Annotated in this window: 40 protein-coding genes, 1 tRNA gene, 1 pseudogene and 1 riboswitch; of the genes and pseudogenes, 22 read left to right on the forward strand and 20 right to left on the reverse strand. The window is 42.1% G+C overall.

What is annotated here, in order from left to right; genetic code table 11:
- Window positions 1-713 precede the first annotated feature (713 nt).
- Both A3775_RS24140 and A3775_RS10635 read left to right on the forward strand, forming a co-directional pair.
- Window positions 714-902, forward strand: a complete 189-nt coding sequence (locus A3775_RS24140; RefSeq protein WP_156481597.1) for a hypothetical protein — start codon at window positions 714-716, stop codon at window positions 900-902.
- A 114-nt stretch (window positions 903-1016) separates the two neighbouring features.
- Window positions 1017-1340, forward strand: coding sequence for a hypothetical protein (locus tag A3775_RS10635; protein WP_066376057.1), 324 nt, complete (start codon window positions 1017-1019; stop codon window positions 1338-1340).
- Here A3775_RS10635 and A3775_RS10640 read toward each other — a convergent pair.
- A complete protein-coding gene (locus A3775_RS10640; RefSeq protein WP_066424896.1) occupies window positions 1327-1560 on the reverse strand; it encodes a hypothetical protein in 234 nt (77 codons plus the stop codon). The two genes, A3775_RS10635 and A3775_RS10640, sit on opposite strands and share 14 nt — an antisense overlap.
- 108 nt (window positions 1561-1668) lie before the next feature.
- Window positions 1669-3519: a S8 family peptidase gene (locus tag A3775_RS10645; protein ID WP_066376054.1), complete on the reverse strand. Its 1851-nt coding sequence runs from the start codon at window positions 3517-3519 to the stop codon at window positions 1669-1671.
- 125 nt (window positions 3520-3644) lie between these two features.
- On the opposite strand from A3775_RS10645, the gene A3775_RS10650 reads away from it, so the two are divergent.
- The 5 genes from A3775_RS10650 to A3775_RS10675 all read left to right on the forward strand — a co-directional run bounded on the left by A3775_RS10650 (window position 3645) and on the right by A3775_RS10675 (window position 8439).
- Window positions 3645-4079: a hypothetical protein gene (locus A3775_RS10650; protein WP_066376051.1), complete on the forward strand. Its 435-nt coding sequence runs from the start codon at window positions 3645-3647 to the stop codon at window positions 4077-4079.
- A 223-nt stretch (window positions 4080-4302) separates the two neighbouring features.
- On the forward strand, window positions 4303-5949 hold the full coding sequence (locus tag A3775_RS10655; RefSeq protein WP_066424898.1) for a hypothetical protein: 1647 nt from the start codon (window positions 4303-4305) through the stop codon (window positions 5947-5949).
- Between the two features lie 54 nt (window positions 5950-6003).
- Window positions 6004-6825 carry a bifunctional hydroxymethylpyrimidine kinase/phosphomethylpyrimidine kinase gene (gene thiD, locus A3775_RS10660; RefSeq protein WP_066424900.1) on the forward strand — a complete coding sequence of 274 codons (822 nt, stop codon included), beginning with the start codon at window positions 6004-6006 and terminating at the stop codon, window positions 6823-6825.
- Window positions 6826-7058: 233 nt separating this feature from the next.
- Window positions 7059-7667 carry a hypothetical protein gene (locus tag A3775_RS10665; protein ID WP_066376042.1) on the forward strand — a complete coding sequence of 203 codons (609 nt, stop codon included), beginning with the start codon at window positions 7059-7061 and terminating at the stop codon, window positions 7665-7667.
- Window positions 7668-8100: 433 nt separating this feature from the next.
- Window positions 8101-8439 (forward strand): P-II family nitrogen regulator, encoded by a 339-nt coding sequence (locus tag A3775_RS10675; protein ID WP_066376035.1) that lies wholly within the window; start codon window positions 8101-8103, stop codon window positions 8437-8439.
- A 146-nt stretch (window positions 8440-8585) separates the two neighbouring features.
- On the opposite strand, the gene rdgB is transcribed toward A3775_RS10675, so the two are convergent.
- From rdgB to A3775_RS10705, 5 genes are all read right to left on the reverse strand, one after another.
- A complete protein-coding gene (gene rdgB / locus A3775_RS10680) occupies window positions 8586-9170 on the reverse strand; it encodes an RdgB/HAM1 family non-canonical purine NTP pyrophosphatase (RefSeq protein WP_066376033.1) in 585 nt (194 codons plus the stop codon).
- A gap of 98 nt (window positions 9171-9268) precedes the next feature.
- The gene (locus tag A3775_RS10685; protein ID WP_066424901.1) at window positions 9269-10705 is read right to left on the reverse strand and encodes a phosphoglucomutase/phosphomannomutase family protein; all 1437 of its coding nucleotides are present in this window, start codon (window positions 10703-10705) and stop codon (window positions 9269-9271) included.
- A gap of 136 nt (window positions 10706-10841) precedes the next feature.
- On the reverse strand, window positions 10842-11339 hold the full coding sequence (locus tag A3775_RS10690) for a plasmid segregation centromere-binding protein ParR (protein WP_066376022.1): 498 nt from the start codon (window positions 11337-11339) through the stop codon (window positions 10842-10844).
- 5 nt (window positions 11340-11344) lie between these two features.
- Window positions 11345-12481, reverse strand: a complete 1137-nt coding sequence (locus tag A3775_RS10695; protein ID WP_066376019.1) for a ParM/StbA family protein — start codon at window positions 12479-12481, stop codon at window positions 11345-11347.
- Window positions 12482-13286: 805 nt separating this feature from the next.
- Window positions 13287-14369 (reverse strand): Gfo/Idh/MocA family protein, encoded by a 1083-nt coding sequence (locus A3775_RS10705; protein ID WP_066376018.1) that lies wholly within the window; start codon window positions 14367-14369, stop codon window positions 13287-13289.
- A 433-nt stretch (window positions 14370-14802) separates the two neighbouring features.
- Between A3775_RS10705 and A3775_RS25240 the strand changes: the two genes are divergently transcribed.
- Together A3775_RS25240 and queC are read left to right on the forward strand one after the other, a co-directional pair.
- The gene (locus tag A3775_RS25240) at window positions 14803-14931 is read left to right on the forward strand and encodes a hypothetical protein (protein ID WP_255363861.1); all 129 of its coding nucleotides are present in this window, start codon (window positions 14803-14805) and stop codon (window positions 14929-14931) included.
- Window positions 14928-15602: a 7-cyano-7-deazaguanine synthase QueC gene (gene queC / locus A3775_RS10710; RefSeq protein ID WP_066376017.1), complete on the forward strand. Its 675-nt coding sequence runs from the start codon at window positions 14928-14930 to the stop codon at window positions 15600-15602. Before A3775_RS25240 ends, queC begins: the two co-directional genes overlap by 4 nt.
- Before the next feature lie 80 nt (window positions 15603-15682).
- On the opposite strand, the gene A3775_RS10715 is transcribed toward queC, so the two are convergent.
- Both A3775_RS10715 and A3775_RS10720 read right to left on the reverse strand, forming a co-directional pair.
- Window positions 15683-17032 carry a hemolysin family protein gene (locus A3775_RS10715; protein WP_156481601.1) on the reverse strand — a complete coding sequence of 450 codons (1350 nt, stop codon included), beginning with the start codon at window positions 17030-17032 and terminating at the stop codon, window positions 15683-15685.
- Window positions 17033-17165: 133 nt separating this feature from the next.
- Window positions 17166-17867, reverse strand: a complete 702-nt coding sequence (locus tag A3775_RS10720) for a hypothetical protein (RefSeq protein ID WP_066376012.1) — start codon at window positions 17865-17867, stop codon at window positions 17166-17168.
- 203 nt (window positions 17868-18070) lie between these two features.
- On the opposite strand from A3775_RS10720, the gene A3775_RS10725 reads away from it, so the two are divergent.
- Window positions 18071-18143 (forward strand) — tRNA-Ile (locus A3775_RS10725).
- A 64-nt stretch (window positions 18144-18207) separates the two neighbouring features.
- Here A3775_RS10725 and A3775_RS10730 read toward each other — a convergent pair.
- Window positions 18208-18642, reverse strand: coding sequence for a hypothetical protein (locus tag A3775_RS10730; RefSeq protein ID WP_066376009.1), 435 nt, complete (start codon window positions 18640-18642; stop codon window positions 18208-18210).
- A 101-nt stretch (window positions 18643-18743) separates the two neighbouring features.
- Between A3775_RS10730 and pyrE the strand changes: the two genes are divergently transcribed.
- Both pyrE and A3775_RS10740 read left to right on the forward strand, forming a co-directional pair.
- Window positions 18744-19364, forward strand: coding sequence for an orotate phosphoribosyltransferase (pyrE, locus tag A3775_RS10735; protein WP_066376007.1), 621 nt, complete (start codon window positions 18744-18746; stop codon window positions 19362-19364).
- 230 nt (window positions 19365-19594) lie between these two features.
- Window positions 19595-19825, forward strand: a complete 231-nt coding sequence (locus A3775_RS10740) for a hypothetical protein (RefSeq protein ID WP_066424904.1) — start codon at window positions 19595-19597, stop codon at window positions 19823-19825.
- A 252-nt stretch (window positions 19826-20077) separates the two neighbouring features.
- Here the strand turns inward: A3775_RS10740 and A3775_RS10745 are convergent, their stop codons facing one another.
- Together A3775_RS10745 and thiC are read right to left on the reverse strand one after the other, a co-directional pair.
- Window positions 20078-21373 (reverse strand): FAD-dependent oxidoreductase, encoded by a 1296-nt coding sequence (locus A3775_RS10745; RefSeq protein WP_255363863.1) that lies wholly within the window; start codon window positions 21371-21373, stop codon window positions 20078-20080.
- Between the two features lie 291 nt (window positions 21374-21664).
- Window positions 21665-23038 (reverse strand): phosphomethylpyrimidine synthase, encoded by a 1374-nt coding sequence (gene thiC, locus A3775_RS10750; protein WP_066424908.1) that lies wholly within the window; start codon window positions 23036-23038, stop codon window positions 21665-21667.
- Window positions 23039-23045: 7 nt separating this feature from the next.
- Window positions 23046-23142: riboswitch (TPP riboswitch) on the reverse strand.
- 183 nt (window positions 23143-23325) lie between these two features.
- Here thiC and A3775_RS10755 point away from each other — a divergent pair.
- Window positions 23326-23958, forward strand: a complete 633-nt coding sequence (locus A3775_RS10755) for an rRNA large subunit pseudouridine synthase E (RefSeq protein ID WP_066424909.1) — start codon at window positions 23326-23328, stop codon at window positions 23956-23958.
- 39 nt (window positions 23959-23997) lie between these two features.
- Here A3775_RS10755 and A3775_RS10760 read toward each other — a convergent pair whose 3' ends face one another.
- Window positions 23998-24888, reverse strand: a complete 891-nt coding sequence (locus tag A3775_RS10760; protein ID WP_066381041.1) for an alpha/beta fold hydrolase — start codon at window positions 24886-24888, stop codon at window positions 23998-24000.
- 131 nt (window positions 24889-25019) lie between these two features.
- Between A3775_RS10760 and A3775_RS10765 the strand changes: the two genes are divergently transcribed.
- The 4 genes from A3775_RS10765 (at window position 25020) to A3775_RS10780 (ending at window position 28368) form a co-directional block, all read left to right on the forward strand.
- Window positions 25020-25715 (forward strand): hypothetical protein, encoded by a 696-nt coding sequence (locus A3775_RS10765; RefSeq protein WP_066424911.1) that lies wholly within the window; start codon window positions 25020-25022, stop codon window positions 25713-25715.
- Window positions 25716-25815: 100 nt separating this feature from the next.
- On the forward strand, window positions 25816-26127 hold the full coding sequence (locus tag A3775_RS10770; RefSeq protein WP_066381045.1) for a carbon dioxide-concentrating mechanism protein CcmK: 312 nt from the start codon (window positions 25816-25818) through the stop codon (window positions 26125-26127).
- A gap of 91 nt (window positions 26128-26218) precedes the next feature.
- Entirely contained in the window at window positions 26219-26569 is a 351-nt protein-coding gene (locus tag A3775_RS10775) for a carbon dioxide-concentrating mechanism protein CcmK (RefSeq protein WP_066381047.1), read from the forward strand.
- Between the two features lie 623 nt (window positions 26570-27192).
- Window positions 27193-28368: a HetZ-related protein 2 gene (locus tag A3775_RS10780; protein WP_066424913.1), complete on the forward strand. Its 1176-nt coding sequence runs from the start codon at window positions 27193-27195 to the stop codon at window positions 28366-28368.
- A gap of 201 nt (window positions 28369-28569) precedes the next feature.
- Here A3775_RS10780 and A3775_RS10785 read toward each other — a convergent pair whose 3' ends face one another.
- The gene (locus A3775_RS10785; protein WP_066424916.1) at window positions 28570-30768 is read right to left on the reverse strand and encodes a pentapeptide repeat-containing protein; all 2199 of its coding nucleotides are present in this window, start codon (window positions 30766-30768) and stop codon (window positions 28570-28572) included.
- 172 nt (window positions 30769-30940) lie between these two features.
- A complete protein-coding gene (locus A3775_RS10790; RefSeq protein WP_066381052.1) occupies window positions 30941-31264 on the reverse strand; it encodes a hypothetical protein in 324 nt (107 codons plus the stop codon).
- 508 nt (window positions 31265-31772) lie between these two features.
- Here A3775_RS10790 and A3775_RS10795 point away from each other — a divergent pair.
- Window positions 31773-32213, forward strand: a complete 441-nt coding sequence (locus A3775_RS10795) for a hypothetical protein (protein WP_066381054.1) — start codon at window positions 31773-31775, stop codon at window positions 32211-32213.
- A gap of 42 nt (window positions 32214-32255) precedes the next feature.
- Here the strand turns inward: A3775_RS10795 and A3775_RS10800 are convergent, their stop codons facing one another.
- Entirely contained in the window at window positions 32256-32708 is a 453-nt protein-coding gene (locus A3775_RS10800) for a hypothetical protein (protein WP_066381056.1), read from the reverse strand.
- 86 nt (window positions 32709-32794) lie between these two features.
- Window positions 32795-33277, reverse strand: a complete 483-nt coding sequence (locus A3775_RS10805; RefSeq protein WP_066381058.1) for an adenosine-specific kinase — start codon at window positions 33275-33277, stop codon at window positions 32795-32797.
- 126 nt (window positions 33278-33403) lie between these two features.
- Between A3775_RS10805 and A3775_RS25245 the strand changes: the two genes are divergently transcribed.
- Together A3775_RS25245 and A3775_RS10810 are read left to right on the forward strand one after the other, a co-directional pair.
- Entirely contained in the window at window positions 33404-33532 is a 129-nt protein-coding gene (locus A3775_RS25245) for a hypothetical protein (RefSeq protein WP_255363862.1), read from the forward strand.
- 128 nt (window positions 33533-33660) lie between these two features.
- Complete coding sequence (locus A3775_RS10810; protein ID WP_066381061.1) at window positions 33661-34740, forward strand: potassium channel family protein; 1080 nt, start codon at window positions 33661-33663, stop codon at window positions 34738-34740.
- A 42-nt stretch (window positions 34741-34782) separates the two neighbouring features.
- On the opposite strand, the gene pgmB is transcribed toward A3775_RS10810, so the two are convergent.
- Together pgmB and A3775_RS10820 are read right to left on the reverse strand one after the other, a co-directional pair.
- Complete coding sequence (gene pgmB / locus A3775_RS10815; RefSeq protein WP_066424918.1) at window positions 34783-37746, reverse strand: beta-phosphoglucomutase; 2964 nt, start codon at window positions 37744-37746, stop codon at window positions 34783-34785.
- A gap of 141 nt (window positions 37747-37887) precedes the next feature.
- On the reverse strand, window positions 37888-40302 hold the full coding sequence (locus tag A3775_RS10820; RefSeq protein WP_066424920.1) for a sucrose synthase: 2415 nt from the start codon (window positions 40300-40302) through the stop codon (window positions 37888-37890).
- Window positions 40303-41013: 711 nt separating this feature from the next.
- Here A3775_RS10820 and A3775_RS10825 point away from each other — a divergent pair.
- On the forward strand, window positions 41014-41313 hold the full coding sequence (locus A3775_RS10825) for a hypothetical protein (RefSeq protein ID WP_066381065.1): 300 nt from the start codon (window positions 41014-41016) through the stop codon (window positions 41311-41313).
- A gap of 133 nt (window positions 41314-41446) precedes the next feature.
- Window positions 41447-41818, forward strand: coding sequence for a HetP family heterocyst commitment protein (locus A3775_RS10830; protein ID WP_066381067.1), 372 nt, complete (start codon window positions 41447-41449; stop codon window positions 41816-41818).
- Between the two features lie 326 nt (window positions 41819-42144).
- Here the strand turns inward: A3775_RS10830 and A3775_RS24630 are convergent.
- A pseudogene (locus tag A3775_RS24630) lies at window positions 42145-42462 on the reverse strand (hypothetical protein); the annotation flags it as partial.

Genomic DNA, 42462 nt, shown 5'->3' on the forward strand with positions numbered 1-42462 from the left:
AATTGGTAGATGCACCCTGATAACTAACTCCCCTGGTTGGCTAACACCTGACTAGGGGCTTTTTTTGTAGTTGACAACCAGTAAGTCCAGATGGGATTTACTGATTGCCTCTAGAAACCACTGATTATTTTGATGAATGTACCCTAATCAATAACTCCCCGAACTGACTGCCACCGATTGGAGCTTTTTTTTTCGCAAGCAAAAAAGCAAATCCATTTGTGACAATTTTCTCCGGAACATACTGTTGAATTCTGGAATAGTGAATTGGTAGATGCACCCTGATAATTGCCTCCCCTAGTTGGCTGCCACCACTGGGGGTTTCTTTTGGAGATCAATTACAGAAAATCTTACCGTCAAAATTATCCGGGAGACTGTAATTTACCGTGGAACAATTAATTGGTCAATGCAGGTAAATGCAGGTAAATGCACCTTAATAACTAACTCCCCTGTTTCGTGAATATTCCCTGGAATCATCAGGGGTAAATCTTGAGTTTGTCTGCCCTGGTTCTTGGTAGTTGCTTAGGGCTACATTCTAGCTCAAGATTGGAGTTATATTCTAGCCCAGATGTTGTGTTGTTGGCCTGAATGTTATAGTCTCTTGACCATATTGGCGTGAGACTCCGCAATTATATCCTATTTTTGCACGTTTGCAGTGTAAATTTATCGCAAAGCTATTACTCATATAGAATTAAGTAATCAAGAGAAAGTTCCCTGTGAGTTTTGCTGATTACTTATTTGGCTGTGCGATCGCCTCACCATTGAGCAACAATGATGCGAGGAATGATTGGTTGCTCCGGGATATCCTGATTTCAGGCGATGGCTATATATTAGTTCAGCGATTATTGCGATTTTTGTACAGCAAGAGCATATTTGAGCCTTTATGTGTTAACCTTGATTTTTGAAAATTTTTAATTTTTATCGAGAATTTTTACTTTTATCCGAGGATTGATTAATACCCCCAGCCGAAAAGCTATGCTGAAGTATATCGGCAACCTCAAAAATATACATATAATTACATGAGTTTAGCTGTTATTAAATTTTCTTCCGAAGAATGCGGCATCTGTCACAAAATGTCTTTTTATGACCAAAAGGTGGCTGAGGAACTAGGTTTGCAATTTATTGACGTAAAAATGCAAGATACAGCGACCTACCGCAAGTATCGCAAGATACTGCTCACCCAGTATCCTGATAAATCAGAAATGGGATGGCCTACCTACATTATTTGTGAGTCTCCCGAAGGCGAATTTCAAATCATCGGCGAAGTCAAGGGAGGCCATCCCAAAGGGGAATTTAGAACTCGTTTACAGCAAGTTCTCGATTCCGCCGCTAGTCAGAATTAAGCAACTCAAATGATTGTACTTCTAGAACAGGGCCAATCATGGCAATAGTCATGATATCTTCGCGCACCTGTCCTGTAACTTGGGCTTGTTGTCCAGCTTTGAGCAGTTCTTTGTCTGCACCCTTGAGAATTTCATAGGTGACACCCTCATTGGTGACTAACGCCCATGCGCCCATACCAACTTGACGGCGTTCAATTGTACCTGTGATTGTGATGCTCATAAGAGTTAGGAAGTAGGGGGATGAGGGGGATGAGGGGGATGAGGGGGATGAGGAGAAAAATCCTGTGCATCGATTCCCAATGCCCAATGCCCCATGCCCCATTTCCCTTTAAGCTGTTTGTTCTTCGTCTTTCAATGCTAAACGAGCTAGTCCGTAACAGAGTAGGGCGTTGACTATGAGGAATATTCTGGCTAAGTTAACGTTACCAAAACCCCACACGGCTGGTTGTAAAACTGCGCTGACTGTTAAACAAGCGGCTACACCTAGGGTAGAACCAATAGCAAACCATTTCCAGTTGGGATGACCTAATAACAAGGCCATTAATACAATTGGAATTAATACACTGGCAAAGATGGGATTTAAGGCATCTGTACCTTGTAGGGTGTTGCCTAATTCGGGAATGGAACTACCTAAAACACGGAATGGCCACTGGGGTAGGTCAAATATATAGATGCCTTTGAGGAAGAATAACCCAGAACTACCAAAAATCAAGCCGCTAGATAACGACCAACTCCAAGTAAAGGGGAAGTAAACCCGCAAAAACCACGCTAGGATATAAGAACCAAGTACCATTAATACCTTTGGTAACAGTGCGACTGCACCGCCATCTATCCAAAAACCAGGGTTAAGATAGCCGTTATCCCGCAACCACCGGAAGAAATCTTGGAAACTGATTTGTCCCTCGGTGGCGAGTTTGATGGCTGCTTCGGCGTTGAGTTGTCCAGCACCGTAGTAGTTGAGTCCATCATCTTTAATGACTCTGGCTGACTGCTTGAGGACTTTTAAAATTTCGTCTGGTTCTGTGATGCCTGTAGTTTTGATTAAGGCTGCAACACCAGCAACGTGAGGTGCAGCCATGCTGGTTCCTTGGAGTCCGAGAAATACGTTTTGCCCTTCTTCGTTGATGGTTTCTTGTAGAATCGCACCGGCATCAGTGCCACCAGGGGCGGAAATATCAACGCCAGCACCAAAGTTAGAATAGGGGGCTTTTTCGCCATCAGGCCCAAAGGCGGAAACACCGATGACATGAGGATAACGGGCGGGATAGGCGGCAGAATTTTCGTTTTCGTTACCGGCTGCGGCGATGATAACTACACCTTTGTTGTGGGCGTAGTCAATGGCTTGTTTGAGTAGTTGACTTTCACCGCCACCCCCTAAACTCAGGTTAATGACATCTGCGCCTTTATCGGCGGCAAATTTAATTGCTTCGGCAATATCCGCTACAGTTCCGCCACCATAGGCACTCAAGACTTTTAGGGGCATAAGTTGGGCTTCGTAGGCAACTCCTGCTACACCATATTTATTATTGGTGGCTTGGGCGATAGTCCCGGCGACGTGAGTACCGTGTCCGTTGTCATCGCTGGCTTCTTCTTTGTCGTTGACGAAATCGTAACCTTTGACGAATTTTGTTTCTTGTAAGTCTCTGACTTTGGTAATACCTGAGTCGATGACAGCGACGGTTGCACCGTTACCTTTGGTTTGACTCCAAGCACCTTCTACGCCGATTTTGTGGAGGTTCCACTGTTTGCTGTAATATTCGTCATTGGGTGCTGTTAGTGAGGGTTTTACGTCTTCACCGTTTTGGGGTATTAAGATTTCGCCGATCCAAGTGGGTTTAGCGGCTGGCTCAATCAGCTTGTAGATATAATTCGGCTCGATTATTTCTGTAGCTTGAGCGAAGGGGGATTTTTTCAGTTCTTTGAGGCGATCGCGATCGCCTTTGATAATATAAACATTGTCTGAGGCTGAGAATTTATTATCTAACTGAGGAGTAACGTTGTATTTTTGGGCGATCGCTTGTAAATCTTGCTTAATTACCTCTGCTGGAATATCTTCGCGAAAATCTAATAAAATTGTCTCGAATTCGCCTTTGGCTGCTAATCCCTGAAAATTCAGGAAACCAAACACAGCCCCTACTAACCCGATGACAAACAAGCACAATATTATAAGTTTTCTCATACCAACTCATCACCGCTTTTTGCCAGTTTGCTCACTACAATAACTTATCTGTGTCCCTATGGGGTGAACTTTGCAATTAAGTTAAACCTTTTTAGTTAAATCTTTGACTGAGGAATATTTAAACAATGGAACGTGGTCTTTTCTGGTTGCCTCTGTTAATTATCTTTTTCTGGTTGGCTTGGCAAGGCGCACAAGAGTATCAAAAAGTTGAAGCTTATCGGGCTTGGGCAGAGCAATTTGAACGGGCTAAATACGATATATATGCAGTATTAGGTCAAAAAGGTGACGATATCACTTGGGGTAAACCCACAGCTAAAGGGATAATTCAACCGCAAACTTTTTCTTTAGTTGATGTCCAAAAAATCCAACTTCTGATAGATGGCAAAGTAGTAGATATAAATTTATTACCAAATAAAGGACGTTCTATCGAGCTAGAATTTATCTTAACCGACACAGCTAACTCAATAAAAGTTCCGTTTACAGAAATTCCCCTGGCAGCAGAATGGGGTAAATTTTTGCAAAGCACATTGCAAACTCTAGATAATCAACAAAATTCATAGGTAATAGTTAATTGACGCAATTTTTTGTAGGGTGGGCATTGCTGACAATTTGCTAAGACACTTAATTTTATATTGTTGGCAATGCCCACCTTAACCTGATTGAGAATGATGCCAGACATAACTATTATTTTTAATTAATAACTATCAGAAAACTAAAATTATAGATTTGTAGTTAATTATTTAGATAAAAACCGGAAAAATTGATTAAAATTCAGGGTAAATCATGAAAATAATTATGCCATTTATTTCCGTGGCGTTATTACTCACCGCTTGTTCTGCCGGTGATGACGCTTCCTCGCAAGTTATAAATACTATTCCAGCCAAGGTAGAAAACTGTCCCCAGGCGGAAGTTGTTTATTTAACTGCACTCCAGCCAAACCAAAGCTTTTATGATCGGTTCGATTTTCATACTCGTAATATTGTCGCAGATGCCGACTTAATTAAGTTTCAAACTTTAAACCAAGATTTTGTTTTTTGCAGAAGTAACAATACTTGGACAGTGCAACCAGGTACTTTACCCAAGGAATCACAACCAGAAAGCAATTATGAGGACTTCGTGCAAGAGTTGGTAAATCCCAAGTTTAAAAATATTAACTTTCAAGGGAAAAATTATCAGTATCGAGTGGTTAGAGAACCAAAATTAAATGTGGGAGAAAATAATATTATTTCCCAGCCAGAAGTCACAGACCCCACAAAGGATAAAGTTGTCTTTGAATTAGTTACGCCTAATAGTAAAAACCCACAGCAACAAACACTATATACTCTCAAAGACTTGCAGGATGCAGCAGTAAAAGCGGGATATTCTGCTGTAGGAAATCAATTAGGTTTTCCTCGCATTACATCTGCTATGGTTTATGGAGAACGTCTATGGTGGTCGGTTGCTTTTGAACAAGGTGAAGGCAACAATGGCATTGCGACTATTGTCAGTTATGACCCAAAAACTGATAAATTTAGTGTCATGCAACCGGAAGGTTTAGGATTTACTCAAATTACGGATTTAGCCATTACTGGTGATGTCAATAGTCCTACTTTTTGGATGGGTACTAATATTAGTGGTGAAGGAAATCTCTACATTCCCGCTCAAGGTTTAGTTGCTTACCGTCCCAATTCACAAAATCCTAATTCTGGAACTTTGACGGCTTACACAGTACATAACAGTCCCTTGGTGGGGGCAATTCCTGACAAACTGAGATTAGAGAATGATCAGTTATGGGTTAGTACCGCTAACGGTGTTTGTCAAGTTAAATGGCAAACTGCTGATAATGCTGATAGTTGGTCTTGCTGGCGATTTGCGGCTATGGCTAAACTACCAGAGAATCTACCAGTTTATAGTGCTTTGACTAATAAAACTGCGGCTGCGGCTTTATCTCCCAACAATAATGGGGAGACTGTAGAAGTGTTGTGGTGGAATCCTATCAACTTCCAAACGCAAACGGGACGTTATGAGGTGAGATATCCCCAAGGCTTCACTGTCAAGTTAGATGAAGGTGCTAGCCTCTATGAGTTTCAGCGTCTTTTACCGCCAGGAAAGCCGCCTGTTGACTGGCCTGGGTGGCAATGGCATTGGAACGGAGAACGTTTTATCCGTGGTTGGGATGAAGTATCATTAAATTTAGTCGGTGGTGGCCCGCGAGGTATTGGTTCTGGTCAACTGAACCCCGATGTTCCTATTAATTGGAATGCGATTCGTGGCGATTTAGAGTTACTCGACCTGTCAAGCAAATCGACTCATGTAAAATATTATTCTGGGTGGGTTGATGAGAATAAAATTCAACCTTACATTACGGTTGTACCGCCAGCAAAGCCTCAAAATCCTCAACCAAATCCTTTGGCAGCTATAGCCAAGCAGTTACCATCTAGTCAAAGATAGGGGTGTCAGGGTGTAGGGGTGGAAAAAACCCTTTCTTTGTGAGTAAATTTTGCTATGAATGCTGAGAAAATATCGAGGATTCCTGTTGCTTTAACTATTGCAGGGTCGGATAGTGGTGGTGGTGCAGGAATTCAAGCTGATTTACGTACTTTTGCTGTTCACTGTGTCCACGGTGCTAGTGCTATTACCTGCGTGACTGCACAAAATACTCTAGGGGTGAGGCGAGTTGATGCGATGTCGCCGGAGGCTGTTGTGGCGCAAATGCAAGCGGTGGTTGAGGATATTGGTGTACAAGCGGCGAAAACGGGTATGTTACTCAACCAAAAAATTATTGCGGCTGTTGCCCTACAGGTAGAGGCTTTACAAATTGATAACTTAGTTGTTGACCCGGTGATGGTATCACGTACAGGGGCGCAATTAATTGATAATGATGCGGTTAAGACACTGCGCCAGCAATTGATACCTAAAGCCGCTATTGTGACACCTAATCGCTACGAAGCCCAGATTTTAAGCGGTTTCCCGGTGAATTCTTTAGATGATATGCGGGCAGCAGCGCAAGTCATTCACCGCAGTTTAAAGGCGAAGGTGGTTTTAGTTAAGGGTGGAGGAATGCCAGGAAATGCCCGTGGTGTTGATATTTGGTTTGATGGTAGTAAGCTAGAAACACTGACTACACAGCAGGTAGATACTCAGAATACTCATGGTACTGGTTGTACTTTATCAGCTGCGATCGCTGCCAATTTAGCCAAAGGTGAAGATTTGTGGACATCTGTACAACAAGCGAAGAAATATGTTAGCACTGCACTCACTTATTCCCTAGATATTGGCAAAGGACAAGGCCCTGTAGGTCATTTTTTCCCATTACTACAAGGTTAGGGAGCAGGGGAGGCAGGGGAGGTAGGGGAGCAGGGGAGGCAGGGGAAGAAAAACTAATGACTAATGACTAATGACTAATGACTAATGACTAATGACTAATAGCTAACAATGTAATATTAGATATCTTTGCACTCCGAGCATTTTTCTATTATTCTTGGGCTAGTTTCAGGACTGACTGTCTTTTGATACTATTTCTGATACTCTCATTCACTTATTTTGATACCAACCCACTGATGCGAACAACCACAGGTTCTGTTCACGGCATTCCACCAAAACCAAATCCTCCAAGCCCTCCAACCTCTGTACCATTATACGTATATCGGGAATTAGCTACGGAATTAAAGGCAACACAGGCACAGTTAGATGCGCTGAATGCGAAAAATCGACAACTAGCGCAAGAAAATCAACGCCTGCGCCATGAAATCACTCAAGTTGTTCAGTCTTTTTTACACTTGCAAAAATTGGTCGATTCCCGAACTACGCCCAGTTATTACCCTCCTCCAGATTCTCACCCTGAAGTCAACGTTCCCAAAAATTATCAATCTACTCCCACACAACCACGCCCACCGGCTAATCGTTACCGCCAACCTGTTGTACCTGAACCACCCAGCAACAAAAGCCGTCAAACTAATTTTTCTGTCCCTGGGGCTAAAATCAGTGTTCCCATGCCAGAAACAGTATTAGTTGAAGAGCAAGAAGTAGGTTACTATCCTACCGCTAAGTCAGAAGTAAAAGAAGTTAATGGTTGGTGGTTGGCACTAGGCATTTTATTAATTATGTTGACAGCTTTTGGGGCTGGGTATTTAATTGTGCGTCCCCTATTTCAACATGAAAGTCGCTAATCAGTCCAGCGATCATAGACATAAATTTTAACCTTTTTGCTGCTAACTAATGTTATATTTATTTTTGCCATGTCGTAGTATTTGGCACTATCACTACTGCTGAGATTTTTAGCATTGGTGTTAATTACTTACAGCTAATTGCTAGATTTATGAGCATATTGAAGCAAACTTGGCATTTATTGGTTTTGAGTTATCAAAGCTACATGAAAAAAGCAAATCTGATCACAGCAGTTTAATATCAAAATTTTCCAAATTAACCAATTCATCTATAGGTGCTACTGCTAATCTGATAAATGCTGGTGTGGGTCAGATGCAGTTAAAAAAATTTGCAATTCCTACATCTGCCTTGAAAATAAGGCGAATGGTGAAAGTGTCAGATATTTGATCTGGCTAGATATATAAACGAACCATCAAAAAATCAGGAGTCGATAACGTGAAAAAAGTAGAAGCAATTATCCGTCCATTTAAGCTAGACGCAGTGAAAATCGCTTTAGTCAATGCTGGTATTGTGGGTATGACGGTTTCTGAAGTTCGTGGGTTTGGACGGCAGAAAGGGCAAACAGAACGCTATCGCGGTTCTGAGTATACTGTGGAGTTTCTGCAAAAACTCAAGGTGGAAATTGTGGTTGAAGATAACCAAGTTGATATGGTGGTTGACAAAATCATCTCGGCTGCTCGTACCGGTGAAATCGGTGATGGTAAGATTTTTATCTCATCTGTAGAGCAAGTAGTTCGGATTCGTACCGGAGAAAAGAACACCGAAGCCGTGTAAGTGCTAAGTGTTGATGCCAATTCTATCTAAGGTAACAACCAATACATCACCTAGATATTAGTAGGGTGCGTCAGATGTGGACAATCTGTGAAGGTTTACAAAATTATCTCTTCTGACGCACCCTACAAGACTTGTGGATGCAATACTTAGGACTCAGGAGTTAGCAATGTGGGTAATTGAGGGAGTAAGGCGGCAAAAGCTTTACCACGATGACTAACTGACTTTTTTAACTCTGGTGTCATTTGTGCAAAAGTCAATTGCTTTTCGGGGACGTAAAAAATCGGATCGTAGCCGAAACCACCATTACCACGGGGTGCGTGCAGAATTTCCCCAGGACAAATACCTTCTGTTTGGATAGCAATGCTACCATCAGGACGCGCGATCGCGACTACACAGACAAACTGGGCTTTGCGGTTATCTTCACTACCTAATTCTCTGAGTAATCTAGCAATCCGATCTGAGTCGGTTGTACCATAACGGGCAGAATATACGCCAGGTGAGCCATTGAGCGCATCTACCTGCAAACCAGAATCATCTGCGATCGCCCAATTTCCCGTCGCTTGAGCAATTTGTGAGGCTTTTAGACAGGCATTCTCAGCAAAGGTAACACCTGTTTCTTCAATTTCTAATTCTGCTGGCTTGAGTATTAATTCCCAGCCAGTATCTTGGAGGTAAGCTTGCATTTCCCGCAACTTACCAGGATTACTTGTCGCTACTACGAGTATAGTCATTGGTCATTAGTCATTAGTCATTAGTCGTTAGTTTTTCTCCCCCTGCTCCCCTGCTTCCCCTGCTCCCTGCTCCCCTGCTCCCCTGCTCAAGAGCTTCCTCACTCAGCCCACTGTTTCGCCCAAGCCAGAGTTTTATGCACTTCTTCCAGGGTGGAGGCTTCGCAGTAGAGGCGTAAAACTGGTTCTGTACCACTGAATCTAATCATTAACCAGCTTTGATCTGCAAGGCGGAATTTGTAGCCATCGATGGTTTTACAGTCAATTACGGCTTTACCGGCAATTTCTGTTAATGGTTGGGTTTGCAGTTGTTGGAGTAGTCGCGCCCGGACTTCCATGCTGGCTAGGGGCAAATCTATACGGTCATAAGCGGAAATAAAGCCTGTTTGCTGTTGCAAGTGGCGATAATAGTCGCCTAAATCCTGCCCAGATTCAACGATCGCCTCTAAGACATACAATGCTGATAGTAGGGCATCCCGTTCTGGTATATGGCTACCATAACCAATACCTCCTGATTCTTCCCCACCTAACAATACTGGTGCGGCTAACATTCTGTCAGCAATGTATTTATACCCTACTGGTGTTTCAAAGACTGACAGGTGATGTAGTGCTGCTACTTTGGGTATTAAATCGGAACCACTCACGGTTTTGACAATTTCGCCGGTAAAGTTCCGTCTCTGGGTGAGGTGGTCGATTAATATGGGGATTAAAACTTGGGAACTGAGGAAATTAGCGTTTCCATCTACGGCGGCGATGCGATCGCAATCGCCATCAAACACCAATCCTACAGCTAAACCTGATGGATTGGTATCGTGATGAGTTTTGATGATATTAAATAGCTCAGATAGATATTTAGGTAAAGGTTCAGGCGCACCGCCACCAAATAAGGGATCACGGTTGCTATTGATTTCTTGGACACGTTCACCTAATAATCTGCCCAAACCGCTAGCTGCTGCACCGTGCATTACATCAGCGAAGACGCTGAGTTTACCAGAGGCGATCGCTTCTCTGAGCTTGGCAATATTAACTTTTTTTTCTAAGCCTTGGATATAACTTGGCCAAGGGTCAAATTTTTCTAACTTACCAGGGGTAACTGCTGGTGATACACCTGAAGGTAATAATGCTTCTATATCTTTTGTGACTTCTGGTGAGACTGAACCACCAAAATAACCTTTAACTTTTAATCCTAAATACGCCCCTGGGTTATGACTGGCTGTAATTACTAACGCACCCAAAGCGTTAAATGCTTTTGCTGCCCAACTAAAAGCCGGGGTTGGTGCATAGCTGTCACTCAGCAGCACATCAAAGCCGACGGCGGTGACAGCATGAGCAACAACACGGGCAAAGTCTTCAGCCATAAATCGGCGGTCGTAACCCACAATAATTGTGCGACTACCTACAGTCGAAAAATATGTATTATATAATACTTTTGCTGCAACAGGTGCGACCAAAGCTAGACGTTCAAAGGTGAACTCATCGCCAATTACGCCCCTCCAGCCGTCTGTACCAAACTTGATTGGGCTAGCTATCACTGGCATTCAGGTATTCTCGGTGTACACTTGAGGATTTTAGCATTTGTATAGTTTGGGAAATAAATATTAATAATCCTTAATAGTTTTCACTATTAAGGATTTTTGATAGGAGCAAAAACTGCTCACAATTTATGATGTTTTGTTAAAAATCATCAAGATACTGACTTAAACGCCTAATCACCGGGTCAACTTCTGCTGGTGGTTCAACCGGTTCAACAGCAGGAGTCGTAGGATTGACGGTATCTGGTGCTGGTACTGGTGGAGGCGAATGGTAAACAACAGGTCGCTCTGTCACCATGATTGCCAGATGCGCCATCTGTTGAGTCAGTTGTAAAATTTGGCGTTCCATAGCCTCCAAGCGATGAGATTCCTTGGCAAAAAAACGTCCCTCAAGGTCAGCTACTTGACGTTGCAGTTCATCGATTTTCTGTTCAACCGATTCTGTTGCTGCTGTTTTTAAACCAGGTTTTACAGATTCCGGTACACATAAAGATTGCCATAAGGCTTCTTTACAGAGGTCACTGAAAGTCTTGTCAGGCTGTTGTTCTAAATAGCTTTCCACCAGTGCTAACAAACTTTCGTCAGCGACTCCTGGATTGAACGTGACCGATTTCACTACCTTTTTTGACCATTGGAACATTCTTTTTAGGACCTAGCAGATAATTGCGCCTCTCCATAAATATACTGCCCCAAGGCGTTAGCTTGCCGAGAAGGTGCTGCTAAATGGGCGTTAATTTTCGCCTCTTTGAGTAGACGTTGCACATCTTCCCAGAAGAATTCGCCACCACCACCGGTGATAATCACATCGGTAACACGTTCTGGCAACCAAGCGAGGACACGGCTACAAATTTCTCTGGAAAACTGCTCGATTAAGTTGGGCAGAAAGTCATCGAGGTTAGTGGGTTTGCTAGCACCTTTAGGACGATAAAAGCGATCGCCTTTAGGTTTATTAACCGCAGAAATTAAGGCTAGAGACTGACTATCTGCGCCCTCAATTTCAGCAGCTACCATTTCATAAAACTTGCTCATACCAAAGTCTTCACTCTTAGAAGCACCTCGTGCAAAGCGGAAGTTATCCACCATCAACAAATCGATGGTTTGGTGTCCGATATCAACGATCGCCACCGATATTTTTGTAAAATCAGGGGTGTTGGGACTCTTTTTAGGTTGGGCTTCTGACCATAATAGACTGCCATAGCCTTCTGGCATCACCCAAACTTTAGTGATATTCAAAGATAAAGATTCGCCCCGGAAATTAAGGACATGAGGCCCAGACACTTGGCTAATCAATTGTGCTTTTTCCCGTTCAAATTGTTCTAACGAGAGAAAAGGTAAACCCAGCACTACAGAAATATCATCTTTGAGTTTAAAGTAGCCAGCACTCGCCAAAACCTTGATCAGTGCATCTTCCACTTTGGACTGGCCAACTCCTAAGTTAGCCCCAAAGTCTGCCGCCAATTGACCAACAGCGTAGCCATTACCTTGATACTCCAGCCACAAATCCATCAGAGGATCGGTAGCACGGGCTTCAAACACGCCACCGCGTACCTGTTCTATAGTCATTTGTTTGACGTTGGCAGGTACAAACATCACATTGTTTGGATCACGGCTGACACAGGTTTTTGTGGAAGTTCTGCCTAAATCAACGCTGAGAATAGCTTTGCCCAAATTGTTATTTACTTTTGGGGGTGTGGTGGTATTGATGGGTACGTTAGCTGACACCCGGTTAAGCGGTATGGCAGCAGCATTCATGGGGGTAGCGGCGGAAGGTTGGTCTGTCATACAAGCTCCTAGTCCTTACTTAACTGTAAAAAGTTACCATGCACATCATACAAATAGGCCGCTTATTAGAAATAATTGGCTTCGACAAGTGTAACGACAAATACGCCCTTTTTTAAAGTTTTTGTAAAACTTGAGCGATCGCTTTGTTCAGGATTCTTGGGCATAGTCTAGGCGAATTTTTAACAGATGTAACCCCCAATTGCCAACTAAAAGTTAATGTTTTTCAAATAATCGTGTTTCTGCGCTTACGTTTGAGTATGCTGACGACCAATGCTCACACCAAACTCCCAAGTAAAATTTTCGCTCCAAGGGATAGGTACTTATCCACAACTTCAAATTCACTACCCCAGGCTGAACCTGCGTATTTTAGCCAACATACCCAAACCGCGCTCTCTAAAGTTGTATACCATAAGAATGGTAGCAATTACATATTGCTCATGCCTACGGGTACGGAATTGAAAAAAGCAGGAGGAAGCAGAAGGCAGAAGGCTAATCAACGGACTTCCACCGATTTTAGGCAATGCAACAAGCTGACCTTAAAACCTTTTCTACCCTTCTGCCCTCTGCCAAAGCCGCCCGCAGGACAGTTCAAAGTACACAGGACTTACGCAACTGGCATAATAGTAGGGTGCGTCAGATATCAACAATCTGTTTATTGACAGCATTGAAGCCGTCTGACGCACCCTACAAGACATATTTGGTGTGACACTTGCGTAAGTCCTAGTACAGTTAAAAAACACAAAATGGCAAAAATCAAATGTAGAAAATTTGACTTTTGCCTTTTGAGTTTTGATTATTAACTTTTTTAAACTGTGGGAGTCAAAGATTGTACTCTTGATTCAGATTGCCAATCCAATGGATTCCACACCCGTTCTTCTAGAGCCATCTGCTCAATTAAACTAGCTAATCTCAAAGCTTTAAGTGCTTGTTCTCCACCCACAGAAGGCTGATTCCCACCGTGTACACAGTTGACAAAATGCTCTAATTCTGCACTTAGGGGTTGAATGTTAGTAGTATAAACTTTTTCAATTAAACCATCTTGCCGATACAATACTTGCTTATGGTCATTGACGGAATTCGCAGGTGTTTGTCGATGAATTAAAATCTCATTCTTGAGAAAATCAGCTTCAGTAAACGAGTTTTTACAATGGGCGACAATGCGGCGGATTTTGCGGTGTGTGACTTTGCTAGCTGTCAAAGTGGCAACAATGCCATTAGCAAATCCCAAGGTAGCGGTGACATAATCCAAATAACCGGAGTCAGAAGCGCGAGTTCCACTAGCGGTTAACTTTGTGACTGGTGAGGCTGCCAATTCTAACAACAAGTCTATGTCATGAATCATTAAATCCAGCACCACAGACACATCATTAGCTCGGTTTGAGTAAGGACTCATGCGGTGAGCTTCTAGGGCTAGAACTTCTTCAGTTTGCAGCACCTTATGTAGTTCACGGAAAGCGGGATTAAATCGCTCAATATGACCAACTTGCAGAATGCACTGAGATTCAGCCGCCGCATTAACTAAAGATTCTGCCTCGGAAATGCTAGCAGCAATTGGCTTTTCAATTAAAACATGAATACCTGCCAATAGACAGTTGATACCCACAGCATAATGCAAGCGAGTAGGAACAGCTATGCACACCGCTTCTACATGGGGGAGCAGGTCACAGTAATCTTCAAAAAAACGTACTTTGTATTTACTGGCGGTTTCTAAGCCTCTTTCAACATTAATATCTGACACGCCCACCAGTTCTACATCTTTCATAGAACTGAGTGTACGGACATGATGTTGTCCCATGTTACCTACGCCGATTACACCTATACGAATCGGTCGTGGCTGGTTGCGCTGTGTGTATGAATTTGGTTCTGCCACTGACATCCTATTTTGCACTATTGTTCTCTCCTCAACCACCAAATTTAGAGACGCTATGGCCGTTGGCGTTTATACTAGACAGCCGATTATGCTCCGTCTAAAACCATCCAGATGGTAACATAGAGGGCTTGTTTATGAAGAATTTCAAAGGTTGACATCAGTTCCCGTAATCTAGCTGTCTTTTGCACAGACATTTTTAAATTGCTCGGTTTTTTCTGTTCTATACAAACTACAATACGTCTTTAGTATTACCTTGAAAATTCTAGTAGTTCTCCGTGAAAATTCTCAAAAGACAGTTAGACAATAAATTACCTAGGCTGAAATTTGACAATCTCATTGTTAAGAATATTACAAAATAATTAATAAAAATATCATACTGGATTGTTTAGATAAAAAAAGATTTATTTAAGACTGACAGCACGGAATCTGCCCAAATAATTTTTACATAATTATGCACAGCACTCAAAGGTTTTACCGTTTAGATTTATGGCTCATGAATTATGTCAGCCAAAAAGAAAACCATTCTTTAATCTGGGAGTATGATTTGGCGTTGAACATGGAAAATTTAAACCGGAAATGAAAGCTGTAATTTTGTTATCTGGGGGATTAGACTCTTCCACAATTCTTTACCAAGCAAAGGCTGATGGTTGTGAGTGTTACTCTATGTCCTTTGATTATCAGCAGCGACATCGCCGAGAGTTGCACTCAGCCAGGCTTGTGGCTCAAAACGCTGGGGTTGTACAGCATCAGCTAGTTAACTTTGACTTAAGACTATGGGGTGGTTCAGCACTGACAGACGATGCGATCGCTCTACCTGAAGCACGTTCTCTAGATGAGATGTCTCAAAGTATTCCCGTGACATACGTACCTGCACGGAATACGATATTTTTAAGTTTTGCCCTTGCCTATGCGGAAGCGATCGCCGCCGAAAGAGTCTACATCGGTGTAAACGCCTTAGACTACTCAGGATATCCCGACTGTCGCCCCGACTATATTCAAGCAATGCAAGAAGTTTTTCGCCTGGGTACAAAACAAGGACGCTCAGGACAACCCATTAAAATTGTTGCACCCCTCCTAGAATTGAAAAAAACCGAAATTATCCAACTAGGCAATAAATTAGGTGTCCCTTGGGAGCTAACTTGGTCTTGCTATGCTGGTGGTGATGTAGCTTGTGGTGTCTGTGATTCTTGTCGCTTGCGTCTAGCAGCCTTTGCCGAATTGGGACTTGTTGATCCATTACCCTATGCTTAGGATGGGCATGGGGCATGGGGCATGGGGCATGGGGCATTGAATAAAAATTCTTCACTGTCTCCCTCATCTCCCTCATCCCCCTATTCCCCAGTCAACCGTCGCAACTGAATTTGATGCAGTCGTGGCCCGTCAACAGATACTACAGTAAACTCAAGATTTTCATAGTGGAAAATTTCGCCGATGTTGGGCATTTTCTGCAATTGATACAGTAAAAAACCAGCTAAAGTCTGATATTCCTTGGTTAAGGGTAAATTGATATGCAAAACTTCATTTAAGTCTTCTAAGTTAATTTGGGCTTGCACTAAAAATGTTTGTGGGTCTAACATCTCAATGAGTAAATCGTCACTGCTTTGAGATTGACCTGCATCGCCAATAATTTCTGCAATCACATCTTGGATAGTTACCAGCCCGACAGCCCCACCAAATTCATCCACAACTATGACCATAGCTGGTTTTTCTTGCTGCATCATCGGCAAAAGTTCACTCAGGGGGGTGTTTTCTGGTACAAACCGAGCCGGACGCATCCAAGCTGAGATTTGGGTGTTTAAATGGAGTTTACCTAATGCCAAGGGTTTGGCTAAATCACGAAAGTAAACAATGCCGCGAATGTCGTCTAGGGATTCGCCAATGATAGGATAACGAGAGTGTCCAGTGTTGATCATTTCCTGGAGTAAGGTCTCAAAGCTGGCATCATTTGATAAGGCGACAATCCCAGTCCGGGGAATCATCACATCTTGTGCTGTGACATCACCAAATTCAAAGACATTATTCAGTAATTCTCGCTCTGTGGTTTCTAAACCAGTAGATTCCCGTTCTGTGGAGATAATCAGCTGTAGTTCTTCTGGTGTTACAGGTGGTCTCCAACTTTGGCCAGTGTATTCGATGCCAAACAATCGTAACAGATAAGTGGTTGATTGGTTGAGAATCCAAATAAAGGGGCTGAAAAAACGGACAATCGCTTTGACTAATGGCCCTAAACACCTTGCTAACTGCTCAGAGTAGAGCATGGCGACTGATTTAGGACACAACTCCCCTAAAACAATTTGCAGATAGGCTATTAAAAAAAAGGCGATGGGAATTGATAGGGAATGAGCGATCGCATGACTCATACCGGCGGTTAAAGGTAAGGATTTCAGCCAAGAACCGATAACCACTACAATCGAACTTTCGCCAATCCACCCCAAAGCCAAACTAGAAAGGGTAATACCCAACTGAGTTGTCGATAATACCCGATCAATACTATGTTGTAGTCCCTCAACGGCGATCGCTTGGATATCACCAGCCTCAACCAACTGATGAATGCGCGTTCGGCGCACCGTCACTATGGAAAATTCTGCCGTTACAAAAAAAGCATTGATTGCAATCAGCAGTAACACCGACAACAACCTTAACCCCACATTTGTCAAGCTCAAATTAGGAAATTCATTCACCGCCACAACTCATGCTATTGGGGATTGTAAGGGATTGGCGAGGAATTGGGGTGTTTGGCAAGGGGCAAAGCGGGAAAACTTTCCCCATTTCTTCCTCCTGCTTCCTCTTTCCCAACTTCCTTGTCTCCCATCCCTACCGATCTACAGGAATATTTGCTACTTCTAGCTTCAGTTCTTGATTGGGATAATCTGTCAGCGCAAGGGAGACTTGTTTAACATCATCCAGTAAAGCTATAGGAATGCTGACAGTCCCAGAAAATGCCGGCCCATTGGCTGGTAATTCTGCTGGTAATCCCTCTGTACTAGCACTAAGGGTTCTACCTTTATCGTCAGTCACATCTAAGAAACTATACAAAAAGCGTACAGAATCAGTACCTTTGTTCTGCATTTTCACTCTCAGCAGTAAGTCGCCACCAGAGTAGCGAACTGATTGCACAGCCATAGTCACCCCTTCACTTTCAGCAGTGATCGGAAATCCTGGTTGCAGTTTTTCTGGCACTGCTTCTTCAGACTTACTCTCCTGCTTTTGCTTTTTGAAAGTAATTCCCTCCTCTTCTTCCTCTTGCTTGTCTGATTTAGCGGCTTTAGTTTTACCTTCAATACGTGCCTTGACAATTTTCAGGATTTCCTCTTCTTTTAAGAGTGTCACTGCTCCTGATTGTGCATTAGAGGATTTATTGCTGGTAAACTTGCTGGTAGGACGACCATCTGGCGTTGTCACACCTGTAAGAGCAGAACTGCCCAAATTAAATCCTAAGAACGCGCTCACCGAACCTGCGCCTAACATCAGGAATAACAAAACCAAAGTCAGAATTACAGTAGAGTTGATTTTCATTGCTGGCAAGCCATAGCACACGAATGCTGGTCTATATTAGCTGGAGTATATTAATGACGATAAAACTGGTTGCGTAAAACTTTAAAATAACTTAATTAAACATAGTATGCCCTATTCCATCAATAAATTGTGTAGTATGGAAAATGAGAAAATTGTTCCTGATGGTACACAAACCATAAATATAGGATACAATTAAAATCTAACCAGGGTTGGCCGAGCGGTTGAGGCAGCGAACTCATAATTCGCCCAAGGCAGGTTCAACTCCTGCACCCTGGATTTATCGGTGACGAAAAGACGCTCTGGGAGCGTCTACGCGTCCGTAATTAGAAAATTTGTGATTTTATCGACCTAGGGAACTGCCAAAGCGGAATTCTGTCCCAACCTTTAATTTATTGGCATTCAGCCGGGGGGACATAAGCAAGGATGTATCATAGGGATTGGGTAAATCGGGTGTGCGAAGATAAGGGTCATTCATTGCCTGTTGGGTAAGTACATCTCGATAGAGTGTGTTTACTAATTGAGCATCACGGGCAATCTCATTTTCTGGAAAGGAATTGCGTAATAGCGAACCAGAACCCAAAAATGAATCTAACTGACGCTGGGGTGTGGTATTGTCATAAAAGTTGCGGTCATAGCGAAAATAAGCACGTTCAAAAACATCACTTGTGCTTTCATAATTGGGTATTGGTGTTTCAGCATTGGCGATCGCCGGAAAAACAATACCTGTAGTTAACAGCACTAATAAACTACTGAAGCTCTTAAATTTGATACCCATCTTGTTTACTCCTCAATTTTTGGGTAAATCTTAACTTATGCTTAAGTTCAGAACTCTCATGAGTTCAACCTTTGGTGTAGCATAACTTTCACTGGTTTGTAATGACGTATTCTACTGAAACCCTTACCCAGTCAGATATTTGGGCGGCTAGTGTCGATATCACAACTCTGCGTCAAAAATTACTGGATTTATTTTGTCAACTCGCCTATCAAGAAGGTGATTTTGTCCTGTCTTCTGGACAACCGAGTTCTTACTATATTAATGGTAAGCAGGTAACACTCCATCCCCAAGGTGCTTTAGCGATCGGTCGTATTCTTTTATCTCTGTTACCTTCTGATACTCAAGCTGTAGCTGGTTTAACTCTGGGGGCTGATCCGATTGTGACAGCCGTGAGTGTAGTTTCTGCCTATGAAAATCAACCGATACCAGCCTTGATTATTCGCAAAGAAGCGAAAGGTCATGGAACTAAAGCTTATATTGAAGGGCCGAATTTACCTGAAGGTGCAAAAATTGTCGTGTTGGAAGATGTCGTCACCACTGGAAAATCTGCGATGAAAGCGGTGGAGCGACTCCGGGCGGCTGGTTATGTTGTGGAGGAGGTAATTTCGCTGGTAGACAGGAAACAAGGGGGAGCCGAGTTTTACCAGTCTGTGGGTTTAAGGTTTGAAGCGGTGTTTACAATTGAGGATATTCAACAAAGGTATCGGGAATTAGGTCAATAGTAATATGTAGGGTGCGTCAGACACATAAATTCTCAAGATAGCGAAAAATTATTCCTACTGACGCACCCTACTAACCCAATTAATAATTTTTTACAAAATTTACAATTTTTTTTGTTTCTTGATAGAAAATTAATCATATATTCCAGTATAAGCACGAATATACTTGTTAAATTATTTTTGATATTTTTTTAATTAAATTCGTCAAAACTGGTTAAATGAGGAATAATTAAATGTTAGATGATGCCAAAGCTTTAGGTACTATTGCAGCTACTGCTGGGGCAGCAGGTACGGCTTCAGTAACCGTAGCAACTATCACTTCTTCTGCACCTGGTATTTTAGGTGTATTAGGATTCACAACTACGACAGCTGTTACACTTCCGGTAGCAGGTGTGGTTGCAGCAGCAGGTTTAGTCGCTTACGGGATACACAAAGGTGTACAAGCTGCTAAATCAAATAAATAAAAGTTCAAGTTTAATTTAAAATTATTAATTTTTTGTGGGTGGGCATTTTGTTCACTCCTTATTATTAATAATAGACTTCTTAATCTGTTGCCAAGTCTTTTACATGGTATTGATCAAGATTATTCGGCTTGTATTAATCTAGCCCCAGGTTTTAACCTAGAGGCTATTAATTGCAGTAACGCACCGGATAAAAGATGGTGCGTTACGCGCTGCTTTAACGCACCCTACTCTCTGACAACAGTGTTGAGAATTCTACTTTATCATCAATAAAGATTGAATACGTTTCGCTTCTCTCAAACCGGAGAGAAAAGCACCATGTACGGTGGAGGGATACTTGCGGGATGTGGCTTCTCCCGCAAAAAATAGACGATGATTAATTGGTTCGGCTAAGGTGGTGCGATCGCTCCCTTTAGCACCTACAGGCATGGTAGAATATGAGCCGAAACAAAATGGATCACTAGCCCATTTAGTTGTCAAAATTACTTCTGGGTTTGGTATAGCATCACCATAAACCCTACGTAGTAATCTCATCACCCGTTGCTCAATTTCTGGCTCAGATAAAGTTTCTAGACTGCGGGCAAAACTACCACCAGTTAATGCTACTATTACAGGTGTGGAAATATATCGGCTTAAGTTGAAAAAATGGGAAAAATCAGGTTTTAAATCACTGACATATCCCACAATGTCATCATTTTCTAACCAGAATATTTCAGGAAATTTTAACACTACTTTATTTAAAACTCCCATACCTAAGCGATTGATAGCAGCCAGTTTATCGTCTGGTAGAGGAGGATAAAATTTTACTACACCAGATTTTAGCACTCCCAAGGGCAAGGTAATTAAAGCTATATCTGCTGTAAAATCAGCACGCTCAGTTTTTACTGACACACCTTGCTGATTATATTTAATTGCAATAACTTTTTGTGATAGTTGAATATCAATATCTTGAGCTAATTCCTGAATAATTTTATCGTAACCATTAACAACTAGATAATCACCACCACTAAACGTGTCATACTTTTCCCATTCCCACAGGGAGTAATCTATTAAGTCAGTGCCGTATTTTTCTTCCTGCAAAATCAGATACCATTGCAGCAGGTTTTTTTGAATGATTGGTAGTTCTATCGCTGATAAAATTCGATGTACAGCTTCAGCTAATGAGATATCTTCCTGTAAATCATTTCTCAGTAACTTAGCTTGCTCAATAATTTGTGCGTATAGTGAGTATAATTCGTTAAGCGTGGGTGCTGCTAAAAGTTGACCGTTGCTGTCGTAAAGTGTGATTTTTTCCAGGTTGGTGTATTGAAGAAGAACTTTATAGTCTTGGGCTAATTGTGTAATGGGATTGCCATTAATACCGTGAATCCACGAAGCACCTAAGTCTAATGGAAAACCCAAAGTGTAATCTGTATTGATTCTCCCACCGATGCGATCGCGACCTTCTAAAACTGTGACTGTAAACCCACTAGATTTTAATTGCCTAGCTGCGGCTAAACCAGCAATACCCGCACCGATAATCAAAATATTTGCCATGCTAAATCCTGTAATTTCAGGTAATTCTTAAGGAAAGCATGGTAAACACTGGCATTTACAGCGATTTTCAGGTAATACAGTTCAGTTAACGCTACAAGAATAAAGTTTGTCAAGTAAAAACCAGTTTGTAGTAAGGACTTTAGTCCTTATTTTCTCAGGACTAAAGTCCTTACTACAAACCAGCCTTGCTAATACTATATTTTCTTAACTCAACTGTATTGGATGATCAGGTTAATGAACCACAAAAGAAAGTTTTAAAACTTGTAGAGACGTTGCATACAACGTCTCTACATTGTGGTCTAATTACTAACTTTGTGCTACAGCTTCTTTCGCCAAGAACTTCTCTAGCTCAGTCAGCGCATCAGCATCAACTTTAGTCTGCATAGGACAGAACTTAGGCCCGCACATAGAGCAGAACTCAGCAGTTTTGTAAATATCTGCTGGTAAAGTTTCATCATGGTATTCTTTGGCTCTTTCAGGGTCGAGTGCTAACTCAAACTGACGATTCCAATCGAAATTATAACGGGCGTGGGAGAGTTCATCGTCTCTGTCTCTTGCGCCTGGGCGATGTCTGGCAATATCCGCAGCATGGGCGGCTATCTTGTATGCAATCAAACCATTACGAACATCTTCGGCGTTGGGTAGTCCTAAATGTTCTTTGGGTGTGACATAGCATAACATAGCTGTACCATACCAGCCAGCCATCGCCGCCCCAATTGCGGATGTGATGTGGTCATAACCAGGCGCGATGTCTGTCACCAATGGGCCTAGCACATAGAAGGGTGCTTCAGAACACTCTTCCATTTGCTTTTTAACGTTGAACTCAATTTGATCCATTGGGACGTGTCCAGGCCCTTCTACCATCACCTGCACATCATGTTCCCAAGCTTTGCGGGTGAGTTGACCGAGGGTTTTGAGTTCGGCTAATTGGGCAGCATCAGAAGCATCATGAGTACAGCCAGGGCGGAGAGAATCCCCTAAACTAAAGGAGACATCATACTTCTTGAAAATTTCGATAATGTCGCGGAAGTGGGTGTACAGGGGGTTTTGCTTGTGATGATGCAGCATCCACCGCGCCAAAATACCACCACCACGGGATACAATACCGGTAATGCGGCTTCTGACTAAGGGTAAATGCTCAATCAAAATTCCTGCGTGGATGGTTTGATAGTCTACCCCTTGCTGGGCTTGTTTTTCGATGACATGAAGAAAGTCGTCGGGGGTGAGGTTTTCGATTTTACCGTGAACGCCTTCTAAAGCTTGGTAAACTGGTACTGTGCCAATGGGAACGGGTGAGGCGTTGATGATAGCGGTACGAATTTCATCTAAGTTACCGCCACCTGTGGACAAGTCCATGACGGTATCAGCACCATATTTTACCGCTAGGTTGAGTTTGTCTACTTCTTCTTGCAGGTTAGAAGAGTTGGGTGAAGCACCGATGTTAGCATTGACTTTACACTTAGAGGCGATGCCAATACACATTGGCTCTAGGTTGGTGTGATTGATGTTAGCAGGGATAATCATTCGCCCCCGTGCTACTTCCTCACGGATGAGATCAGCCGGTAGATTTTCTCTGTCGGCGACGTAGTGCATTTCTTCGGTGATGACACCCTGACGTGCGTAGTGCATTTGAGTTACATTGCTCTGTCCACGCCGTTTAGCAACCCATTCTTTCCGCATATTAAATTCCCTCGATAGACAGCTTCCCTTCGCTGGTATTATCCAGACTCAGGTGTTAAGGGTGTAATCTCAGCCTGTTAGTGCAAGCACCCCTAGCATGAATGTAGATTTTACCACTTTGTTTAGGGTTCGGGGCAAGGGGTTAACAATTTATGATGAGGGGGATGAGGGGGATGAGGGGGATGAGGGAGATGAGGGAGATGAGGAGCAAAGAAGAAAAACTAATGACTAATGACTAATGACTAATGACCAATGACCAATGACTAATGACTAATGACTAATGACCAATGACTAATGACTATAGATACATTATTTTTCACAAACCTTACGGTGTTCTGAGCCAATTTACTCAGGAAACTCCTAAGCATCAAACGCTGAAGGATTATATTGATGTCCCTGATGTTTATGCTGTGGGGCGTTTGGATTGGGATAGTGAAGGGTTATTGTTATTAACTAATAATGGCAGATTGCAGCATCGTTTGACTGACCCGCGCTTTGGACATGAGAGGACTTACTGGGTACAGGTGGAACGGATACCTGATGTGGAGGCTATCAATAAGTTACAAACTGGGGTAGATATTCAAGATTATCGCACGCGACCTGCACAGGTGCGTTTATTACCGGAAGATCCGCCTGTGTGCGATCGCAACCCACCAATTAGATTTCGGAAAAATATCCCGACAGCTTGGTTAGAATTGACTCTAACAGAAGGTAAGAACCGTCAAGTACGGCGCATGACTGCTGCTGTGGGGTTTCCAACTTTGCGCTTAATCAGAGTTAGTATTGCTCATTTACGTTTGGATGGTTTAGCTTTGGGTGAATGGCGTAACTTGACTACTTCTGAAATTAAGTTGCTACATACTCCACCTTCCCCAGTAGGAAGACGCAAAACTCAACCGGGATGGGCTAAACAGCGTTAAAGTTTGTAGTAAGGACTTTAGTCCTTACCTAAAAACCACCTATTCCCTACCAAATTCGATGATATGTTCAGCAGTGATTTTGGGCTGTTCTAAATGGGGAACATGACCAGAGTTAGCAATCCAAATTAGTTTACTGTGAGGTATGGCACGCTTAAATCTTTTACCGTCTTCAGTGCCTAAAATTTTGTCAGCATCACCCCATAAAATTAAAGTAGGTTGCTGAATTTCTGCCAGTTTCTTAAATCTAAATGCACTGTAACCGCCACTTTTAGTAAAAGCAATTAAAGCTTGTGACCAATTTACCATCTCTAGATGTAACGCAGCACAGTATAAAGCGTCAACAGAGGCGAAACTGGGGTCTTTGTAAGCACTGCGAGCAATGCGATCGCGTACTTTCAAACTCCGTAAAAATCCGGTCGCCCAAGTATCAAGCGGTGGAAACATGAATTTTGTTAACGGTGAACCACCCTTTAACCCTGCACTATCAATTAACACCAGCTTTTCTACGGCTTCTGGGTAAGTCAGGGTAAAATCAATCGCTGCTGCACCTCCCATTGATGCACCCACCAAAATCACTGGTTGATTAATTAGGGTTTTCCAAAAATGATATAGATGGGTTTTAATGGCTGTGGGGCTAAATGCAATACCTGAGAGTCTATCTGTAAATCCAAAACCTAATAAATCTACTGCCCAAGTTTCGTTTTCTTGCGCTAACAATGGCAATAGCCGCCGGAATTCTAACACAGAACTGTCAAAGCCGTGAATTAATAAGATTGGTGTACCACCACTACCTTGATTTACATAGCTGGTGGTAATAGATTGATTATCTAAAGGAGTAGCGATCGCCTGAGTTTGAATCCTTTGAGCTAAAGCGATAGAAGTAGGTTCTGTGAGTTGGTTAACCGTAGCGGGGAGAAAACTGGGAAACATGGTCATTAGTCATTAGTCATTAGTCATTAGTCATTAGTCCATAGTCGATAGTCCATAGTCAATACACTCGCTTGCTGGTGTGCGTAAGTCTTGGCAATTTTGGGGATATATCCACAGGAATTAAAATACTTATGTTTAAGGCTATGACGCGATTATTTGGTTCTCGTTTGTGGCGAGAGTGGACTTTCATCACTTTGGCAGGTTTTTTAGTAGGTGGGATTTTGGGTGTAATTGGGGGGTTTGTGGGACTCCCTCTCATCGGCTACTTACTGACGATAGTAGTTAGAGGATGTCAAGGTCAAGGCGCGATCGCTTGTATGATTATCGGTGCAGCATTAGGCGCAGCATTAGGTTTAGGACTGTCTGTCGGTACTGCACAGTGGTTCATTCTCCGGCGCATTGTCCCCCGTTCCCAATGGTGGATTTTGGCATCGGCTTTAGGATGGTGTGGCATTGCCTTCACTTTGACTGTTATGCTCTACACAGCCACATCTGCACCTGGTTCACCGGATTTTGGTCAACCGTTTTGGATAAGATTACCCGCAGCTTGGGGAGCGATCGCCCAAGTGACATTAGCAGGTGCGCTCATGGGATTATTTCAATGGCTCATTCTGCGTGCAACTGTGCGACAATCATTTTGGTGGATTCCCGCCAATGCTTGTATTATGCTACTAGCAGCATTGGGTGTGTTTATCCTGGGGTATAATATCGGCGGTTTGCCCGGTATGGGCGGATTTATAGTCAGTTTTTCGCCAATTTATGCCTTGTTCAGTGGTAGCGTCCTAAATTGGTTAGTACAGCACAGCAGAAATCAAACAGCCAGCTAAAGTTTAAAATTTCCCACACAGAAAAGTCTTCCCATTGTCAAAATTGGGACAAACCCTCGTAAAATTAATATTACTTATTATTGACTTAGGAGCTGATGCCATGCCAATGGCGGTTGGCGTAATTGAAACTTTGGGTTTTCCGGCTGTGTTGGCAGCAGCCGATGCAATGGTAAAATCTGCCGCAGTTACACTCGTGTATTATGGTCAAGCGGAAAGCGCGCGCTTGTTAGTTGCTGTCAGGGGACAAGTAGCAGAAGTGAAAACAGCAGTTGCAGCTGGTATAGAAGCTGGTGAACAAGCTCATGGTGGTGAAGTCATCACCCATTACATAGTTCCCAATCCCCCGGAAAACGTGGAAGATATCTTACCAATCCACTTTACGCAAAAGTCTGAGCCTTTCCGTATCTTCTAAACAATTTCGCCATCAAAATTTGTAACGAAGCTGCGTACAATTAACTGGCATACCCTTTACCTCATACTTTTATTCATACAGGAGATTACTAATGTCATTACAGGCAGTTGGAGCTTTAGAAACTAAGGGTTTTCCTGCTGTATTAGCCGCAGCAGACGCAATGGTTAAAGCTGGTCGAGTTACCCTGGTCGGTTATATTAGGGTAGGTAGCGCGCGTTTTACAGTGAATATTCGTGGAGATGTGTCAGAAGTTAAGACTGCGATGGCAGCCGGTGTGGAAGCAGCGCAAAATGTTCATGGTGGTACTCTAGAATCTTGGGTAATTATTCCCCGTCCCCACGAAAACGTCGAAGCTGTACTACCAATTGGCTACACCGAAGCAGTCGAGCAGTATCGTAATTCTGTGGAAAATCCTATAGTCCGGTCATCTAACGGACGGTAATATTGATAACTAGATTTTAAGGTAAGTAGTCAATATTACTGATGGCTACTGCCTTGAGTTTTTGGTAGGGTAGGCGATCGCCCGTTTATTGCTTTTATTAGTACCCTCATGGGTACTTTTAACTTTTTATGATAGTTTCTTAAATTAACCTTATATTTTATTGTATTTCACAGCTAAAAGGTTGCACCGATAGACTAAGCCTGATACTGTACTAACAAGCAAAATTATAAAATTACCTCATTTTCAAACTAAAGTCGGTAAGTTGAAACTTACAGGACAAAAACAGCGTCTTAATGAAGGTAAATTCTATTATCTTCTAGCGATAAATGCAGAATGGCATTTTTCTCAGCCTTGTTTGCGGTACAGCCGTAATCAATTTTTTTGTCTTTCGCAAAAGTTTAGTATACAAAAATTTAACTAGGTTTCAGGATAGGTAAATCTCCCACATACCGTGATTTTCGGTAGTGAGAGCCGAGAAATTAATCAATTGCTGAGTAAATTCTTGCATAAAGTTAGTCAATAAAGACGTAATAACAATGTAATCGCTGAGAAGTCTTCATGAAAATGATGGACTGACGGACACCTGCTAGCTAATCACTGGAGTGCGACAAAAGGGGGTTGTGATGCAAACTTTAAGACAGGGTTTCGAGGAGCGCAATCTCGCTATGGTAACGGAAGCAGAAAAACTAGGGCAATATTGGCGCAACCGGCTAGCTGCGGAATGTCCAGAACACAGTGTAGCAGTCAGGGAAAGTATTATTCTCTGGCTTTTGGGTCGTGATGTAGAAAGGTTTGATCTGCTCAACCCCAACGAACTCGCGATCGCTAAACAAGCGATGGAATATCGTTGGAAAATTTTAACTCAACGTTACTTAGGAGTAGGACGAGAAAGGGCTTATCGTCACTTAATCACTCGCTTAGGCAGTTTAGTCACATTACGCTATAAGATTCAAACGTGGATTTCTTTGAGTCGCGATCGCCAGCGTAGTGTGATGGATGTGTTGCAAGAGGTATTGCAGGAACTGCTGCAAACTGATAACTATATGCAGCAACAAATGGCTTATATCGCGGAAATTACAGAAGAAGCAAGACTAAAAGATACATTGCTCTTGGCGACAACAGAAGAGTATTGTTTGCGCCCAGTCCGTAATCAACCATTGATAGCATATCGGTTTGTGAATTACCTGCGGCGATCGCAACGTGGAGGATTAACCCAAGTACCCAGCAGCGACTTAGTACGGCTAGTTTCCGAAGAAGTGTTAACCGATGACAACGATAATCGAGTTAACTTAGCAGATAATCAGGCGATCGCAGAATATCAAGAAGCACAGCAATTAGAAGAACAGCAGCTACTACGGCAAACAGTACAGCAAGAGTTCGCCAATTATTTACAGGAAAATCTCGGAAGCGAAGCAGTAGAATGGTTAGAACTTTACCTGCAAGGTAAAACACAAGATGAAATTGCTAAAAAATTAAATAAACCAATTAAAGAAGTTTACCGACTGCGAGAAAAAATCAGCTATCATGCAGTGCGAGTATTTGCCCTCAAAGATAAACCAGAACTCGTAGATAATTGGCTGTCAATTTCCTTGCAAGAAAATAACTTGGGGTTAACACCAAACCAATGGCAGCAACTTTATCAAAAATTAACCCCCAAGGGACAGCAAATCTTAGATTTAAGAAAAACTGGGGACTCAATAGAAGCAATAGCCGAAAAATTGGGAATCAAACCCCATCAGGTGATGGGTGAATGGACGAAAGTTTATTTGGCTGCTCAAGCTATCAGAACCCAAAGTTAACTTTTCTAGGGGGAGAAGAGGAAGCGGAGGAAGCGGGGGGAGCGGAGGGAGCAGAGGGAGTTATACCAATTCGCAATTCGATCAGGAACATTTTTCTCCAAAAACTCTTTAATTTTGAATTTTGTAGGCTTGCCTTCCCGTAGGGTATTTTGAATTTTGAATTTTGAATTGATTTGTCCCCAGTCCCCAGTCCCCATGTTTTTAGGGACAACGGGGATGAATACCGCCTTGAGTGCAAATGTAAGCCAGTTGTCTTGCGTCTAAGTTTTTGGCTTGAGAAAAATCAACACCTTTCACAACCGCAGATACCGCGCCTAAGTCTGGAGTTTGCACAAATTGATCGGATGGATCTTGTCTGCTAGGAGTGATAATAGCCCCTTGGAAATCTGCCCCGGCTACATTCGCCCCTCGTAAATCAACCAGACTCAAGTCGGCATTCTGGAAGTTAGCATTTTCTAACTTGGCAGAGCGCAAAATTGCACCTGTAAGCCGAGTCGCGCTCAAGTTAGCATTACTGAGATTCGCCCGTTCTAAATCTGCTCCTGATAAGTCGGAAGCTTGCCAATCGGTTTTAGTTAAGTTAGCAAAAGATAACTGAGTACCGATAGCAATTACACGACCGAGACGCGCACCATATAAATTAGCATCTTTTAATTTAGCGTCTCCTAAGTCTGCCCCTGTCAGGCTGGCATTTTCTAAAACTGCGCCCCGCAAATCAGCACCAACTAACTGTGCGCTACTCAGATTAGCACCAACTAACCTGGCATTAGCTAAACTAGCTCTGTTCAGGGTAGCCCCGCTTAAATCACTACGCACCATCAGCACCCGACTGAGGTTAGCATCAGTGAAATTAGCTTTTTTCATTTGAGCTTGGGTGAAGTCAGCAACGACATCATCGTAAGTATCCCAGCGTCCATCTTCCCCAGGACTACGGAAACGACTACCTTTAAAAGTGGCTTGATTGAGATTGGCTAATTTAAATCTAATTCCTGATAAATCAACGTTTTCCAGTACCAAGTTGAAAAAGGAACTACCAGGAGTCCCACTTTGACCTAATTGGGTACGACTGAGATCCAAACCTTGGGTTTGACCACTATAAACGCTGAGAATTTTGTTAATTGTCTGCTGGTTGATGTGTAGCCGTTGTTGTCGCACTGGCATTTCTGGTGATGTGCTGCTAACGGCTTCTAACTCAGCAGTTAAGAACTGATTTTTATTTTTTAATTCGGTAAGTGCTGAAGTCCCAACACTGGTGAGAGCCTGTTGAATAGTATTTAATAGGATGGGGTTTGTTTCATTGATCATCAAATCCGCTAAGAACTGAATAGACTGGGAATCATTCAGACTGCCCATCGCTAAAATTATACTTTGGCGTTCTTCAACGGTCGCCCCAGAGTTAGGGCTTAATTGTTTGACGAGTGCCAAAAACTGTTGACTATTGATTTTTTGAGATTCCCGTTGACTCTGTTGCGTCTGGATATAAACCTGAGTACCAATTAAAGTGGCTAAGACCGCAGTCATGCTAGTTAGAGCTACCCCAAACAACGTCAGGCTGGGGTTTTGCTGCATTCGCCGCCACAGGGATGTTAAATTATTGTTGTCGGTGGCGATGGGAGCACCTTGTGGAGTGTAACCCATAGCCATTGTTGCTGTGCCTAGATTTTGATTGCCCACTGGTGCAGAAGTCTGATTACCCATAGCAGAGTCAGCCCGGAAACTATCCACCACCTCAGCCGACGCAACCGGACTACGGGCATCAATTACGTAAGTACCAGCTAGCCAATCGTGTAAAGCTTTTCGCCCCCGCTTTGATGGTAAAGCTAAACCTTCACCGATGATCATTAACACAGCTAAAGATGTGAATAATCCTAAGTTGGGAAAAGCGAAGCTATACCGCCAGAGAATATAGGCGATAGACATAGGCACAGTTAAGCGACCAATACCTTCACGCACAACCACAGCCGCTAACCCTGGCGGTGTACCTTCTTCATTCACCACCCGCACCCCAAACCAACGCTTAGGTAGTGTACTACCTGTTTTTGCCAGTAAATATAATTGCCACCAAGACAGGGCGGTAGGTGCGAATAAAGCTAATGTCCATAAAAAATTGGTCGGCCATGCCACATTACGAATACCATAGTTCGTAGGTAAAGCCAAAGGACGAGCGATCGCTCTTTCTGTGACTACCAGCATAGGATTGAGTGGTACTCGATTGAGATCGCTTCTAGAATTAGCATACATACCCAAACCGAGGGGAACTAACCCACTGGTAGCCAACAGTGCCATTTCTGTCACCCAAGCAGCAAACCGCCTGGTTGATAATTGCCGTAAACTGGCTGTATTGGGCTTTTTTGGTTGGCTGGAAGGATTATGATTTTTTTTAACAATTGGGGTGGCCATTAGATAATTTTTCCTTTGACTTTACTTTTGTACCGTTGTCGGCGTGTTTAACATAGACTGATTTGCCAGCGTGCTATCAGCGTAGCGGGGCTTCAGCCTGTGCTGAGTTATGAACAAAAAACTCTCTTTTATTCCCTAGCCCCTAGCCCTAGCCCCTAAACCCTAATAATGGCTATTTATTGTGCGAATTGCCAGATACAAAAAATTTGTATCCAAGATACACTAATCCAGCTAACAGTGCCAGACTTAGAGCAGATACAAGCAGTTTTAATACCATCTGCACTATCGACAACCCCAATAACGCCGCCACGCCCAAAAACACTAGCTTATTCGTCCCCGACAAGCCATTAAACCAAAGTTGCCATCGTTTCCAGTTGAGCCAACTCAACAGAGAAGTCTGTTTTGACTCTGATACTGGTGATTTTGATTGATAGTTCACCTCAGCCTCTAGTTGTTGGAGGCGACGTTGTAAGTCTTCTTCTGATTGAGGATTCATAAATTGTGTGACTTCAGCAAAGACACTGGTTAAATAACAAGCCTACCAACATATCATCAGGACTCATGCCGGATAATGCGATTGTGTCTCGGCATTAGTCATCATGTTGTTGGTGCTTTTGTCTGTGATTTTAACCAATTGCTTGGTGTGCAATCTCTTAGCCTTTACAGCAGATTTGGGGTAAATGAGGTACAAATTTTAGGAACAAAGCTTTATGCTAAGAGACTTTCAAACCTGTTCCCTGTTCCCTGTTCCCTGCTGTAAGTATAATTAACTATTTTCTCATAGCTTTTTCTAACTCAAGTTCAATAAATGAGAAAATTAATCTAACTTAAGCCCATATATTTAATTTATCTCTGACTACTCTTAATTTAGTCCTTGTGTTGATTTTGATTGTTTATATTGATAATAATTCACTCATTTGAGAAAAATTTATACCAGAAATTAAGGAACAAAGCTAATTGAGCTACGTCTATTTACTCGTGGTGGTGTGTGTGGTTGAGTATATATGAAGACTTTTAATTTAGGACTAAATGTTCCCGCTTTAGCAATTAGTTTGGTACTGACAGAAACTGTGGTGGCTCAAACACCTGTGATTCAGGTTAGCCGCAACTTACCCTCAGATCCACTCATCTTAAATGGTACATCTGAGAAAACTGTTCCTAGCAATTGTGGTAATGTTCCGACTGCACCGAATCAAGTCATTGAGGTTACTCAGTCAATACCATATCTACGTGTCACCGCACAAAGCCCAGGAAAGCCAACATTATTGATTGATGGCCCTGGAGGGCGTTTTTGTGTGTTATCTGATAGTTCTCCTGATAGTTTGCCAGAATTATCTGGACATTGGCAGGCTGGTAAATACTCGGTATCTGTAGGTAATTTGACCGAACAACAGTATAACTATACGATTTTGATTTCACAGCAGAAAAAGCAAAGCACTAAGTAGTTTGTGAACTTCTTTGGCAAAGAGAGGTTAGAGGTGAGGATTTTAACGCTGAGTTGTTAATGGTTCTGAGAAGCTGTTGTTAGTTCTTCGGGGTGCTTTCATCCATTGGTAGGCGACAAGATTTAATAATAAACCAATCAAAAACAATAGCAGCATTAAGGTGATTTGATACCAGATCACCTGCGGCAGCAGCAAGTCTAAAACTAAATGACTTAAGTTCAGGACTGTATAAAACACCGTCAGAGCAAAGTGAATTACTCGATAGCGTCTCGCATCGGTGAAAGCAGTGGCAATTATTGCTAGCATCGGCAGGACAAAAAAGCCCAACATTAACCACATAATGCCTGATATTTCATCGAGTGAGTTAGCTTTTTCCGATTCAATTACACTCAAGCCGTGGAAAATTGGCATCAAAGCCAATTGGGTATGAAACAGGGTTCCTAACAGAAATACTATCCAGAGAGCAATGATTTTTTCCTGATAATTATTAGACATATTCTTTGCATAACTCCTGTGGCGATCGCCTGAATCATCATTGGTACTAATTGGTATGATTTTTAGTGACCAATGCAAGTTAATATTTATAACTTATAACCAATCCGCCGCAGCAAAGTATGGCGTGCGTTAACATCTTCTGTATCTTCAATTCCCTTGGGTGAAAAACCATCAATTACACCAAGAATACCTCTACCTTGCTCGGTTTCCGCCACAATTACCTGGACAGGATTAGCCGTTGCACAATAAATTGTACAGACTTCTGGACATTGCTTAATGGCATTGAGGAAGTTGATAGGATAGGCTTGTTGGAGTAAAATCACAAAACTATGACCAGCACCGACAGATTGAGCGTTTTTTGTGGCGATTTCTTGTAAAGATAAATCATTCCCAGCCAACCTAATTAGACAATCTCCTGAAGCTTCACAAAAAGCGATACCAAACTTGACTTGTGAGGATATCCCCACCATAATCTCATAGAGGTCTTCCACTGTTTTAATAAAGTGGGTTTGCCCTAAAATCAGGTTACAATTTTCAGGTATTTCTAGGTTAACAGTTTGAAGTTCCATTGACCTGCCTCTGCCATTAAGAATATAACTGCTCTCAGTTTAAAAAAGTAAGTTGAAGATTTTGTGAGGAATTGGGGATTAATTCCAAATTATCTGCATTGAGAATCGGGTAGCAGTCAAAAAATTATGACTCAGCACATATATATCTATCCTGAGACTGATATGCTCAACATACCCAATTCAGAAGATGTTTTGGTATTGCTGAATGGAAAATGGGGACTGGGAATTGAGCAAAATAGATTTGCTTGTGCATAGCTGGATTGAGATACGATTAAGACTGTTTGAAAATACTAAACTTCTTGTCTGATTCTGCTGACCCTATTTATACCTTGATTCAGTAATGCGGATATTTCCTAGTAGCCTGTTGTTAACTCGCGGAACAGATGGATTTCTTAGCAAAGTTGATCGGCGTTGGGATAATCATTTTAGACCTCGCAGACATCTATTTAACCGTATTATTTCCTAGTATGGAAAGTAGTATTCTTGGTTCGTCACTAAGTAAAGCAATATGGTATCTATTTCGTTTAGTTGCACGAATAATTCCATGCAAAAAAGAAAAAGTGCTATCTCATAGCGGCCCGTCATTTATGGTGGCAACTATAGCAATATGGCTGTCTTTATTGTTATGCGGCTTTGCTTTAATTTATTGGACTGAGTTGGGTTCAGGTATTCAATCTAGTAGCGGTAAAACTCCAACTGATTTTATCACGGCAATTTACTACAGTGGCTATTCATTGACTACTTTGGGTACAGGCGACTTGGTACCAAAAACAAATAGTCAAAGGTTGTTAATGATTCTAGAGGCTGCTATCGGCTTTTCTATTTTTACTTTATCGATTACCTACCTGTTATCAGTTTACAGCGCACTAATTAGGCGCAAAACTTTTGCTTTGAGTTTGCATTATCGGACTGCTGGAACAGCAGACGCTACAGAAATTTTGATCAGGTTGGCAGTCAGCCCCGACACTGTGCAGGCAGATGTTAATCAAATGGCTAGTAATTTGATCAACCTGCTGGAATCACAACATTCTTATTCGGCAATAATTTATTTTCGTTCTCTACAACCTTATTATGCTTTACCACGAATCTTATTTGTGTTGTTAGACACAGCCACGCTAATTAAAAGCGCATTGAATATCAATAAATATTGTTCACTGATAGATTCTACCGCCGTAGCAGAATTATGGGGTGGTGGAATGCAAATGCTGTTAGAACTTTCTCGATCATTTGTCTCACATAGGTATTCCAACATCAACGCAGAGCTAGAGCAGGTATGGCGACAACGTTACTATTGTGCTATCGAAAAGCTGAGAGCAGAAGGCATAGAAACGAGGAGAGATTTAGAGGCTGGTGCTAACTTGTATATTTGTCTGCGTCAACAGTGGTACGGTTATATAGCAGAACTTGCGGATTATACGGAATTTGATTGGAGTGAAGTAGCTCCCTTAGAAACTCGGAAATAGCTTCAATACACAAGGTAGAAGGCAAAAAGTTGTCAAGAATCACTATTTCCGACTACTGGCAAGACTATTGAGTTGAGTGTGTAAATCTGCCCACCTGACTCCTGCTAGGTTGGGGAGAACTATATGGGCTGCTCCCACCCGTTCCTCTGGGCCGATGCCTATTGTCCACATTCCACCGGCTAAGGCAGCTTCCACACCTGCGGCGGCATCTTCTACCACTACACATTGGGCTGGTTCTAAGTCTAATTGCTTGGCGGCGTAGAGAAATAAATCGGGTGCTGGTTTAGGTTTTTTGACGCTATAACCATCTGCGATCGCATCTATTTTGTCAGCAATACCCAATTTTTCGATGACTGTGTGAGCATTTTTACTAGCTGAACCGATGGCAATTTTAATCCCAGCTTGCCGTAATTCATCTAAAAGTGGCTCGGCTCCTGGCAACAAATCCTGGGGTGTGATATTTTGAATCATTTCAACGTAGTAGTTATTTTTACGCTCCATCATTTCTAAGATTTGCTCTTCTGAATATTCCCTTTCTCCCAGAATCAGCATCAGGGAAGCACGGCGAGATATACCCCGCAAGGCTTCGTTTGCCTCTCGGCTAAAAGGTATGTCCTCCTCATCTGCCAGTTTTTGCCATGCTAAATAATGGTACTCGGCTGTATCTGTTAATACACCATCTAAGTCAAAGATAAATCCTTGGATGGGTGACTGGCGATGAGGGACTAGGGATTGGGGACTAGGGATTGGGGACTGGCGATTAGGTAATAGTTCTTCTGCCCTGTTCCATTGTTCCACTACTTGCTCATCTCCCGTCAAATCGAATTCATACCACTGACCGCGCCAGTTTAACTGAAACTTCAGGCGTAACCAACCAGGGGGTAGGTGTGGGTGGGCTACAGGGCCATTGTCTGTAAATTGGATACCACCAAAACCAAAAACGACAGCTTGCCAGATACCACCTGCACTAGCACCGTGAATACCATCTCTGGTGTTACCACGACTATCTTCTAAATCCACCATCAAGGCTTGCATAAATCTTTCATAAGCTGTGTCTAGTTTGCCTAAGTCGGCGGCTATGATGGCGTGAATGGCTGGCCCCAAGGATGAACCATAGGTAATATCGGTGAGGGGTGCGTAGTAGTCCCAATTGCTGGCTAATGCTGTTTGGTTGTAGGGAAAATCTGCTGATAGCTGCATCAGGTACAGCAGCATTAAGACATCGGGTTGCTTAAGAACTTGAGTGTGGTTAGTTTCCTCATGTCCCAAGATACCTTGTATTGATTGCCGCCGTGGTTCGTAGCTTGCTAAGTTAATGTCTTTTAATTGAAAAAAGCCCTCAAACTGTTCAATTAGTCCGGTTGTGGAATCGTAGAGAATCCAAATTTTGTCGCTAATTTCTTGCCATTGCGTTTGTATTTTGGGGGAAAGTTGTAGCTGAGTTTCGAGTTTGGCGGCTGTTTCTGGGAAAGTTTGATGTAACCAGTGGTAAACTTTCAGGGCTTTTTCTAGATGCCATTGCACCAGCCGATTAGTAAAGGTGTTATTGTGAACTAACTCGTGATACTCATCTGCTCCAATCACATCACGAATTTCATATCTGTCAGCATGAGGATTATATTCAACTCGGCTAGCCCAGAAAATCGCCGTATCTAAGACAATCTCTGCACCATAATCACGCATCCATTCGTCATCATTGGTGGCTTGCCAATAGTGCCAAACAGCGTAAGCAATATCTGCACTGTTATGAATTTCGCGATCGCGGCACCAAATCCGCACATCTTGGCCATAATAATCATAGGGTAGTGACCAACGCGGTGTCACTTCATCGCCTGTTACAGCACTTTCCCAAGGATACATCGCGCCTTTAAACCCGTAATGGTCGGCTTTGCGTCGCGCCCCATCTAATGTGTGATAGCGGTAACTGAGTAAGTTTCTGGCTAGGGTTGGTTGATTAAAAATGAAAAAAGGCAAGATAAAAATTTCTGTATCCCAAAAGATATGACCGCGATAACCAAACCCAGAAAGGGTTTTAGCGGGAATACTCACCTTTTCATCGTGGGGTGAGGCGGCAATTAGTAACTGAAACAGGTTGTAGCGCACACCAAAAGCCGCTTGACTATCTCCTTCGATTACTATGTCGCTTTGTTGCCAAACTTGCTCCCAAGCTTGGGCGTTAGCTGTGAGTAAGGTATCGTAGTTTGGCAGTTGTGAGAGTTTTTCTTTGGCGGCATTGACTGGTGTATTTATCTCTCGTGATGTAAACACTGTCACTAAATTATCTATAATCACGGTTTGCCCAGAAGTCGCTACAAAGGAGGTGCTTAAGGTGGGATAACCCGGTACAGTGTTAACTTGTAAGGAAGCTTCTGTTCCCGATATGATCATTTTCGCCGCCATGCCAATTTCAATGCGGGAACTACGGGTACGGCTGTGTAGCCAAATACCTTGATCAGTTTTACCTTGGTCTATTCCTTCCCAATGATTGAAACCTTGGTTTTCCGCATAGCCGTTGATGCTAGCCTGAATTTCAATCTCTGCCTGACAATTGTAGGGTGTGATCTGACAGCGTTGTGCTAGTACGTGTTCATCTGCTAAACTGGCGAAGCGTTCCCAGTAGATATCAATAGTTTTGCCGCTAGGACTGCGCCAACGCACGAAACGAGATAAAAGACCTTGACGCAAATCTAGCTGTCGTTGATATTGTAATACTTCACCTTGATTGAGACGGAAGCGATCGCCATCAATTGTTACTATCACCGGTAGCCAGTCAGGACAGTTAGCCAGTTCGGTGTACACTACAGGCACATCATCATAAACACCATGAATAAAAGTTCCCGGTGTGCCATTGGGATAACCTTCTTCAAAACTACCCCTTGTTCCTAAGTAGCCGTTACCTATGGTAAACACCGTTTCTCTAGACTGCAATTGCTCAGGATGAAACTGAGTTTCAATTAACATCCAGTCTTTATAGATAAAATCACGAGAGGAACTGGTGGTATTCATAGCCGATAACTAGGGAATGGGGACTGTTGACTAGGAAGCAGGGGCAGATGAGGGAGTAGGGGCAGATGAGGGAGTGGGGGGAGAAAAACTAATGACTAATGACTAATGACTAATGACTAATGACTAATGACTAATGACTAATTATCTCTGCATCTGTTTGGCTAAAATCTTTTCGGCTCTGGGTTTATAAAGAAGATGAAACAAAGCCTCCATATAGCGATCCCTAGCTTCATTATTTTCTGGCATGACAAAATTCCAAAAACTAAAAATTTTAGCAAGAGACAATAAATTATTAGTATGGGAATGCCAGTTATACTTATTATGAATTCGCTGATTCATCCATTCAGAAACTTTATCCCAATGTTCGGGATGTGCATCACATTTTTCTAGGAATGCCACAATTTTATGGGCAGTACCTTCTAAATCTGTCGGATTAATATTAAATCCATTTTCGTGGTCTTCAATAACTTCTAAAGAGCCACCAAATTTAGTTGCAAAAGTAGGTAAACCGGAAATCATCGCTTCTAAAATGCTGCGTCCCAAGGCTTCAAACCGAGCAAAATGGACATAAATTCCGCGACAATCTGCCACTACTCGGTAAGCTTCGCCAACTTCACGGTTGTTTAGGCGTATCCCTAACCAACGTATTTTGTTGTGGAGTCCATACTGATTAATTAGGTCATGCAGTTTGTGAATTTCTCCGGCTTCTTCTGGGTTGGTATGCTCAGAAATATGCAGCTTACTGGTTAATAAAATCAGATTGCAATGCTCTTGTAAAGCTGGACTTTTAGCAAAGCATTCCGCTAAACCAGCAAGATTTTTAATGGAAGTAATAGGAGCAACTGCAAATATTGGTCTTTTATTGGGATTTTCTAAATAACCCAAAATGTTAGTATCTTCGTGGTTAAATAGTAGGTCGTAGACTTGTTGACGTAGGTTGGGGTCTCTGTCTTGGGTTTGTCTACAGGAAAAGAAGATACTTTCATTAACTCCCGGCGGTACTAAGTTAAATTTTGGACTAAATAAATCAATGCCATCTACCACATGATATAAATTCGGCATGGTAAAGCATTTGTAAGATTCGTATTGTCCTATAGATTCGGGTGTACCAACAATTTCTTGATAGGAAGAGGTGATAATAAAATCAGCCGCATTCATGCTAATCAAGTCGGCGGTAAATTGTGCCGAAAAGTGATACTGTTCCTCTAATTCTTGCCAATGCAAGTTACTAAAGAGATATTTTGGTTTTTCTAAAGAGTGGGCAATGTTACAATGGATAACTTTGAGACGACGGGAAAGCAGAAAGGCGACTAAGTTACCATCGCTGTAGTTACCTACAATTAAATTTGGTTTGCCGTGAAATTGTGCTAGTAATTCTGTTTCTGCGTCTAGGGCAAATGATTCTAGATAAGGCCAAATATCAAATTTAGATATCCAATTATCGGTAATTTCTGGATTAAATTGACCAAAGGGAACACGCAAAATCCAGGCGTTTTCTGTACCATTTACTTTTTCCACACGCAGGTTACAGAATGTGCCTTCGCAGTTAGGAATGAGGCGGGTGAGGATAATGACATGAGGTTGAATATTAAGTAAATCAAGCCCTGCTAGTTTAATATCTTCCTGTAATTTGTTTTCTAAATTGCGTGCTTGTTCCAAGACATAAATTACTTGCCCTAGGGTTTCATCACGCCCCAAGACACCTTCTTGTGCTACCCAACCGTGGATAGAAACCAAGACGACACGAAAGATAGCGGGAACACGAGAGACAAATGCTTCCAGGATGGCGGGTTGGGGGCTATCAATCAGATGTTCTAGAAGTTCTAGAGTTTCGAGGATGCGGTGGGCGGTGTTACCCCAACCTGGTTCAAAACCGAGTTCTTGTAAGTCAAAGCGAAATTTGGCGTAAGGTTCGTCAGGGTGACGCTGATGCAGAAATTTGATTGCTTGCTGGACTTGTTTGGCTAACTGAGTACCGGAAGAAATGCGATCATTTAGTAGTAGGCGCATTCCATCGTGTTGTAGTGCTTGTAAGGCTAAATATAATCTCTCAAACCAATATTGGGGATCATTCTCTAGTTGATTGCATAGAAAATGGTTGAGGAAGGCTAACCCTTGACCGATGTTGCGGGGATCGCTGATACTGGGGGATGCTTTGTAAAATGGGCTTAAGTCAATTTCTAGGATGTTAGGTTGATAGGCATTGACTAGGCGATCGCTCACATCCAAAAACGCTTGAGGTGACATCAATTCAAACTGGGTAAACTCTGATGTCACTCGCCAAACTTCTTGGCTAGCAATTTTCGCACGCACTACAAACCATGTACTCTCCTCCTCCAGAATTATTTCGTGGGTGCGGTGCAGTAATTTACTCAGTGCCGAAGAGTGATAAAAATATGTAGGTTTTTGCGTTTGGTGACAATATTGAGAAAAAGCTTGTAAAATCTCGTTACTGAGCAAGTAACATTTACCATTAGCTTTTAATGCAAACATAAACTGACGCAGAGCCGTTTTCTCTTCGTTGTCAGTCAAAATAGTTTGATGTAGTTCCCGCATGGCGAATCTCAGAACTTTAGTCAGGTCATGACCTCATTGTTCTCTCCTCACTCATTTAATTTGTGCAATGCTGCTTTAGAGGTGCATTCCCTTTAACCTCTGTATGGTAGATAATCTTTGTTCCATTGACTTCTAGCTTGGGGATGAAGTGATGGTATGGGGGATTGGGTATTGGGTATTGGGGGCTAGGTATAGGATTTTCTTCCTCTACTCCCTTGCCTCCTCTGCCTCTCCTGCTTCTGCTTCCTCATGCAAAAAATGCCAATTTGGCTGATATTTTTGTCAAAAAATTGTATTCTGTAATTTAAGCAACTGTTTTATAAAGAATTTTCTTATTTCAAAAATTTATATCAAGTTGAAAAAAGCTTATGAGATACCAGATTTTAGACGCTAAACCTCAAAATTATTACTGTCAGAACATAAAGTTTCTATTAAGTAAATAATCAATTAAAACACGAAATTAAAATAATTCATATTGCAGAATTATTATATATTTAACTAAACTCTGCATTAACTGGATTACCTGTTATAAATTGTTGTAAACCAAGGCAGTGTTTGCTTAAAAAAAGATTCACAAACTTAAGATTTTTCTAGTTGGGCAATTGCAAGTTAGTTAGTTATCGATTTAAAAAACAAAATCATTGGAGCTAAAACTGAATATCTCGCTTGTCAGGTTAATTGTAAACAGCGAATTCAAAATTTTCAGCTTCCATGAAACTACAATTTCAAACTCTATTTCAGCATCTTCAAAACTATTCAGACATAGCCTCTAATATAGAGGTTGGCTTTGCTAGTTTTGCAATTTTCGAGCCGGGTACATATACAGAGAAAGCTAAAACCCGTTTAGCAATCAATTACGCAGATATCAAACCTCTAGAGGGGATAATTGCGGAAAATTGCCCTAAAATTCACACTCATCAAGTAGCGATCGCACAAAGTCAAGAAAGAGCTAATATCAGCCAAACGCTGCGCTCACAATTAACAGCAGGTGCTACGGCTCAAAAGCAGTGATGACAAAGGCTGAAAGCTTTAATAGCACAAGGCGCACTATTGCCAGTTTACCATTGCGCCTGTAGATGCTGTAGTTTGATCAAAGAAATTAGTTACTAAATCTCAATTTAGATAAATTACATTCGAGATGACTATGAACCACCAGTTTCATTCTTCTCAGCAAAGTTTTCAAAATGCAATTACTATTGAGCAATTGAATCAGATAATTGCAGCCATTACTGATGGTAGATATTCTTGGGCTTGTGTCTTAATTTTACGTTTTGTTGGTTACAATCCTCTTCATTTTATTCCCCAGAGAACCTATAGCCGTTTAATGAAAGAAAATCGTCAAGTTCCCAATGTAACTGTATCTGCTAATAGTGACAATCCAGAGAATCTCAAATCCTCATCACAAGCTGCTAATTCTCATCACAACAATTCTAGCCAACAGGTAAAACATCAAGTTAGAAATTCGTCGAGAAGTTTAGAGCCAAAGATAGCAGAACTTTATCGGCAGCAAAGCTAGAGTATATTACTTTCACAAGTTAGAAAAATTTGGGGTGGGATTTGGAGAAATTTCCGTAAGAATTCAGCACCCAGGAGTCAGAATTCAGAATGAATCAGGGTTTAGGAATATTATCTTATTCATCAAATATGAGCATTTGAACTATTCTGAATCCTGAATTCTGACTCCTGAATCCTGACAAATTTCCTAGTATCTAACCCCGAATTGGCAGATAATTAATATAACTGATCAGTAGCTCAACTTAAAAAAACGTCATACCCAGATACCCGACTTCTCAAAGAAGTCGGGCATCTATCCCATCATCATTTTATCTTTAATTTTGATGATTAGTTGTTTGGAGAATTAGAGCTTTGCGGTTGCTGTCTATTTTCACGCAAATCTTGTAGTTTGCGTATGAGTTCTTGACTAGATTCTAGTGAAGAAGATAACTGATCTTTGTCGGTTGTAGATTCAGATGATGGTTTTGCGCTGGTTGTTGGCGTTGGTTTTGCAGATGGTTGAACAGTTGTTGTTGGTGTTGTTCTTAAAGATGGTTTAGCAGTTGCGGCTGGTGTGGGTGTGGGTGCGGGTGTGGGTTGATTTTTATTGACTTGCGGTACTGCTGGAGGTTTAGCAGTTGCGGCTGGTGTGGGGATGGGTGCGGG

The sequence above is a fragment of the Anabaena sp. 4-3 genome, from assembly GCF_001597745.1.
Lineage (GTDB): Bacteria > Cyanobacteriota > Cyanobacteriia > Cyanobacteriales > Nostocaceae > Trichormus.

Coding starts and splice junctions, on each gene's coding strand:
- A3775_RS10635 (WP_066376057.1), top strand. CDS start 1,017: ATGAGTTTAGCTGTTATTAAATTTTCTTCCGAAGAATGCGGCATCTGT.
- A3775_RS10640 (WP_066424896.1), bottom strand. CDS start 1,560: ATGAGCATCACAATCACAGGTACAATTGAACGCCGTCAAGTTGGTATG.
- A3775_RS10645 (WP_066376054.1), bottom strand. CDS start 3,519: ATGAGAAAACTTATAATATTGTGCTTGTTTGTCATCGGGTTAGTAGGG.
- A3775_RS10650 (WP_066376051.1), top strand. CDS start 3,645: ATGGAACGTGGTCTTTTCTGGTTGCCTCTGTTAATTATCTTTTTCTGG.
- A3775_RS10655 (WP_066424898.1), top strand. CDS start 4,303: ATGAAAATAATTATGCCATTTATTTCCGTGGCGTTATTACTCACCGCT.
- thiD (WP_066424900.1), top strand. CDS start 6,004: ATGAATGCTGAGAAAATATCGAGGATTCCTGTTGCTTTAACTATTGCA.
- A3775_RS10665 (WP_066376042.1), top strand. CDS start 7,059: ATGCGAACAACCACAGGTTCTGTTCACGGCATTCCACCAAAACCAAAT.
- rdgB (WP_066376033.1), bottom strand. CDS start 9,170: ATGACTATACTCGTAGTAGCGACAAGTAATCCTGGTAAGTTGCGGGAA.
- A3775_RS10685 (WP_066424901.1), bottom strand. CDS start 10,705: ATGCCAGTGATAGCTAGCCCAATCAAGTTTGGTACAGACGGCTGGAGG.
- A3775_RS10690 (WP_066376022.1), bottom strand. CDS start 11,339: ATGTTCCAATGGTCAAAAAAGGTAGTGAAATCGGTCACGTTCAATCCA.
- A3775_RS10695 (WP_066376019.1), bottom strand. CDS start 12,481: ATGACAGACCAACCTTCCGCCGCTACCCCCATGAATGCTGCTGCCATA.
- A3775_RS25240 (WP_255363861.1), top strand. CDS start 14,803: ATGCACAGCACTCAAAGGTTTTACCGTTTAGATTTATGGCTCATGAAT.
- queC (WP_066376017.1), top strand. CDS start 14,928: ATGAAAGCTGTAATTTTGTTATCTGGGGGATTAGACTCTTCCACAATT.
- A3775_RS10720 (WP_066376012.1), bottom strand. CDS start 17,867: ATGAAAATCAACTCTACTGTAATTCTGACTTTGGTTTTGTTATTCCTG.
- A3775_RS10730 (WP_066376009.1), bottom strand. CDS start 18,642: ATGGGTATCAAATTTAAGAGCTTCAGTAGTTTATTAGTGCTGTTAACT.
- pyrE (WP_066376007.1), top strand. CDS start 18,744: ATGACGTATTCTACTGAAACCCTTACCCAGTCAGATATTTGGGCGGCT.
- A3775_RS10740 (WP_066424904.1), top strand. CDS start 19,595: ATGTTAGATGATGCCAAAGCTTTAGGTACTATTGCAGCTACTGCTGGG.
- thiC (WP_066424908.1), bottom strand. CDS start 23,038: ATGCGGAAAGAATGGGTTGCTAAACGGCGTGGACAGAGCAATGTAACT.
- A3775_RS10755 (WP_066424909.1), top strand. CDS start 23,326: ATGACTAATGACTATAGATACATTATTTTTCACAAACCTTACGGTGTT.
- A3775_RS10760 (WP_066381041.1), bottom strand. CDS start 24,888: ATGTTTCCCAGTTTTCTCCCCGCTACGGTTAACCAACTCACAGAACCT.
- A3775_RS10765 (WP_066424911.1), top strand. CDS start 25,020: ATGTTTAAGGCTATGACGCGATTATTTGGTTCTCGTTTGTGGCGAGAG.
- A3775_RS10770 (WP_066381045.1), top strand. CDS start 25,816: ATGCCAATGGCGGTTGGCGTAATTGAAACTTTGGGTTTTCCGGCTGTG.
- A3775_RS10775 (WP_066381047.1), top strand. CDS start 26,219: ATGTCATTACAGGCAGTTGGAGCTTTAGAAACTAAGGGTTTTCCTGCT.
- A3775_RS10780 (WP_066424913.1), top strand. CDS start 27,193: ATGCAAACTTTAAGACAGGGTTTCGAGGAGCGCAATCTCGCTATGGTA.
- A3775_RS10785 (WP_066424916.1), bottom strand. CDS start 30,768: ATGGCCACCCCAATTGTTAAAAAAAATCATAATCCTTCCAGCCAACCA.
- A3775_RS10790 (WP_066381052.1), bottom strand. CDS start 31,264: ATGAATCCTCAATCAGAAGAAGACTTACAACGTCGCCTCCAACAACTA.
- A3775_RS10795 (WP_066381054.1), top strand. CDS start 31,773: ATGAAGACTTTTAATTTAGGACTAAATGTTCCCGCTTTAGCAATTAGT.
- A3775_RS10800 (WP_066381056.1), bottom strand. CDS start 32,708: ATGTCTAATAATTATCAGGAAAAAATCATTGCTCTCTGGATAGTATTT.
- A3775_RS10805 (WP_066381058.1), bottom strand. CDS start 33,277: ATGGAACTTCAAACTGTTAACCTAGAAATACCTGAAAATTGTAACCTG.
- A3775_RS25245 (WP_255363862.1), top strand. CDS start 33,404: ATGACTCAGCACATATATATCTATCCTGAGACTGATATGCTCAACATA.
- A3775_RS10810 (WP_066381061.1), top strand. CDS start 33,661: ATGGATTTCTTAGCAAAGTTGATCGGCGTTGGGATAATCATTTTAGAC.
- pgmB (WP_066424918.1), bottom strand. CDS start 37,746: ATGAATACCACCAGTTCCTCTCGTGATTTTATCTATAAAGACTGGATG.
- A3775_RS10820 (WP_066424920.1), bottom strand. CDS start 40,302: ATGCGGGAACTACATCAAACTATTTTGACTGACAACGAAGAGAAAACG.
- A3775_RS10825 (WP_066381065.1), top strand. CDS start 41,014: ATGAAACTACAATTTCAAACTCTATTTCAGCATCTTCAAAACTATTCA.
- A3775_RS10830 (WP_066381067.1), top strand. CDS start 41,447: ATGAACCACCAGTTTCATTCTTCTCAGCAAAGTTTTCAAAATGCAATT.